Annotated in this window: 48 protein-coding genes, 1 tRNA gene and 1 pseudogene (1 of these 50 running past the window's edge); 27 read left to right on the top strand and 23 right to left on the bottom strand. The window is 42.3% G+C overall.

The window, feature by feature from the left end; all coding sequences use genetic code 11:
• The 3 genes from JWG45_RS14020 to JWG45_RS14010 all read right to left on the bottom strand — a co-directional run.
• Positions 1-158, bottom strand: the 5' end (the start) of a protein-coding gene (locus JWG45_RS14020; RefSeq protein ID WP_205280318.1) for a class I SAM-dependent methyltransferase. 811 nt of this gene lie to the left of the window's left edge; the window shows 158 of its 969 coding nt (coding positions 1-158); its start codon is at positions 156-158; its stop codon lies off the left edge, out of view.
• A gap of 69 nt (positions 159-227) precedes the next feature.
• Positions 228-1,112 carry a hypothetical protein gene (locus JWG45_RS14015; RefSeq protein ID WP_232380694.1) on the bottom strand — a complete coding sequence of 295 codons (885 nt, stop codon included), beginning with the start codon at positions 1,110-1,112 and terminating at the stop codon, positions 228-230.
• A gap of 27 nt (positions 1,113-1,139) precedes the next feature.
• A complete protein-coding gene (locus tag JWG45_RS14010) occupies positions 1,140-2,249 on the bottom strand; it encodes a catalase family protein (RefSeq protein ID WP_205280317.1) in 1,110 nt (369 codons plus the stop codon).
• 347 nt (positions 2,250-2,596) lie between these two features.
• Between JWG45_RS14010 and JWG45_RS14005 the strand changes: the two genes are divergently transcribed.
• The gene (locus JWG45_RS14005) at positions 2,597-2,935 is read left to right on the top strand and encodes an STAS domain-containing protein (RefSeq protein ID WP_069606120.1); all 339 of its coding nucleotides are present in this window, start codon (positions 2,597-2,599) and stop codon (positions 2,933-2,935) included.
• An 8-nt stretch (positions 2,936-2,943) separates the two neighbouring features.
• On the top strand, positions 2,944-3,546 hold the full coding sequence (rdgB, locus tag JWG45_RS14000) for an RdgB/HAM1 family non-canonical purine NTP pyrophosphatase (RefSeq protein WP_205280316.1): 603 nt from the start codon (positions 2,944-2,946) through the stop codon (positions 3,544-3,546).
• Here rdgB and JWG45_RS13995 read toward each other — a convergent pair.
• From JWG45_RS13995 to JWG45_RS13985, 3 genes and pseudogenes are all read right to left on the bottom strand, one after another.
• Positions 3,543-3,897: pseudogene (locus JWG45_RS13995) on the bottom strand (LA_3696 family protein). The gene rdgB and the pseudogene JWG45_RS13995 overlap by 4 nt on opposite strands.
• A gap of 319 nt (positions 3,898-4,216) precedes the next feature.
• Positions 4,217-6,457 carry an adenylate/guanylate cyclase domain-containing protein gene (locus JWG45_RS22235; RefSeq protein WP_232380693.1) on the bottom strand — a complete coding sequence of 747 codons (2,241 nt, stop codon included), beginning with the start codon at positions 6,455-6,457 and terminating at the stop codon, positions 4,217-4,219.
• 495 nt (positions 6,458-6,952) lie between these two features.
• On the bottom strand, positions 6,953-8,587 hold the full coding sequence (locus JWG45_RS13985) for an ABC-F family ATPase (RefSeq protein WP_205280315.1): 1,635 nt from the start codon (positions 8,585-8,587) through the stop codon (positions 6,953-6,955).
• A 110-nt stretch (positions 8,588-8,697) separates the two neighbouring features.
• Between JWG45_RS13985 and JWG45_RS13980 the strand changes: the two genes are divergently transcribed.
• Positions 8,698-10,554, top strand: a complete 1,857-nt coding sequence (locus tag JWG45_RS13980; protein ID WP_205280314.1) for an OmpA family protein — start codon at positions 8,698-8,700, stop codon at positions 10,552-10,554.
• A 761-nt stretch (positions 10,555-11,315) separates the two neighbouring features.
• Positions 11,316-13,754 (top strand): transglycosylase domain-containing protein, encoded by a 2,439-nt coding sequence (locus tag JWG45_RS13975; RefSeq protein WP_205280313.1) that lies wholly within the window; start codon positions 11,316-11,318, stop codon positions 13,752-13,754.
• Here JWG45_RS13975 and JWG45_RS13970 read toward each other — a convergent pair.
• Positions 13,732-15,291 (bottom strand): ABC transporter substrate-binding protein, encoded by a 1,560-nt coding sequence (locus JWG45_RS13970; RefSeq protein WP_205280312.1) that lies wholly within the window; start codon positions 15,289-15,291, stop codon positions 13,732-13,734. The genes JWG45_RS13975 and JWG45_RS13970 overlap by 23 nt on opposite strands.
• On the opposite strand from JWG45_RS13970, the gene JWG45_RS13965 reads away from it, so the two are divergent.
• From JWG45_RS13965 to JWG45_RS13955, 3 genes are all read left to right on the top strand, one after another.
• Positions 15,291-17,186 (top strand): ABC transporter ATP-binding protein, encoded by a 1,896-nt coding sequence (locus JWG45_RS13965; protein ID WP_205280311.1) that lies wholly within the window; start codon positions 15,291-15,293, stop codon positions 17,184-17,186. The two genes, JWG45_RS13970 and JWG45_RS13965, sit on opposite strands and share 1 nt — an antisense overlap.
• A 17-nt stretch (positions 17,187-17,203) precedes the next feature.
• The gene (gene lpxK / locus JWG45_RS13960) at positions 17,204-18,235 is read left to right on the top strand and encodes a tetraacyldisaccharide 4'-kinase (protein ID WP_205280310.1); all 1,032 of its coding nucleotides are present in this window, start codon (positions 17,204-17,206) and stop codon (positions 18,233-18,235) included.
• 263 nt (positions 18,236-18,498) lie between these two features.
• Positions 18,499-19,824 (top strand): LA_0442/LA_0875 N-terminal domain-containing protein, encoded by a 1,326-nt coding sequence (locus JWG45_RS13955; protein WP_205280309.1) that lies wholly within the window; start codon positions 18,499-18,501, stop codon positions 19,822-19,824.
• Here the strand turns inward: JWG45_RS13955 and JWG45_RS13950 are convergent.
• Genes JWG45_RS13950 through JWG45_RS13940 form a run of 3 tightly spaced genes read right to left on the bottom strand, consistent with a single transcriptional unit; the run spans position 19,806 to position 21,381 of the window.
• Positions 19,806-20,135, bottom strand: a complete 330-nt coding sequence (locus JWG45_RS13950; protein WP_205280308.1) for a helix-hairpin-helix domain-containing protein — start codon at positions 20,133-20,135, stop codon at positions 19,806-19,808. The two genes, JWG45_RS13955 and JWG45_RS13950, sit on opposite strands and share 19 nt — an antisense overlap.
• Positions 20,132-20,893 (bottom strand): HesA/MoeB/ThiF family protein, encoded by a 762-nt coding sequence (locus tag JWG45_RS13945; protein ID WP_205280307.1) that lies wholly within the window; start codon positions 20,891-20,893, stop codon positions 20,132-20,134. The genes JWG45_RS13950 and JWG45_RS13945 overlap by 4 nt, the downstream gene beginning before the upstream one ends.
• 14 nt (positions 20,894-20,907) lie before the next feature.
• Entirely contained in the window at positions 20,908-21,381 is a 474-nt protein-coding gene (locus tag JWG45_RS13940) for a HEAT repeat domain-containing protein (RefSeq protein WP_205280306.1), read from the bottom strand.
• 1,004 nt (positions 21,382-22,385) lie between these two features.
• Here JWG45_RS13940 and JWG45_RS13935 point away from each other — a divergent pair.
• The 3 genes from JWG45_RS13935 (at position 22,386) to JWG45_RS13925 (ending at position 27,260) form a co-directional block, all read left to right on the top strand.
• Positions 22,386-24,698, top strand: coding sequence for a M48 family metallopeptidase (locus tag JWG45_RS13935; protein WP_205280305.1), 2,313 nt, complete (start codon positions 22,386-22,388; stop codon positions 24,696-24,698).
• A 668-nt stretch (positions 24,699-25,366) separates the two neighbouring features.
• Positions 25,367-26,527 (top strand): LptF/LptG family permease, encoded by a 1,161-nt coding sequence (locus JWG45_RS13930; protein WP_205280304.1) that lies wholly within the window; start codon positions 25,367-25,369, stop codon positions 26,525-26,527.
• A 208-nt stretch (positions 26,528-26,735) separates the two neighbouring features.
• Positions 26,736-27,260 carry an LIC10415 family protein gene (locus tag JWG45_RS13925; RefSeq protein WP_205280303.1) on the top strand — a complete coding sequence of 175 codons (525 nt, stop codon included), beginning with the start codon at positions 26,736-26,738 and terminating at the stop codon, positions 27,258-27,260.
• Positions 27,261-27,359: 99 nt separating this feature from the next.
• Here the strand turns inward: JWG45_RS13925 and JWG45_RS13920 are convergent, their stop codons facing one another.
• Complete coding sequence (locus JWG45_RS13920; RefSeq protein WP_205280302.1) at positions 27,360-28,541, bottom strand: multiheme c-type cytochrome; 1,182 nt, start codon at positions 28,539-28,541, stop codon at positions 27,360-27,362.
• Between the two features lie 112 nt (positions 28,542-28,653).
• Here JWG45_RS13920 and JWG45_RS13915 point away from each other — a divergent pair, with 112 nt between their 5' ends.
• Complete coding sequence (locus JWG45_RS13915; RefSeq protein WP_205280301.1) at positions 28,654-30,054, top strand: SH3 domain-containing protein; 1,401 nt, start codon at positions 28,654-28,656, stop codon at positions 30,052-30,054.
• Positions 30,055-30,792: 738 nt separating this feature from the next.
• Complete coding sequence (locus tag JWG45_RS13910; protein WP_205280300.1) at positions 30,793-31,545, top strand: hypothetical protein; 753 nt, start codon at positions 30,793-30,795, stop codon at positions 31,543-31,545.
• Positions 31,546-31,757: 212 nt separating this feature from the next.
• Here JWG45_RS13910 and JWG45_RS13905 read toward each other — a convergent pair whose 3' ends face one another.
• The gene (locus JWG45_RS13905) at positions 31,758-32,453 is read right to left on the bottom strand and encodes an O-methyltransferase (RefSeq protein WP_205280299.1); all 696 of its coding nucleotides are present in this window, start codon (positions 32,451-32,453) and stop codon (positions 31,758-31,760) included.
• Positions 32,450-33,634, bottom strand: coding sequence for an acyl-CoA dehydrogenase family protein (locus JWG45_RS13900; protein WP_205280298.1), 1,185 nt, complete (start codon positions 33,632-33,634; stop codon positions 32,450-32,452). The genes JWG45_RS13905 and JWG45_RS13900 overlap by 4 nt, the downstream gene beginning before the upstream one ends.
• An 80-nt stretch (positions 33,635-33,714) precedes the next feature.
• Here JWG45_RS13900 and JWG45_RS13895 point away from each other — a divergent pair, with 80 nt between their 5' ends.
• From JWG45_RS13895 to rsmA, 8 genes are all read left to right on the top strand, one after another.
• Positions 33,715-34,017: an LIC10362 family protein gene (locus tag JWG45_RS13895; RefSeq protein WP_205280297.1), complete on the top strand. Its 303-nt coding sequence runs from the start codon at positions 33,715-33,717 to the stop codon at positions 34,015-34,017.
• A gap of 83 nt (positions 34,018-34,100) precedes the next feature.
• Complete coding sequence (locus JWG45_RS13890; RefSeq protein ID WP_118966584.1) at positions 34,101-34,862, top strand: electron transfer flavoprotein subunit beta/FixA family protein; 762 nt, start codon at positions 34,101-34,103, stop codon at positions 34,860-34,862.
• An 11-nt stretch (positions 34,863-34,873) separates the two neighbouring features.
• A complete protein-coding gene (locus JWG45_RS13885) occupies positions 34,874-35,833 on the top strand; it encodes an electron transfer flavoprotein subunit alpha/FixB family protein (protein WP_205280296.1) in 960 nt (319 codons plus the stop codon).
• A 124-nt stretch (positions 35,834-35,957) separates the two neighbouring features.
• Positions 35,958-36,551 (top strand): LolA family protein, encoded by a 594-nt coding sequence (locus JWG45_RS13880; RefSeq protein WP_205280295.1) that lies wholly within the window; start codon positions 35,958-35,960, stop codon positions 36,549-36,551.
• A gap of 4 nt (positions 36,552-36,555) precedes the next feature.
• The gene (locus tag JWG45_RS13875) at positions 36,556-38,388 is read left to right on the top strand and encodes a hypothetical protein (protein ID WP_205280294.1); all 1,833 of its coding nucleotides are present in this window, start codon (positions 36,556-36,558) and stop codon (positions 38,386-38,388) included.
• A complete protein-coding gene (gene trpS, locus JWG45_RS13870; protein ID WP_205280293.1) occupies positions 38,385-39,353 on the top strand; it encodes a tryptophan--tRNA ligase in 969 nt (322 codons plus the stop codon). The genes JWG45_RS13875 and trpS overlap by 4 nt, the downstream gene beginning before the upstream one ends.
• Before the next feature lie 624 nt (positions 39,354-39,977).
• Positions 39,978-41,930, top strand: a complete 1,953-nt coding sequence (locus tag JWG45_RS13865) for a ComEC/Rec2 family competence protein (RefSeq protein ID WP_205280292.1) — start codon at positions 39,978-39,980, stop codon at positions 41,928-41,930.
• On the top strand, positions 41,893-42,801 hold the full coding sequence (gene rsmA / locus JWG45_RS13860; protein WP_205280291.1) for a 16S rRNA (adenine(1518)-N(6)/adenine(1519)-N(6))-dimethyltransferase RsmA: 909 nt from the start codon (positions 41,893-41,895) through the stop codon (positions 42,799-42,801). The genes JWG45_RS13865 and rsmA overlap by 38 nt, the downstream gene beginning before the upstream one ends.
• Here the strand turns inward: rsmA and JWG45_RS13855 are convergent.
• From JWG45_RS13855 to JWG45_RS13845, 3 genes are all read right to left on the bottom strand, one after another.
• The gene (locus JWG45_RS13855) at positions 42,798-44,318 is read right to left on the bottom strand and encodes an HDOD domain-containing protein (protein WP_205280290.1); all 1,521 of its coding nucleotides are present in this window, start codon (positions 44,316-44,318) and stop codon (positions 42,798-42,800) included. The genes rsmA and JWG45_RS13855 overlap by 4 nt on opposite strands.
• Positions 44,319-44,410: 92 nt before the next feature.
• Positions 44,411-45,235 carry an ABC transporter permease gene (locus JWG45_RS13850; protein WP_205280289.1) on the bottom strand — a complete coding sequence of 275 codons (825 nt, stop codon included), beginning with the start codon at positions 45,233-45,235 and terminating at the stop codon, positions 44,411-44,413.
• Complete coding sequence (locus tag JWG45_RS13845) at positions 45,228-46,142, bottom strand: ABC transporter ATP-binding protein (RefSeq protein WP_205280288.1); 915 nt, start codon at positions 46,140-46,142, stop codon at positions 45,228-45,230. Before JWG45_RS13845 ends, JWG45_RS13850 begins: the two co-directional genes overlap by 8 nt.
• Positions 46,143-46,341: 199 nt before the next feature.
• Between JWG45_RS13845 and sixA the strand changes: the two genes are divergently transcribed.
• Together sixA and JWG45_RS13835 are read left to right on the top strand one after the other, a co-directional pair.
• Positions 46,342-46,824 carry a phosphohistidine phosphatase SixA gene (sixA, locus tag JWG45_RS13840; RefSeq protein ID WP_205280287.1) on the top strand — a complete coding sequence of 161 codons (483 nt, stop codon included), beginning with the start codon at positions 46,342-46,344 and terminating at the stop codon, positions 46,822-46,824.
• Positions 46,825-46,890: 66 nt separating this feature from the next.
• A tRNA-Pro gene (locus JWG45_RS13835) sits at positions 46,891-46,962 on the top strand.
• Here the strand turns inward: JWG45_RS13835 and JWG45_RS13830 are convergent.
• Together JWG45_RS13830 and JWG45_RS13825 are read right to left on the bottom strand one after the other, a co-directional pair.
• Complete coding sequence (locus JWG45_RS13830; RefSeq protein ID WP_205280286.1) at positions 46,954-47,766, bottom strand: penicillin-binding transpeptidase domain-containing protein; 813 nt, start codon at positions 47,764-47,766, stop codon at positions 46,954-46,956. The genes JWG45_RS13835 and JWG45_RS13830 overlap by 9 nt on opposite strands.
• A gap of 6 nt (positions 47,767-47,772) precedes the next feature.
• Complete coding sequence (locus JWG45_RS13825; RefSeq protein WP_205280285.1) at positions 47,773-48,030, bottom strand: LIMLP_16025 family protein; 258 nt, start codon at positions 48,028-48,030, stop codon at positions 47,773-47,775.
• Between the two features lie 392 nt (positions 48,031-48,422).
• Here JWG45_RS13825 and JWG45_RS13820 point away from each other — a divergent pair, with 392 nt between their 5' ends.
• A complete protein-coding gene (locus JWG45_RS13820; protein ID WP_205280284.1) occupies positions 48,423-49,496 on the top strand; it encodes an SMP-30/gluconolactonase/LRE family protein in 1,074 nt (357 codons plus the stop codon).
• A gap of 3 nt (positions 49,497-49,499) precedes the next feature.
• Here the strand turns inward: JWG45_RS13820 and JWG45_RS13815 are convergent, their stop codons facing one another.
• The 5 genes from JWG45_RS13815 to JWG45_RS13795 form a co-directional block, all read right to left on the bottom strand.
• Positions 49,500-50,150: an SGNH/GDSL hydrolase family protein gene (locus JWG45_RS13815; RefSeq protein WP_205280283.1), complete on the bottom strand. Its 651-nt coding sequence runs from the start codon at positions 50,148-50,150 to the stop codon at positions 49,500-49,502.
• Positions 50,147-51,544, bottom strand: a complete 1,398-nt coding sequence (locus JWG45_RS13810; protein WP_232380695.1) for an ArnT family glycosyltransferase — start codon at positions 51,542-51,544, stop codon at positions 50,147-50,149. The genes JWG45_RS13815 and JWG45_RS13810 overlap by 4 nt, the downstream gene beginning before the upstream one ends.
• Before the next feature lie 141 nt (positions 51,545-51,685).
• Positions 51,686-52,021 (bottom strand): STAS domain-containing protein, encoded by a 336-nt coding sequence (locus JWG45_RS13805; RefSeq protein WP_069606080.1) that lies wholly within the window; start codon positions 52,019-52,021, stop codon positions 51,686-51,688.
• A gap of 64 nt (positions 52,022-52,085) precedes the next feature.
• Entirely contained in the window at positions 52,086-52,664 is a 579-nt protein-coding gene (locus tag JWG45_RS13800) for a tyrosine-type recombinase/integrase (protein WP_205280281.1), read from the bottom strand.
• Between the two features lie 702 nt (positions 52,665-53,366).
• Positions 53,367-53,945, bottom strand: coding sequence for a hypothetical protein (locus tag JWG45_RS13795; protein WP_408611634.1), 579 nt, complete (start codon positions 53,943-53,945; stop codon positions 53,367-53,369).
• A gap of 469 nt (positions 53,946-54,414) precedes the next feature.
• Here JWG45_RS13795 and JWG45_RS13790 point away from each other — a divergent pair, with 469 nt between their 5' ends.
• The 4 genes from JWG45_RS13790 (at position 54,415) to JWG45_RS13775 (ending at position 57,294) form a co-directional block, all read left to right on the top strand.
• Entirely contained in the window at positions 54,415-54,699 is a 285-nt protein-coding gene (locus tag JWG45_RS13790) for an LIC10235 family protein (RefSeq protein ID WP_205280279.1), read from the top strand.
• A 63-nt stretch (positions 54,700-54,762) separates the two neighbouring features.
• A complete protein-coding gene (locus JWG45_RS13785; RefSeq protein ID WP_205280278.1) occupies positions 54,763-55,281 on the top strand; it encodes a tetratricopeptide repeat protein in 519 nt (172 codons plus the stop codon).
• An 85-nt stretch (positions 55,282-55,366) separates the two neighbouring features.
• Positions 55,367-56,584, top strand: coding sequence for a cyclic nucleotide-binding domain-containing protein (locus tag JWG45_RS13780; protein WP_069606076.1), 1,218 nt, complete (start codon positions 55,367-55,369; stop codon positions 56,582-56,584).
• A 20-nt stretch (positions 56,585-56,604) separates the two neighbouring features.
• Positions 56,605-57,294 (top strand): DNA-3-methyladenine glycosylase family protein, encoded by a 690-nt coding sequence (locus JWG45_RS13775; RefSeq protein ID WP_205280277.1) that lies wholly within the window; start codon positions 56,605-56,607, stop codon positions 57,292-57,294.
• Positions 57,295-57,671 lie beyond the last annotated feature (377 nt).

The raw sequence follows: 57,671 nt of genomic DNA, 5'->3' as shown, positions 1-57,671 counted from the left end.
CTAAGTTTCGGATCCAAATAGACTTTTTTGAAATTGGAATTTTCATCCAAAGAAAGAAAATTTCCGTTCTTATCCTTAGAAAGAAGATCCAAGCTGAGACCGCTTAGAAATAAGTGGAAAAATGATTTTAGAAACTGCTTTCGATTTAGATCTTTCATCGTCCGCCAGACTGAAAGATCTAAATCATTTACACAATTCTAATTTTGAAATCGCGAAGGATCGTTTTACTAACGTGAAATCACCCATTCTCCCTGAATTTTTGACAAGAAGATCGGTACGGAAAATCCGATCTTCTTACTTTCGATCGGATTCTTTCCCGCCTTTGTAAGTATGGAAACAACTTTTTTATCGCCGATCAACTGATATTGAAGATCGCCAAGTTCCAGCTTATCGAGTTTCCCCCCGACACTTTTCAAAATACTTCGAACTCCTTTTTTAAGATCCTTTACCTCGTCATCAAGAGGATAGTATCTCGCCCTTGCGAATTCCTTGGTTCGGAACTCCATCAGCTGAAGAAGTTTCTTTTCATCTTTTTTTTGAAAGCCGTTGTAAAGATCTGTAATGAGTTTTTGGATTTTAACCTTATCTTCCGCATTCAGCTGAATTTCTTCGGCGATCTTCCAGAGTTCGGAAGGGGGAATTTCCGCAGGAGTAAAGCTGATCTCTTCTTCCAAAGGAAGTTTTACTTCTGTTTCTTTTCCTTCCTCCCATTCGTAACCCGCGATCTTTTGGCCTTCATCCGGGAATTGTCCCTTTTGACCCAGATAAAGAACCGCCTTGATACGAGGACCCATCTCGTCTTCCTTCCTTTTTTTCAGACCTTTGACTTTGATTTTATTCACACCGGGAAGAATCCAGACGTTCAGATCGATCTGTCCGCTTACGTCGTCCGTTTGGGATTCTGAAACAATCGGCATTCCGTTGAACTCGATCGAACCGATTACGCCCATCTTAGAATAAACCAGATTGTAATAACCTCCCTGGGTCTGAGAAAACAAAGAACCGGTCAGAAAGAAGACGGATAAAAAAAGAATCGTTTTGTGAAACCGAACTTCATTCTTAAAAATCAAAGAGTTAACAAAAGTAAGAGTTCGATAAGATCGTGTTTTCATAGAATTTTTAAACTCCCTCGAATAAAATCACTTCGTAGGCTCGATCGGTGTCACTCCGTTTTGATCTCTTCTGTATTTCGAGATCGTTTCATAGGCGAGTTTTCTCACACGATTGATTCCGCCTAACGGACGATGTTCCCGTAAACTGTGCCAAGGATTTAGGGAAAGATTTTCGCAGAATCGATCCTGTTCGACTGTGGCAAATTCTTGAATCGGAATTTCGATTTTGGCGACAGAAACAAAAGGAGAATCGGTTTCGTTCCAGTGAACCGCGGGATCTTCCACCGGCATTGAAATCGGATCTCCTTGTTTTTGAATCATAAATTCGAAACAAGCGGACTTCTCTTTTAAATGAGAAATCATCGTTTGCCGAAGATAATTTTCGGCGGGAGAATCCGGCGCTTTGAGTTCCTTGATTTCACACGGTTTCGCGGAATATTTTACCGCGACCGATTCTTTTCCCAACCGATAGGGAGTTGTACTCCAATAACGAATTTCCAAAACGTCCGGAATCTTTTTTCCTCGGATCGAAACCGATTCTTTCAGGGCCGTGAGCTTCCAATTCCAAGGCAAACCTCCGAAAAAATAAGACATCGGTTTTTTGGCGAACGCGGCTTTGAACAAGGAAAGATATTCATCGGGGGCTCCGGCGGGAAGCACCGGGTGATTGATCAAAAGAAAGTCTTGTGTCCTTTTTTCATCTTCGGCCAGTTTAGGCCCTTCCACTCCCATCAATTTGATTCCCATTCCGCGAATGTCTCCTTCAAAGTCCGGCTTCTTCGTGATCGAACCGTTCGAGAATCGGATCCAAACCGGATACGTTTTAGAAGAATTGAATATACCAACTTTGAATTCTTCCGGAATTGCCGAGGAAACGGAAAAAGCACCTTTTACACAACCGTGGGCGAACGGATGAGCGTCTCTTTTCGCTTCCGAACCTTGTGGATATTTTTCTTTCAAAGAAGAAATCAAAAGCTCGAGCGTTTCTCGAGTGGTATTTTCTTCATCTGGAAAGACGAACTCCGCTCCCGGTTGTGTATCTTTCGGAATCGCAACCCTGGGCCCTTGCCCAACCCAAAATAACAAAACAAGTAAGAATAAAATTCCAACTGTTATAAATCCGATCTTCTTTAACATCCTTTACTCCGACCGACTGAATTGTCCCGAGGATAGAATCATAGATTTCGAGAAATTCTTCTCTTTTTATTTTGAAAGGACGTTCTTTGAACTTTCGAAAAATTCGGATTCGATTCTTTCAAAAGACCGGGAAGTTTTTTAGATTCTCCGGAGGTTACGGGGTCGGATGGAGAATGCGATTAAAAAAATGAAAAGAACGAACCAGTGGAAGTGGGAAAGGGCCGATTCTTCTTCAAGTGACATAGAAATCGGTGGAATTGTAAAAAAACGCGTCAAAAATCCCGTTCCGGTTCTGTTTTTTAGTTGAAAAAGCGAAATCAAACAGCCACAGAAGTAACGGGACACCCATGGAAATAACCGTACAAGACGATATTCACATCATCAAAATTGCCGGATCGATTCTTCAATCCGATAGTGAAGAATTAGACCGAAACCTGAGTGAACACAATTTCGACCCGAGTCCGAAGATCATCATCGATCTTACGGAAGTAAGTCATATCTGCTCTACCGCGTTAGGCATCATTGTCTCCTATAAAAAGAAATTCAAAAGCGCGGAAGGTGATATCATCATCGTAGTAAACGACGAAGACCTTTTGCAACTTTTTGAAATTACGATGTTGGATAAAGTTTTCAAAGTGGTCCCGAACATTGAAGACGCTTTTGACGAATTCAAGCTAAATCGTTAATTCGTTCTTTGAAGCAACTCGCTCTCGCCACAAACAACTCGCATAAAGTAAAGGAAGTCGGTTCGATTCTTGGAGAGTTGGGCGTTCAGATTCTCACACCCAAGGATTTGAACGTTTCTTTCAACGTGGAGGAAACCGGTTCCACCTTTTCCGAAAACGCCCTTCTCAAAGCCAGGGAATTATTTCGACTTACCCAACTTCCTTCCATCGCCGATGATTCCGGAATTTGTGTCGCCGCGCTCGACGGCGCGCCTGGAGTTTACTCCGCAAGATTTGGAGGCGAAGGATTGGATGATAAAGGGAGAGCGCTTCTCCTTTTGGAAAGATTGAAAGGAAACCCGAATCGGAAGGCGAACTACGAATGTGTCATCGCGTTCGTGGACGAAAAAACGGAAAGAACCTTTGAAGGAAAGTGTGAAGGAACGATTGCGGAAGAATACGACACGATCGGAAAATACGGATTCGGATATGATCCCGTTTTTATCTTTCCTCTGTTTCAAAAACCTTTTTCTCAGATTTCCGATTCAGAAAAAAATCAGGTCTCGCATAGAAAAGAAGCCCTAAACGGGCTCCTTTCTTTTTTAAAAACCGGTCAGAACGGATCGAATTAGAATTTTACGATAATCGAAAATAGTCCGGTCAATCCGACAACCGCTCCAAGGATCCGCCTGGTCCGCGTCGCGATCATCTTGTGAATCTCCGCAATTCCCAATTTCATCTCCGAGCGACGGTCGGTAAAATCCGCTCTGAGTCCCAAAACTCGGATCGAAGACCTGATATTTCCAAACGAATATGATTTGTTTCCACCGTGAGACGACGCTCAAATCGATCGGTAGCAATTTCGATCGTATTCGTTTGAATTTCTCCAAAGGAATGGTTTAGGAAATCCACAAATTCCACCGTATCTTCCCGACCTAAAACTTCACCCGATCGTTTGGAACCTTTGGAACCATTGCTGACATATACATAGATTGCTCCAAAAAATAAATTCGGGTAAGAATATTTTTTCTTCCTGTATAATACGGTTCCAGAGCGGCTTAAGAACATTCTGTTTTTTGATTTTTTTTTGAAGTTTAGAAAAGAAAAATTTCAATAAAAAAAAGTCGATCTCTCCATCCATAGAAAAGAAATCAATTTTCATTCCAGACAAAGAAAGAAGTGTAAAAATTCAAATCGATTTATAAAGTAAATAGATCCATCTATGGAATCATAAAAATAAAAATTCTTGAATTGTAGTTCCGAGTTTCGAAATTACAAGTTTTTTAAAAATGAGCAGAATCCTTATACGGCGTTGTTCCAAACATGCCGCGCTCCTTGATCCATTGCCTGTTCACATCTAAGAATATATAAGTGAGTGGCTCTATCATTTAAATTGATCTCCTGTACTTTTTTCATATAGTCGATACAACTCTGATAGTTTTGTTTCATGTATTCCAATACGGCTTTTTCAAAGATCGGTTTCGTATATAATTTCAATTCTAAAACACTCGCTTCCGTGCCGTCGATGATTTCATAAACACAAAGATGATCGCTTTTTCCTTTTACGGTGATCGTATCCAACAAACGATAATTGTATTTATCAGGGTCCGGCAGTCTGTACATCGTTTGTTCGCTGATGATGATCTTAGAACCGTACATTTTGGTTAAACCTTCGATTCTAGAAGAAACGTTGACCGCATCGGAAATGACAGTTCCTTCCATTCTTTCGTCGCTCCCGATCGTACCCAACATCATCTTTCCGTAATGGATCCCGATTCCGATCGTGATTGGTCTGTAATTGGATTTAACACGATGTTCGTTATAGGTAATCAGATAATTCTGCATTTCAATCGCCGCATCCACTGCGTTTTCTGGACTTTCCTGAAACAAGGCCATAATTCCGTCCCCGAGATATTTATCGATATAACCGGAATGAGACTGAATGATCGGGTTCATTCTTTTCAAATAAGAATTTAGAAAGTTGAAGTTTTCTTCCGGAGTCATTTTTTCGGAAAGTTCAGTAAACGAGCGTATGTCGGAGAACATAACGGACATTTCCTTTTCTATCTGATCGCCTAGGCTCACTTCTAGTATGGAATGTTTTCCTAGATTATGTAAGAATTCCTTCGGGACAAAACGAGCGTAAGAGGTATAAAGTTTTGTTAATTCTTCATTCTTATTATACAATTGTTCGTTCAGAGTTTCGGTTTTTGAATGAATCTGCGAAAATCCGATCGAAAGAGAAAACGCGATGGAGAAAATAAATAACAAAAATCCGAATTCCATAAACGAATTCTGATTTATATAACCCATATAGGAAAAGAAACCGTGAAGCAGACTGAGAAGAAGGACAAAAAAGCCCGCAAGCATAACCTTGCTTTCATATCGATTCTTATTTAGATTTCGAATCGTTTGATAAAAGCCGTATAAGAGGGAAAAAAAGATATTAACGATGGAAAGCGGTAATATCTTTCTCCAGAAAAATCCTATGAAAGAATATTCGCTTTCCCCGGAAAGGATAGGAATATAAGAAAGAATAAAACAAACGTAGATTAAGGACGTAAAAGTGATAAAAATTTTGGAAAGAATCGAAAGGTCGGATCTAAAAAAATTATGAAAGAACAGAATCATAAAAGCGGAAAAAAGAATGATGCCCGTTCCGTTCAAAAATTGATTTAACCACGCATCGTTATAAAACCAATAAGTAATCGTCCTGTATCCTAACGTTTGTATTCCTGCGAGCAGACAAAGAATTCCGAAATAGAGATAATGTTTTTCGGTCTTTCTTACGGAATAAAAGAGGATATGATAAAGGCCGCTAAACGTAAAAAGTCCGAATAGAATCGAGGCCCAAATCAAATGGAGATTGAATCTTTTTCGAATATTCTGCTCCAAGCCGATATAAAAATCGGTCAACGCAAAACCCCCTAAACCTCCGGCGCTTCTGATTCTTACCGAGATTACGTTCGGAACTCCTATCTTTACTAGAGAGGAATCGATCGTATAAACGTCGTTTCTCGTATCGGATACGAGAAGATCGCCGCTTTCCGCGATCTCCCCCTTTTTTCCGATCAGATGTCCGTTGAGAAAAAATTCATGTGCGTTTTCGATATAAGGAATCATCACCGCGAGATTCTTACCTTCGTATTCCGGCGAGAGAAGAAAACTCATCCGAAACCAACCCACGCCGTCGTAATGATATCCCTCCAAATGCCAGCTACTCGCTACCTCAAAAAAATTCCAGTGCGTGTGGAAATAGTCCGGTTTGGAATATACGGCGTTGTCTAAAGGCTGAAAATACCAACGGCCGTTCATCGAATAATCTTGAGACGGATGATTCATCCTCAACGTTCCGAGTTGTACTTGTGCATCTAAGGCGGAAGACGAAATCGTTAAGATAGTTAAAGTAAAAAAAGAAAGTAAAAATTTAAAGACTAGTTTCGATGAAAAAGGATAGATTCTCCGTTCGTTTGATTCCGTTTTCGAAGATAAAAAATCGGGACGTTCTGCGTTTTCATTTAAGATCAGTTGATTCGAGTTCATGATTTCATTCTTATTCCAATTTTTTAGCAAATCCGATAAAAAGTCTAGGAGAGCGGGTTCGAGTAAACTCATACCAACGGATTTTTTAAGATCATCTTTTCCTTTTATCTTTTTAGAATTGTAGATAAAATTTCCTACAAAAGCGACTGCATTTATAAATGAGTTTAATCATATAAAAAGAAAGGACGTCTGTTTCGAATAAGCTTCTATCAACGAATTCTTGAGAATTTTTCTTTCCTTTTTATCTTTAACGAATCGTAAATTAATTTCCAATTGAAAGCGACTGTATTTATAAATGAGATTGAACGGATTCCATGTCGCATTAATACTTATAAGTATACAACTGCGAAGGACGTTAAGACGGACTTATTGAAAACGAATTCGAATTTAGAAGAATAAAAAAAGCCTATTCCGACGTTTCGAAATAGGCTCCGTTTTGTTCCCGATTCTTAGATTTCAAAAATTGAATCGAGAAGAACAAGTTTAAAAGAAATTTCAGGTTTCTGCGAGAACGGGACCGCCCGACAAACGTTTGTAAAATTCCGCACCTTCTCTTTCAAGGAAGTCCTCGTAACTTCCTTTGAAGTCCCGAATTCCTTCCGTGGAAACTTCGATCACTCTCGTTGCGAGAGAAGACACGAATTCACGGTCGTGGGATACGAAAATTACGGTTCCTTCAAAGACGGATAACGCGTAGTTCAGAGCTTCGATCGTCTCCAAATCCAAGTGGTTCGTAGGTTCGTCGAGCGCGAGAAGATTGTCGCCTGTCATAATCATTCTTCCGATGATGATCCGTGATTTTTCCCCTCCGGAAAGGACGCTCGTAGGTTTTTTGGCCATATCACCGCTGAACAACATTCTTCCCAAAATGGCGCGAATCTCTTCCATCTCCGTTCCCGGATCCGCATAACGATAGAGCCATTCCACGATCGTATCCGCGTCTTCCACGATTCCTTCTCTGTGATCCTGTGGAAAGATGGAAGCGGTGACCGAATCTCCGATGACAACTTTTCCAGTATCGGGTTCGAGTTGTTTCATCAGAGTTTTTAGAAGTGTGGTCTTCCCCACTCCGTTGGTTCCGATGATCGCGATCTTTTCACCTTTGGTGATATTGGTCGTAAAATCCTTAAAAATAGGTCTGTCATAGGTTTTGGAAATATTCTCCGCGAGAATCACATCCTTACCCAAAGGTTTTTTGATTTTAAAACGAATGTAAGGAGAAACCCGAGAAGAAGGTTTTACGTCGTCGAGTTTGATCTTTTCAATCTGCTTTTGTCTGGAAGTCGCCTGTTTCGACTTACTCGCGTTCGCGCTAAAACGTGTGACGAATTCTTGAAGCTCCGCGATCTTTTCCTTCTTCCGTTTGTTCTCGTCTAGAAGTCTTTCACGAGCCATCGTCGAAGCTTCCATATATTCGTCGTAATTTCCCGGATAAATCGTAAGAGATTGATAATCTAAATCCGCTATATGAGTTGCGATCGAATTGATAAAGTGACGGTCGTGGGAAATCACGATGACGACACCGCGATAGTTGATTAAGAATTCTTCCAGCCAGTGAATGGTCTTGATATCCAAGTGGTTGGTAGGTTCGTCCAAAAGAAGGACTTCCGGTTTTTGAAATAAAACCTGGGCCAATAAGACACGGAGTTTAAAACCACCGGTCAAAAAAGAAAGTGTTTGTGTATGACTTGAAGTGGGAATTCCCAAACCTTCCAGAAGTTCTCCCGCGGTGCTTTCCGCTTCGTAACCACCGAGTTCTCCGTATTTTTCTTCGAGTTCCGAAACTCTCATTCCGTCTTCGTCGGACATCTCTGGCTTAGAATAAATTTCGTCTCTTTCCTTAGAAACTTCCCAGAGATCCTTATTCCCCATAATGACGGTATTGAGTACGGTTTCATTTTCAAACTCGTAATGATCCTGTTTTAAATATCCAACTTTGACTCCGGCATCAATGGAAACCGCGCCGTTGGCGGCTTGTTCCAAGCCCGCGAGAATTTTCATAAAGGTAGATTTACCGGATCCGTTTGCGCCGATCAATCCGTAGCGGCAGTTTTCCTTAAATTTAACCGTGACGTTCTCAAAAAGAATTTTTTTACCAAAGTTTAGGGTTAATCCGGAAGTGCTGATCATCTGAGAATACCTGCTAGGGGAGAATCATGACCATGATTTTCAAGGTAGGGTTTTTTGCCAAGAAAAAGGAGAATTAAGAAGTTTTGAAATTCTACCGAAGAATAGAATGTATGCGTTCAAAACTTCGATCCATTCTTCCTTTGATCCTAAGTTTTCCCTTTCTGACGGGTCTTCAGGCTGAAGATAAAATCTTTACGGGAAAGATTCTACAGTTTGGAAAATTATTGAGCACGGAGAATGCATTCATTCCGATCGAATCGAACGAAATTACAGCCGAACTTTCCAAACTCAACGACAAAACCGTTCGGATTCTTTGCAACATGAAGGGTTCCACCTGCAATCCGATTCGATACGAAATCTATCCCTTTCTCAACGCGGGCGAGATCAAACCTTGGACGATCAAAAAAATTCCGGACTATGTAAATCATAATATCTTCGCGTTCAATCCGAACGCTTCTCCCGATGGAAAACATCTTTTCTGGACCGCTTATATCAAACGGGGAAAGTCCGGAACTCAGAAGATCTGGTATTCCAAACTGGACGAAAGAGGATTTTGGGAAGACGGGAAAGAAATGGGTTCTCCTCTGAACAACGAGATGCCTTCCGCTGTGATCTCCGCACTTCCCGGTGGAAACGAATTATTCGTCTTCGGGACGTTTGGTGAAAAAGAATTGTTGGACGAACTCGGTAAAGAATTCGAATCCAAAGGAGAAGCGGCCGCGCGCTCTTCCAAAAACTCAAACGAATACAGAAAAAAAATCGAAGAACTCAGAAACGAATACGACGAGAAGTCGAGACAAATCACAAGAAGAGTTCCTTTGTATAAAAGTTTTAAAGAAAAGGATTCCTGGTCGAAACCGAGTATATTAAAATTTCCTGATTTTTATAATCTTTATAGAAAGAAAAACGATTCGAGCCAGGAAGTTTTCGGCGGCTCTACACTTTCTTCTTCGGGAAGAATTTTGATCTATTCCTCCCAACACAAAGACGCAAAGGGAAAACTGGATCTTTATGTAAGCAAAATGTCGCCCGATGGAACCTTTCCTCTGGGAATAAATTTGGGGGAAGTGATTAATTCCGAACACGAAGAGATGGCCCCTTTCCTTGCGAGCGACGACCGGACTCTTTACTTTTCCAGCGACGGACAGAAAGGACTTTCCATTTATATGACAAAAAGAATCGGAGAAGGATGGGACCAATGGACCAAACCGACCGAAGTTTCTGAAAATCTAAAAGGTGTGAATTTCTTTTCGATTCCCGCAAACAGCGACTGGGCTTATATCAGCAAAGAAGGACAGTTGTTTATGGCGTATCTCCCAAAAGAGATGCGCCCCGATAAGGTCGTTGTCATCAACGGGAAAGTCGTAGACACCGACGGGAACCCTCTCTCGGCCGATATACATTACGAATCCTTAAAGTCTCATGAGAAGATTGGAAGCGCAAAAAGCGATCCTTCCAACGGAAACTTTTCGATCGTCCTCCCTTTCGGAGAGAATTACGGCTTTTACGCTCAAAAGAAAGGATATCTTCCCGTTTCCCAAAATCTAAATTTGAGCTCCAAGAAAAAAATTCCGGAAAACGTGGAAGTCGTCCTACAATTGCCTCCGATCCGAGAACGAGGAACGATTCAAATCAATAACTTATTCTTCGAAACAAAGAGTTTTCAAATCGCTCAAGAATCCTTTCCGGAACTGGACAGACTCGCCGAGATCGTGAAGGAGAATCCGGAAATCGAAATTCAGATCGAAGGACATACGGATAATGTGGGCAAAAAAAAAGACAATCTTCTTCTTTCCGAAAAACGCGCGTTAGCCGTCGCGGAATATCTTTCCAAAAAGCATTCGATTCCTTCGGGAAGAATTCAGACTCGCGGTTTAGGCGACGAAGTCCCTTTGCATAAAAACGATTCGGATGAAGGACGCCGCAAGAACCGAAGAGTGAACTTTACGATTTTGAAAAAGAAGTGAAAGGGTGTGAGTTCCCACATTAATTTTTCTTTCGAAGGAAATTCTCTTTTAAAAAAGTTTTTTTTGGGGAGTTCCTACACCCTTTTCTTTCCAAATTATTTCTTAAGGAATCCATGCTAGTTTACCGAACGTTCAAAGAAAGATTCATTGTTCGAATTTCGAAACACCGTTGGAACTCCTAATTTTCCCATAAAAACGTTATCGTTGCTTTCAGGCCCATTCCTCAACTTCCAAATCGGGATCATTCCGAAATTCTTCTCTTCCATTTGTTTCAGGCGAATCTGTAAAATTCTTCGGAGTTCCGACCCATTTTCACGTTTCAGAAGAAGTCGCGAATTTTCGGGGAATTCCCGGACTCATTTTTTTTCCAAATTATTTCTATCTAAGAATTCATTTTCCTCTTTAGAAAAAGATGTAGGAACTCCTAACGATTTAGAAATTTTCTAAGATTCCGCTTCCGTTTGTTTCAGGCGAATCCGTAAAATTCTTCGGAGTTCCGACCCATTTTCACGTTTCAGAAGAAGTCGCGAATTTTCGGGGAGTTCCCGCAAAACTTGAGATTACAAAAAAACAATCCTCCCCGAAAAACAACTCCGTCGGAATTCCGACAAAACCGTCTTTTCAAAATTCAATTGACAAATTTCAAGAATCTCCTTCACCGCAGTTTCCCAGAAACTCGCCCGAAAGAATTCTAATACTTTACAAGGATTTTGCGATTTCTATTGTCTTTCTCTGAGATCAATAGAGATAAAGAGGAAACGATGGCATCTGGTAACGAGAAACTACTCTCTGTTTTACATTCCCTAAAAAAAGGGTTTCAAAATCTCTTCCTCTTTTCAAAGGCACATTGGAAACAAATTCTAAGATACGGCGCGATTCTCAGCCTCTCCGTCGGCTCCTTTTTGATCGGCGGTTCTTACGTCGTCTGGTTGACAAAAAAAGACGAAGTCGTTTCCAATCTCGACAAATTTAAGAATGAAGTCACCAATTACTATGAAATCAGCCAGATCCGTCCCATTCGAATTTTAGATCGAAACGGAAAGATGATCGGAGAATTTTCCAGGAGAAAGTTCAAACCGATCCGCACAGACAATCTCGCAGAGCATGGAAACATCGTCTGGGCTCTTCTTTCATCCGAAGACCGAGAATTTTACAATCACCACGGAATCAACTACGCGGCCCTTATCAGAGCTCTGATCATTAACCTTACTACGTTTCAAAAACAGGGAGGTTCGACGATTACACAACAGCTTGCAAAACTCACCCTGGATCTTGGTGCGAGAAACATCTTTAATAAAATTACGGAATTCTACTGTACCTTTTATCTGGAAAGCCAATTCGATAAGAACACGATTCTTGCGATGTATCTCAACCGAATTTTTCTCGGAGAAGGAAACACGGGCGTAGAAGAAGCCAGCCGTTACTATTTTAACAAGGCCGCTTCCGAACTGACCCCGGAAGAAGCAGCCATGCTCGTAGGAATCATTCCAGCCCCCTCCAATTACAATCCGGTTCGAAGTCTCAAGACCGCTTTAAAAAGACAGAAGTTGGTTTTGGTTCCAATGGCGGATAACGCACATTTGAATCCAAATCCATCCAAAGTAGGGAAGGATTTTTCAAGACTTATAGAATCGAATCTCAAAAAGTTTAAAGCAATCTATAAAGTCGAAATCACAAAAGACGGAGAAAAAGAATTCTATTCTTCCGATATCGCGAGATACGGATTCGACAAGGACTTTACGGTCAACCTCGCTCCCGATTTTAACTACGGAATCCGCCAGCATATTCTCGACACTTTCTCCGAAATCGATATCGAAACAAGAGGAATGAACGTCTACACGACTCTGGACTACGAGAAACAGGACGCCGCTGAAAAATCGCTCAGAGAGGGAATCGAGTCCGTCCGAAAAAAATTAACCGAAACCAAAGCCGCGTATCAAAAAAAGAACAACTCGGATGAGGCACGAACACAACAATCCATTATCGACAACATGAACGGCTCTCTCATTTCGATCAATCCGAGTAACGGTTATATAGAAGCTATGGTGGGTAGTTACAAGATTTCGAATATATTCCGCCTCAATCGGGCGGTCTCCGCCCTAAGACAACCGGGTTCCACGATCAAAGCACTCGTTTATGCGATCGCTTTCGAAAATCGAATCATTACTCCTTCCTCCAAAGTTGTGGACGAGGAAATCAATATCAGAGGATATTCTCCGAAAAATTGGTATAAGGGTTATAAAGGAGAGATCACCGCGAGAGTTGCGTTCGCTCAATCCATCAATACGGTCGCGGTAAAATTGTTAAACGAATTCGGAGTTGGGGATTTCTTGGAAAAGGTCTCTATGATTCTGGATATCGATAAGGCGACCTTGGAAAAAAGATTCCAGCCGAATCTTTCCTTGGCGCTCGGGTCAGGAGAATTGTCTCCGATGGAACTCGCTCTTATCTACGCGACGATAGCCAACGGCGGTAAAAAAGTCACACCGATTCAAATTTTAAGAATCACGGATTTTGAAGGAAGTGAAATGTTTTCAGCCCCGCTCAAAGGCCCTGAAGAAGCGATTCAAATTTTGGATCCGGTAGCTTGTGCGGAAACGATGAATCTTTTAGAAGCGGTGTTAAGCGAACAGGGAACGATGAAACTCAGACTCAAAGAGGAAAATTCTTTTCCGATGGGCGGAAAAACGGGAACGGTTCAATCCCCGAAAGAAGCCCGGAAAAAATGGGGATCTAGGAAGGGAGTTAGGGACGCTTGGTTTGCGGGAGTCAATCCGGACTTGGTCACAACGGTCTGGATCGGAAACGACATTGGAGCACCTTTTGAAGGTTCCGGTTCTGCGATCAGCGGAAATATCTGGTTTCGTTACGTGAATTATATAGCGAGCAACATAGGCTTTTCCGAAACTTTGATCAAACCGTTTAACGGTGATTTTGTGAAGGTCGACGTCTGTGGAGATACGGGTTCGCTTCTTCATTCTTCCGTTCCTTGTGCTCATCCTCTCTACGGACAATACTATTACATCGGAGAACAACCCGGACCTCCTTCCGATGTGACTAACGTAACAACGGAAACGAATACGCAGGAAAATTCTCCGGTTATAGGAGATCGAAAAAATGCTCCGCCACAGTCTGAAGACGGAGACGAAGATTCCGTGGAACTCGAACTTCCGGAAGTTAAAGAAATTCCACCAAATTAGAATATCGTTTTGCTTTTTCGGAAATGAGAAACGTTTCATACGGAGACCAGAGATAAACCCAAGGATATTCTCTCAAAAGAATCTGAAGCGCCGTGGAGGTTTCCGATTCTAAATGTAGAGAATCGGATTTCCTCGTTTTCGAAAGTAAAACTTCCATCTCAGGATTTTCGTAGTGAGCGCGGTTACCTCCGTTGCCTTTGTCCTTTCCGGAAAATAAGGGATCAATAAAGTTCCATGCACCCGGAAGATCGGCATACCAGAAAAGCAACGTTAAATCTCCTTTGCCTTCCGCGTTCTCCTTATAAAGAATCGCTTTTTCCATAGGACGAATCTTGATCTTTAAACCGATCTCTTTGAGAAATCCTACCAAGGCCAATCCGTTCGCGCTATTTTCCTCGTCGCCTCGCATTCTAAAATCGATTTCTCTCTCTAAAATTTTCGGGTAACAAGAAGACCGCTTGAGATATTCGATCGCGAGATTTTTTTTATGACTCGAGATCGTATCGATCTCGGGATTCTTATTTAGGATTTCCTTTTTCATCGTTTCAGAAATTGTTCCCGGCGGAACGGAAGCGAAGGTTGGATCCGCATTTCCTTCGAGTAATTTTTGAATCACAAGATTCGAATCAATCGCGGTATTGATTGCCTTTCTAAAATCCAGATCAAAACAGGAATCCTTGGATTGAATCGCGATGTATTGAACCCCCGATCCTTTTCTAAAAAACAAATTCTCTTTTTTTAGATTCGGATTTTTGAGTAGAAAATTGGGGAGACGCATCAGATCCATTCTTCCCTTGGAAAATAAAAAAACTCCCGTGGAAGACGAAGTTAGAATTCTCAAACGGATTTTCTTGGGAAGATTCCCCTGGAAGAAAGGATTTTTTTCCAATAGAACGTAATTGTTCTTTTTCCATTCTTTTAAAAAATAACGTCCCGCTTTTGGAACGGGAGAAATATTATTTTTCTCTAATGTTTCAAAGGACTCGGCTTCGAGAGGATCGGTTTCGTTTTGTTTACAACAAACGATCGCGGAAGGAGGCAAGGAAAGAGCGTCAACGGCTTGTCTGAGTCCCCCTGAGATTTTCAACTCGATCTCTTTTTCGCCGATCACTTTCGTCTCTTTCAAAAAAGAATATTGACTTCGCCTCGGGCCGGGAGTGTTTACGAGTCGATCCAAAGATTCTTTGACCTGATGCGCTCTTAATTCTTCTCCATTCGTTAGGTGATGAAGACGGAGCTTGAGTCGAAGGGAACGAAGTTCTCCGGAACCTTTTAACTGAAAGGACTCCACGAGTTGATAACCTTCTTTTCCATCCGAAGTTTTTTGAAATAAAAACGGATATAAGAATTTGCCGAGAGTTCTCGAAGACAAATCCGTCGAAAACAAAGGATCCAAGCTGATCGGATCCGAAGGAATGGAAAGAATCAATTCTTCCGGATCTTCTTCCCGCGAATTACAACCGGAAAAAAGAAAGGACAAAACAAGGATTCCTGCAAAAAAGGGTAGAGAAGTATTCAAAAGACTAAACCTGTCCAATGAACATCTATAAACGGCTCCTAAAGTATTCCTTCAAGTACAAATACAGATTAATTTCCGGGGTCGTACTTTCTTTTCTCGTTTCGGTTTTAAACGGGGCGTCTCTCACCTCTTTGATTCCGATCTTCGATTCTTTGGGAACCGGAGAAAAGACGAGTTTTGAAATTTCCCTTACAAAAAAAGACAAAGCCCTCATCCAACGTTACGAAGAAAAAGATTCTTTTTCGAGCGTTGAATCCATCGAACTCAAACTCGCTCAGTGGAAGATCAAACTCAATTCTTCTCTGAAAACAATGAGTCATGACGAACTCGTTTTACTTTTTTGTTTTATCGTTTTTCCGGTTTATCTTCTCAAATTGATCTTCTTGGCCGCCGCCGTCTATTGTATCAATTCTGCGGGTTATTTGGCGATTCGAGATCTCAGGGCGGAGCTTTATGCAAAGGCCCAGACGCTTCCTCTGAATCATTTTGTGCAGGAAAAAACCGGGATCTTGATGAGTAGAATCATCAACGACGTGGAAGTTCTCGGTAAACTGATCAGCTCCGATCTCAAAGACGCGATCATCGATTTTTTCTATATCATCACACATTTACTTCTTCTTCTCTATCTGAGTTGGAAAATGTTTTTGGCCGTTTTTATCATCGTTCCCCTTGTTATGGGACCGGTTTCCGCGTTTGCGGATAAAATTCGAAGGGCGACTCGAAATCAACAGGAACGTCTTTCTTCGTTAAACGGACATCTTCAAGAAGTGATTTCCGGGATTCGTGTGATTCGCGCCTTCTCTATGGAAAAGGCCGAAGCCGATCGATTCCGGGAACTCAATCAAGATCTTTCGGACAAAACATTTCAAGGACACTTCTATCACCAGATCGGACCTTCTTTAACCGAATTGTTTAGCTCGATCGTCGCGGTGATCTTTCTGAGTTTCGGCGCTTATCTCATGGAAGACGGAACATTCTCCAGAGGGATGTTTATGGCGTTTTTCCTAACGTTGATCTTCTTGATGAGACCGTTCAAACAGATGAGTATGCTTTCCAATTCGATTCAGAGCGCGATCTCCGCGGGTGAAAGGGTTTTCGAACTTCTGGATCAGGAAACGGATGTTAAGAATCCGGAACAACCTAAATTCTTAAAGAAGATGGTAAAAGGAATCCGATTTAACAACGTTACGTTTAGATATCCGGGTTCCAAAAATCCTGCGATCCAAGAAATCAATCTCGACATTCCGAAAGGAGAAACGATCGCCCTTGTAGGAGCTTCGGGCGCCGGGAAATCCACGTTAGTCGATCTTGTTCCTCGACTCATTGATCCGCAGGAAGGCGAGATCTATTTGGACGATATCGATATCCGGGAACTGGATCTGAGCAATCTTAGAAAAAGAATCGGAATCGTTGCACAGCAGGTTTTTCTTTTTAACGGAACGATTCGAGAAAACATCTGTTACGGAAATCAAGGTGTTACCGACGAACAACTCCATTCCGCGTGCGAACAAGCCTTTGCGATGGAATTCATTCTTTCATTCGAGGAAGGTTTTGAAACGATCGTGGGTGAAAGAGGTGTGATGCTTTCGGGCGGTCAAAGACAAAGAATCGCGATCGCGAGGGCCCTTCTTCTCAATCCGGAAATTCTCATCTTGGACGAAGCGACTTCGGCTCTCGATACGGAATCGGAAAGACTCGTTCAACAGGCCTTAGAATCCCTTTATAAAAATAGAACCGTAATCATCATCGCGCATAGACTTTCCACGGTCCAGATTGCAAACCGAATCTTCGCGATGGAGGACGGAAGAATCGTAGAATCCGGAACTCATTCCGAACTGATCCAATTGGACGGAAAATACAAAAAACTCTACGACATTCAATTCGCCGAAACGGCGGATAATGCAGAAGTTTAGAAAATTCTAATTTACTCATGAAGTCTTTTACCGTTTTTTCATTGCTCCAATTAGTTTTTTTTCCACTTTTCTACGCCCTTTCCTTTGTTTATCGAGGACTGTTTTTACTCGATCAAAAATTCGCAACCAAGAAAAAACTTCCCGGAGCCTTCGTAATCAGCGTCGGAAATCTTTCCATGGGCGGCACCGGCAAAACCCCTTTCTCCATCCTTCTCGCCAAAATGATTCACAGGGAGTTTCCGGCGAAAAAAATCATTCTCCTTTCCAGAGGTTACGGTTCTACGGAAACAAAAAACGGGCTCAGAGTCACACAACAATCCAGCCCTAGAGAAGCGGGGGACGAACCTATACTTTTAAAAAAACATCTCCCGTTTGCGGAGGTTTGGATCGGTCGAGATCGTTACGCTTCTTATCTTCGTTTTAGAGAAGAATTGGGAATTCAGGAAGATACGATCGTCATTTTGGACGACGGCTTTCAACATCACGTTTTGGAAAGAGATATGGACATCGTCCTTTTGGATTCGAGCAAAATTCATACCGATAGATTTTTAATTCCCGCCGGAAATCTGAGAGAGCCGTTCTCAGCGCTTTCCAGAGCGGATTGGATCGTGTTTTCAAAATACGAACCTTCGGTCGAACGTGTGATTCAGAATTTGCAGAAAAAATTCTCAAAAGGAATCCTGCGATTTTCCTTGGAACCGGACAAACTCCTATCGCCGAATTTAAAATTGGATTCCACAAAACTTTTATATGGAAAAAAAGTTTATGCGTTCACCGCGATCGGAAATCCCGAGGTGTTCTTTTCGATGATTCGAAGTTTTCATCCCGTCGAATTGTCGACGAGATCTTTTCGAGATCATCATTCTTATACGATGGAAGACGAAAACGAACTAATGTCGATCTCAAAGGCTTACGACTTTGTAATCTGTACCGAAAAAGATTTGGTAAAAATTTCGGAACCGCCGGAGAATCTAAAAATTCTTATCTTAGAAAGTAAATTGGATAAAGAGGAGAAACTCGTTTCTTCCCTTAAGAATCAAATCGTTTAAGGTTCTTTTCCAAAAACGTATTTCTTGAGGATTCTCTTTAAGACTTCTTCGTTTCCTTTCGTTTTTTAAAAAAGAATTTCGAGCCGCTTTGCAACTTATAGATTTTTGTTTTTATTACAAATTTGAAGTCCTTGAAAACGGATTCCTTTCTCCAATAAGAAATTTTTTTCTTTCTAATTTAATTTCTAAAACTTTAAATCGAATTGCAGGATTTAAGCGATGTGTTAAGATTCCCGATACTGGTTTTAAAGTCGGCCCATTCTATGAAAAAAATTATTTCCTCAACATTAGCGTTGTTCCTTTTTGCAAATTTATCTCTCCTCGGTGAAACAATTCTTCTGAAATCCGGGGATAAGCTGGAAGGTATGATCGTCGCTCAGGACAAAGAATCTGTGACTTTCAAACTCGCAGACGGAACCACAAAAGTTTTTCCGAAGTCCGCGATACGAAAAATTTCTTTCGGAAAGATCGTAGAACCTTCTTCCGTCAGTAAGGAACCTCCTGTTTCCGAAAAGGAAAAGAAAATCAAAGAGGAAAAAGATCTTTCTGAAAAACGAAAACAAGAAGAAGAGAAACTCAAATCCAAGGAAGAAAAACTTAAAAAGAGGGACGAACAACTTTCGAAATCTAAACGACATTATTTGGAAGGTTCTTTCGGAGTCGGGGGAGGAGAAAGTCAAACGGAACTCCGTCCTTTTTTCCAGACAATCCAATACGCCGGGCTTCTTTTTGGCGGAGGCGGTCAGACGGAAATACAATCCACACCCTACAAAAGTAGGAACAACAGCTCTACAACGCGTTTATTTTATGCGTGGAACCGTTTTACATTCGAAGTCCGAGGAACGGAAGCCAAAGGAAATTTAGACGTCGCAGGATTCCAGACCCTTTCTTTCGGGGGAGGAAGCGGCTCGTCTTCCGCCACGGAGAAAACCACGAACCTACTTTTCGGAAACGGAACCACGAAGTTTCAAAAAGTTTCCACAAGGGTCGGATTTACTCCCTATCCTCATCCCGTTTTCGATCTTCAAGTGATCGGAGGAATCGAAAGGATTTGGACAAAAACTTCTCAGGAAGTCGATAGCATCGGCGGAATCACCTCGACGGGAATCAATCCGAACCGAGTGAGTTATCGTGAAACGAGCAACCATTTCAAAGGATATAGCGTCGGACTCGGATTTGAATGGAAATTTTTAGAAAGATTCACTCTACAAGGCCAGATCCTCCGTTTGGAAATGCAAGGTCCGTCTTCCTTTCGAAGCGACGAGTTTCGATCGGAATCTTCGGTTCCCGTCAAATACAACCAATTTGGTTTGGACTATCGATGGAAATCCACTGGAACCGAGTTGAATCTGAAACTTTCCGCAAAGGTGAAAGGAGATTGGAGCTTATTTGTGGAAGCGAGTAACATGACTCTCAAAAATACATTACAATCCGGTTATATAACTGAAAACGACGGGGGAGGAAATTCGGATCCTTCTCAAATTTTACTCAAGGTTTTTGCACCTCAAATTTTAATCCCGATCTTATTGGATTCGAAAACCGTTCTGACCTACGTTCAGGTCGGCGCGAATTATCGTTTTAATTTTTGAGGTGGAACGGGGTCTTTCCAATTCCACCATTTTAACTTTTCCGAATTCGGTCGTTTTGTGTTCAGTGCGTAGTAGACACAACGAAAGACGTAGAGCATACAACGATCCACCTGAGTTCCTTGTAATTCGCAGATTCGAAGATAGAGTTTTTCAGGATCCTGCGGTTTGATTTCATCCAGACTTCGGAATCCGAGATTCCAAAAATCCATCGCGATCGACTTACCGACCCCGGGAAGGGTTTGAAATTCCTTTAGAATATCGGACTTTTCCACGTAGTCTATATCGGATTTTGAATATTCTTTTTTACTCATGTATGAGAACACGCCTTACAATCGGAACGTTTTAAAAGGGAAACTTTGTGAAAGTTCATGGACTTGGCCTCCAATTGAAGAATCGATCCGAAAACTCCCGGAGATTCTTCGTTTACCAATCCTAATAAGAATTTAACGGCCTCCGTCGCTTGAATACTTCCTATGATTCCCGCCATACTTCCGATCACTCCGGCCTCGGAACAACTCGGAATCGCGTTCGAAGGAGGAAGCGTTTCGTAGACACAACGATAGCAGGGGTCGATTTCGGGACGAATTCCTAAAACCATTCCGTCAAAACGAAGAATTCCCGCTATGATAAGAGGAATGTTCAGCTTACATGCGAGATCGTTGATCAAAAACTTGGTTTCGAAATTGTCGGAGCCTTCTAAAATCAGGTCGTTGTCTTTTAAAAAATTCTCCGCATTCTCCTCGTTGATACGAAGAGAAAAAGATTCGATTTCGATAAAAGGATTCAATTCTTGGATTCTTTGTTTTGCGATTTCCGATTTGGAAAAACCGATATCGGAGTGTTTAAAAAGAATTTGTCTTTGAAGATTGGTTGTATCGATGAAGTCCGAATCCAGGATTCGGATCTTTCCAACACCAGCCGCCGCGAGATAGTAGAGAACGGGAGATCCCAATCCCCCCGCACCGATCACAGTAACACGAGAGGCTTTGAGAGATTCTTGGCCCTTCCTTTTGACTTCATCCAGAAGAATGTTCCGTGAATAACGGCTTATTTCCGGAGGAGTCAACAAGGGCTTAGGAAAAATTAGAGTTTGAGTTTCTTTTTGATAAGATCCAGGAAATCGGAAACGTATTCGTCTCCTCTGCGATTCTTATCTGCAAATTCGAAAGCTTCTTTTGTGGAGTCTTCTAACTTTTCGTTTTTTGTCGTGATGTTCAGGAGAGAAGCTAAAGACGCGTAGACGATGTCCCCGTTTTCGGAAGAGATAATCTTGTTTTTTAGCGCGATCGCAGTGTCTCCAGGTTCCGCAATTTTGCCAAGGGCGATCGCAGCGGCGGTTGCGATTTTTGGCTCGTTATTGCGGTTGAGAAGATTGATGAGTTCCGGAATCGCGGACTTTTCTTTGCCCTTTCCGAGCGCCAGCGCGGACTCGTATTTTTCACTGTCGGAACCGGAGGAAAGAGTTTTGATATGTTCGTCGGTCGATTTTTCCGCGAGAAGCGCGCCGGAAGTAAAAGAAACAACGAGAGCGAGAATTAGAAGAGAACGAGATTTCATAGAGGACTCCTTTCCCTCGGAAGAATCGCGTCCGGAAACGGAACCGTCAATCGAAAATTGACCTTCCTTTCGGTTCGAAAATTGAGGGAAGAATTTGGATTTTTCAAAAAATAGAAACAAAGCACTGGAGGACCGTTTTTTTCTTTGTCTTCCAAAAGCTTTTCTTAAAGACTTCGGACGAATTCTCGTCCGAAACCACAAGGCCTTTGAAATCAAAATCAGCCTGTCGTAGTTACGACGCTCTTCCGTGAAACTCGCGCGCCCCACCCGATTTTCGGGAGGTGGGGTGGGTGGTGGAAAAAATCCGGAGGACTTTGCTATATCACAAAATTCTAATTTTGCAAGCACAAATCCCCGTGTAGGAACTCCTAAAAACCCTTCTCTCGGGACGATCCTCCTTGTCTCTCCTCTCACTTGTAGGTAAGGTTATGCTGATTTTGGGCGTCGAAGAAGCGCGGCAAAAACACTCGGGCAGATTTCCCGATCAGGAAATGAACCTTTTTGCAAACAGAATTCCTCTCGTCGGAACTCCGACAAAAACCTTGGGACGATTCTCATAGCAGTTCCTCTCAACTTGCGGGAAAGAAAGGCTATGAGATTTTTGGAATGAAGGGGAAAGGGAGGGAAGACCTGGGAATTTCCTCCCTCACTGAGGTTTTTTTCGCAAATAGAATGCAGTTTAGTTTTTGTGTAGGAACTCCCATGATATCGGGAAGACCAACTCCCTCCTTACCGAAATAAAAAGCCGAAACGGACGATCACAAAATTAGCAGCGAAAGAGGGAAAACGTTACTTTGAAAAAGGCATCCTCGAACGAAAGATAGAAATTGTTGTTCCTCGTGGGAGTTCCTACAACAAAATTCCTCTAAAAACGAGAGGGCGAATTCGAGAATTCGTTCTTCCCGAGATTTTCTTCCGAAATATTTGTCCCGATCTTTCCTTTTTTCGGCTATACTATTCAAAACAGAAGTTTGAAAATTTCCGAATCAATAAGGACGTTCTTTATGGAAGCAATCTCTCCGAGTCACATTCCCTCCGATCTCACAGGACCGAATCAGGCGCACAAACGGAATCTTTGGCTGACTGTCCTCGGACTTGTTCTCTTTGTTCTTGTCTATCTTTCCTTAAGCGGATGGTTTGCTTGGGCTTCCTATTCTTTTCTCCGTCACGGTTTTACCGGAAACGGCGGAGACTTCTATTCATGGATCGCGGGGATCGGTTCCGGCTTGATCTCCTTATTTATGATCAAGGCTTTGTTCTTTGTAAAAAAGGGAAGTCTTGGAAACGAATACGAAATCACTGAAAAAGACCAACCTCAACTTTTTCGATTTCTTCATCAACTAGCGGACGAGACCGGAGCTCCAAGACCGCACAGAGTATTTCTTTCTCCCCAGGTAAACGCCTGTGTCTTTTATGATTTATCCATACTCAATTTTTTCTTTCCTTCTAAGAAGAATTTAGAGATCGGACTCGCACTCGTAAACGTTTTGAGCGTCAGTGAATTGAAAGCGGTTCTGGCGCACGAGTTCGGACATTTTGCGCAGAAAAGTATGGCCGTCGGGAATTGGGTCTATATCGCGCAGCAAATTGCGGCGCATCTGATCGCGAGACGGGACGCACTGGATGATTTTTTGCGTTCCGTTTCCCGTTTTGATATTCGCGTCGCTTGGATCGGTTGGATCCTCCGTCTTGTGATCTGGTCTCTTCGATCGGCGTTAGAATCTTTTTTCAATCTTGTGGTTCTAGCGCAAAGGGCGCTTTCCCGAGAGATGGAGTTTCAAGCGGATTTGGTAGCAGTCTCCGTGACGGGAAGCGACGCATTGATTCATGCATTGCATAAATTGCAGGCGGCGGACGAGGCCTGGGAAACAACGCAGGGATTTATCACGGATCATATAAGAATCGGGAAAGGTGCAAAGGATATCTTTCCGATCCATTCTAAGATCATAGATCATTCTCGAAAAATCTGGAACAATCCTCATTACGGAGCCGTTCCGGAATTACCTTCCGAAAATCCGGAGAACCACCGCGTCTTTACTTCGGAAATCGCACAGCCTCCCCGTATGTGGGCGACTCATCCTTACAATCATGAAAGGGAAGCGAACGCAAAAAAAAGATATATTCCCGGATCTTTGGACGACCGAAGCGGCTGGTTGGTGTTTGACGACGCGGAATCTTTACGTGAAAAATTTACGGAGAAAATTCTTTCCGATTTCAAAACGGAATTCAACCAAGATCCGGAGATTTTAACCTTGGTCGACGAATTCTACAAAAAGGAATATCTCAACAGTAATTACAGGGGAGTCTACTTAGGAAGATCTTTTGTGCGTTATGCGTCTTCTCCTGTGGAATTCTATAACTATAAAGTGGATTCTCCGAAGGAAGAATTGGAAAAACTGTATCCTCAGAGTTTATCCGATCAATTGGAGAAACTTCGTTCCTTGGAAAAAGAAAAAAATTTATTGGCCGGTCTGCGGGACGGCTTTTACACTCCGGCCGACGGGATCATTCGTTTTCGAGGAAACGAATTAAAAAAGAGGGAACTTCCGTCAGCGATCAAAAGTTTGGAAGAAGATTGTAAAGAAATCCAAACTCTTATTTTCGAACACGATAAAAAATGCCGTTCCGTCCATAAAAAAGCCGCTGAAGAAATCGGGATGGGTTGGCCCGAATATTTGCAGGGGTTATTGGAGATTCTACACTACGCCGATCATTCCCGAGCAAATATCGAAGACAGTCGAGCCTTGTTGAATAACGTCTACTCTGTGGTCACCGCAGATCGGCACGTGAGTAGCGCGGAGTTAATTCGACTCGTCGCAGCCGGAAACCAAGTCTACGAAGCTCTTTCCGAGGTACATAAACATAAGAAAAATATAATATTAGGATCGGAACTTTTAAAAGATCTCGATTTGAAAGATTGGTCTTCCGCTTTTAGCGAGTTTGAATTTACGAGAGCAACTGAGGACAATATGCAGAAATGGCTCGAAGTCGTGGATTCCTGGATCGACGAAGCTCTAAGCGCGCTCTTTGCACTCAAACACGCAAGTCTGGAAAGGTTATTGATCGCAGAATCCAAAGTTGCCGAAAAAATTCGAAACCGCCAATCCACATTAGAACCCGCGCCGGAGCCGCCCAAAGTGGTTTCAGAATATCCGGTCCTAACGCCGGGAAAAGAACGAGAATTGCAGAAACGTCTGGATCTTTGGGATAGATTTCAAACCGCAGACGGGCTCGGTCCCGGACTTTTGCGTTTTGTCGTTGCGACAGGGATATTGGGCGCGGCGTTGTACTTCACAAGTTTTGCGGTTCTCCGTTAAAATCGCAAAACGATCCAGGAAGATTCGAGAATTCGGATTCCATTTTCGATACTTGCGCCTTGGCAAAGGTATAAAAATATCGAAAAAAAATCCGAATTTCTTTTCCATTGACCCTTTCTCGAAAAAAAAATTCGCGAAAATGAATCGAATTCCCCAAAGACTTCCCATACCTGCAGCAAGTTGGAAAACGATCTAAGAATCAGCAGGCTCCAATCCGAATTTTTGTTAAGAATACTTACCTTGGGAACTTTTTAGACGCAAAGTACGAATTTTCTCAAAAAAACAAAGTCGCTCAGAACCTTCAGGAGGACCTCTCGTCGGAACTCCGCAACTCTTCCGTGAAAGCCGCGCGCCCCACCCTGATTTCGGGTGGAGGGGAGCGGTGGCGGGAAAACCTCGGAAACTTTCCTCTATCACAAAAACAAACTTTTCGCAAGAAAAAATTCTCATGTCGGAACTCCGACAAAAGCCTTTGGACAATTCTCGTAATAGCTCCTCTCAACTTGAGGGAAAGAACGTATCGGGTTTCAAAAACGATCCGAAATTTCAAAATCCTTTTTATGGAACGAAAGGATTGGACGAAACCCGCCGATTTTTAGCTCCTCTTGTGATTGTCATTTCTCCGAGTTTCGTAAGAATGGTACGAAGTTCCCGAAATTCACAGAGATATGTCAGCACTTCCGTTCAAACTTGATCCGATCAAATCCTTCTTTCAATATTGGAAGAAGGAATTCTTCCCTCTGAAAATTTTGGATAAATATCTATTCGGAGAATTCTTTAAAATTTTTATAGGAACCGTAATTCTACTGACCGGAATTATGTTACTCTCCCTCGTAAACGATAACATGAGAAACTTTACGGGTACGAAAGCTCCTCGTTATCACGTCGCTCTTTTTCTACTTTACAGCCTTCCTAAAATCATCTCTACGACCGTCGTATCGATGTCTTTGATGTTTTCGATTTGTTTTACGGTGGGACAGTTTTCGGTAAACAAAGAACTCGTCTCGATGATGGCGGCAGGAGTTTCTTTTTTTAGAATCGTAACTCCTTTGATTCTTTTCGGAATTCTGATGTGGGTTGTCATGCTCTTGGGAACCGAACTCATCGTACGGCCCGTCAACAAACTCGCGAAGATAGAACACGATACTCTTACGGAAGGAATGGGAACGTTGTCAAACAGCGTCTATCAATTTCACGTAAAAGGTAAAGAAGGATTCTACTATTTATATTTTTACGATCCGGACAAGGACGAGATCAATGGCGGATTCAATTACATCCGACTTCGTCCGGACGGATCTCCCGAAACTGTAATCTCCTCCTTAAAGGCAAAATACAACTACGAGACCAGACTCTGGAAAATGAAAAGAGTTGAAGAATGGCATTTTGATAACGACCTCAATCTTTCTTCTCAAGAATCCTTTGATGAAAAAGAATACGAATTACCCGAAGACCCGGCCTACTTCAAGGTTCCCGCGGGCTCCGTGGAAGAAATGAATTTGATTCAATTGGGAGAAGAGCAAAAAAGAAGAATTCAGAAAGGCCTTCCTTACGGAGACGTTCTTACCGAAAAACATTCGGTCTTTGCGCTTCCGATGATGACAATCATCGTAACCTTGATCGGAACGATCGCGGGATACTTTACGAAAAAAACTGCGGGAGTCGCTTCTTTAGGAATTACTATCGGAGTCGTTTTGATCTATTATATCTTCAATTCCGCGGGAAAATCGTTGGGCGAAAACGGCGTCATCCCCGCGTTCTTAGGTGTTTGGATCACACCGGGAATGTTTTTAGGTTTATGTTTTTGGATGTTTCGTCGCATGAATCTTTGAAATCTTAAGTCAATTTATAATTTTTTTTACGGTTTCCGAAAAAAAATTCATTTATTTCCCTCGTACCATCCGATATCTAGTATAGATTGTCTACAGAATTAAAATCTTTGATGCGACATAGAGCACTTAAGGAAAGAAGTCCCTTCTAAAGTTCACAACACAAGTTGGTGTTCTTTCCGGATTTATCATTCTGAAGGGAGGAAAGAACATGGAAGTTCCACTCACAAATCTGATCAGCTCTGCGGAAAAACTCATCCGCGATAAACGGTCTTCCGTTAGCGGAAGAACTGCGTCCGCGCAGGAAGGACAAGGAAGTCTGGACAAAACGGAATTTTCTTCGGGACTCACGTCTCGATATCTGAAAATCCAGGAAACCCTTTCCAGCTTACAGGGAGAATTCTCCAAAGAACAGATGAAACTCGGAATCTTGAATGAAGGAAGTACGCCGAACAGCGAACTCATCAACATTCTTTTTGGAGAAACACCTTTGTTCAGAGAATTGTCCGAAAACCCGGACATGGATCAAGCCGTTCTGAAAGAGCAGATTCAGGATAAAAAAAATAAACTTACGGATTCGATCCGTAACTTGGAAGTAGAATCCGAAAACATTTTTTCAGTGGGAATGTTGAAAGGTCAGGAGAATTTCTCCAAATCCTTGGAAGCAATCACAGGAAAAGGCGTTCAGATGAAACCTCTTTCCGAAAAAGCCATAGAACGATTGATTAAAGAATAAGAATCGGGGAATTTTGTAGAGTTCAATTCCCCTTTTTTTTTACCCGGTCCGGATCCACAGCCGACCTGGTAGCTACATTAGAATTTTTGCATTCACCTCTTAACCCGCGTCCTGATCGGTGAAATTCTCCCTTCCCCGAATTTGAATCCGTTCGCTCGAAATTTTCTTTAACGTTTCTTTACGTTTTAAATGGGAAAAAATTTTCTCCACGTCGTTGAGATAATCGATCCATAATTCCAGCTTGAGTTTTCGAGGGCGATCAGGAACTTCCAAGAAAAATTCTTTATAAGCCGAGTTTTTATTTTCGAAAGGAGGAGGAATTCTTGTATCGGATTCTAAAACACGAGGCTCGTCAGATCTTTCTTTTTCCTCTTTGGTTGCATTTCTATATAACTTTCTGAAAATAAATTCTTCCCGGAACTTTCCGGATTCCGAATATACCTTCAGCCGAAGCGCGCGAAAAAGATCCCCCGTAGGATACGAATGACCGATCCCGTTCGACACGACTCGAACCGCAATCGTTCTGGGGCCGACATATTCCGCTTCCAGGTCCAGACTTTTTTTCAAGTCCGGAAGGGAATGTCCTCCTCGGAAGGAATGTGTATTTTTAGTCGATGGCGCAAGATGACAATCGATACAATTCGATTCGTCCGCAAATCCGGAATGACGCCATTCATCCTGCGTTCCCTGCATAGTTAGATTAGAATATTCTAAAGTAGACTTACGATCTGAAAAAGAAGTCCAAGTCGGAAAGTTAAACTGATGACAAAAAGCGCAAAGTTCCTCGGTTCCAAAAGAATCGATTACCGTATATTCGTGATATTTTTTTGGGAACAGCTTCGGATTTTCGGAGGTTAGAATTTTTCCTCCTCGAACGTGACAAACGTTGCACGAAATCCCCTCCTCCGGCTTAAACGGAGTTTGATCCAAACTCGAACGTAAGGGGGAATGACAATTTTCACACCATTGCATCGGCTCTTGGGAGAAGCTACTTCTATAGATCTCGTTTGTATGAGCGACTCTATGACGAGAACGGCTCCAATTCTCATAAACCGTTTTGTGACAAGGTTTGCAATCCGCCGCCGAATCGAGCAATTTACCGGAATTTATATCTCGGATCGGATCAGAGCCCGGATGAAAGGAAACGAAGTGAATCCCTTTATCGAACTTTAAGAATTCAAAAAGTGTGGTACTTTTTTTTACGGATTCCGAATCGGAAAAGGTGACGTAAAAACAACCGGTTGTAAAAAAATAAAAGAGAAGATAAAAATTAAATTTCATTGGATTGGATTCGAAGAATCGGAATCTCCGATTGAAAAAATACATTTTGAGTTGACCCGTTCTGCGGCAAACCTCATTTTTATCGAATCAACTTTCGGATCCGATCAAAAATATGCACAAAAGTAGATTCCCTTTTCTTATTCGTTTATCAATCAATCTGGCTTTATTACTTTTTCTCCATTCTTGCGCGAGTGTGCCGATCGGTTTTGGAATCGTTCTTCAAAAAGACATTAAGGTATATGCTAAACCTACCCTAAAAAGCGAAATCGCCTTTTCCTTGGACCAATCTTCGCCGTATGACGTTCTTGCCGCAGATCTTCCGGACAAGGATTCAGCGAGCAAATTGCTTTGGTTTAAAATTCGCCAGAAGGACGAGGAAGGATTTATTTCCAAAGAAGAGGAGATTCTTAAAAACAACGTTCTCAATTTTCTCCCGGTGATCGGAGATAAGTTCGGTTTAGTGACTGCGACTCAGCTATTATTGCGGGAAACGCCAGGCACAAGGGGAAAAATTTTGGGAAGATTGGCGACAAGAAACATCGTTGAACTCGTTGAAGAACATTCAAAAAAGATAAACATCGATGGGATGCAGGGCACTTGGGCCAAAATCAAAACAAAAGACGGCAAGATCGGATTTGTATTTACCGCATATCTTATGAGAGGAATCAGTCCTGAAGTTTTGTCAAAGACGGACACGATCGAATTGCGTCAGACCGGATGGGCCTTGCTTACAAAAAACCCGACAAAAGTATTCAAATATACGAATGGGAAATTAATTTCTAACTCCGATCTCCCCTATGAATTTACCAAAGGTGCGGAACTTTACTTTACTCAAAAACTCATAACACCTCAGGGTAAGGTTTACTTTTACATATCAGGCGAAAAACGCCCTAATTACGATTCCGACGAACCGGAGCAAGATCGAGTTGTCTATTCAGGATATCTTCCGGCAGAGAATTTGAAAAATTATCCTACCCATTCCAAATTGTATTTAGACAATAACACCTTAAGTTCGGATAGGGCTCTTCTGGAAGAAATCGACAAAGCTTTGAGCGGGGACGCCGACTTAAGCACGGTTACTGAAAGCGAACATTCCTTTGGAAGAAAAAAAGTGTATCACGTAGAAGTTCAGGCGAAGAGCACGTATGTCGATGATACCAATTCGTATAAAAGAAACCTGCTGATTCTCAAAGAAGGAAAATCTTATACGAATCTGCAAATCGGGATCGGTGATATTCAGTTTGAGGATTTGGACGGAGACGGAATCGACGAAGTGATGCTTACCGAAACGTCCGGGAGATCGGGTGATATCAGCCAGGTTTTATATCGATTCAATGGATCTAAATTCGAGACCTTACTTAATTTTTCCGGTTTTGACGGAGAATGTGGACATATCACGTACAGCAGTTCAAGCATTTCTTTAAATTCAAAAAACTGTTCCAAAGAATCCAAAGAAAGAATCAAAGTTTTTGAATATGTTTTGAAAAAAGGAAAACTCGTTCCACTTCGATAGTTCAATTTTTCTAACCAACGGACCGATTCACTTATTATTGAAGTCCCTCTACAATGCGATTTACAGCGGTAAATAAGACGTCTCTAAATTTCTGATCGAAAAGATGCGAACATAAATCAATACGATCTTAGAACTATAGCGAACGTCTTTGAACCCAAACCGACATCGGATAAGAAAAACAAAGTCGCCCTCTCCACCTCCTATCTAAAATCCAAGGGATTGAAGAATCTGAGTCTTTCCAAATCCGCACTCAAGAAGGCAGAAAACAAAACCGATTCTTCGTGCAGACATAGAACCGGCGGGAAGGAAACCTCCATGTCGGAGAATCTGTTCTAATTGGCATACAAGGGACCGGAACTAATCAGAAATCGCACGTTCTGCGCGGAAGAAAAGAAATACTTCCGTTATCAGGAATTCGAATGAACCAAGTTGTGTCAAAATCCCTCCGATTGGATCGTTCAAAAAAGAGCGGCAACAAACACATTAGAAATATCTAAAAAACAGTACGATAAAACGATTTTGAGCGATTTCTGCGATTCGTTCTAATTGTCTGAACGCGATCTTCACGAAATTGCGGCTATCCGAATAACGATCAAGCAAATCACGCATTTTAACGGATTTCAAACCCCGCTCCCCTTTTAAAAATCAATAACAAACTTATAGAAAGAGACTCGGTTCGCTACTGATTTTGCGGAATTTCAATTTACCCGAACAGCTGTAGTCCGTAAATAGTCATCCATGATCCCATCCGCAAATAAATTAAAACATTCAAAATTAATAATATTCTTTTTTCTCCTTGTTTATCCGTCCATTTCGGTTGTGTCGCAGGTGAAAGAACAACCTACCGAAACCACTCAATCGGAACGAAGATCACAAAAGCCGCTTCAAATAGGAGGCATTTTCTTTCCACAACTTCCTTTCCTGCGAGTAAACTATAATTTCACGTCCAATCTATCCGTATTTTTGACCGCCGCCGTATTTCGTGGAGGGACAATCACCGGGCTTTCCTTCGACGACAATACAAACTCGCTCGTGGAGACAAAATCCGAATGGAATACGAAAGCCAACTTCTCTTCGTTGGGGATAGACTGGTTTCCGTTCGATAAAATTCCTGTGCATCTTACCGGATTAATCGGCTCTCAACAACCGTATAAACTAACCGTTCACGAGTATTTGACCGTCAATCCTTTGAATAACCAATCCTTGCTTCAGGAAAGTCCTTACGCCTACACCGCGACTCCAAGACGCACGAGTATGATGGGATTGGGGATCGGATTTCGCTGGATTTTTTCGAACGGAATTTATTTAGGCGCTCAATTCGTTCGTTACTATGCGGAACAAAAGGTCGATTTTTTTGCATACACCGAACCTCGTTTAGGCGCATCCGCAAGCGTTTTAGACGTTTGGACCTACCAAAAATATCTCGAACAAAGATTCGGAACGATGGAATATTTTCAAACGTTTTATCCGTATGTAGGTTTCAGCTTTTGAATGATTCGATAAAAATTTCGAAAATGAATTTTAAATCGTTTGAGACATTTCTCGATCACTTCCAGGACATTACGAAAGTTTTTCGAATTAAAACCGCCTTCCTCTGGAACGAATCCGCGATTCGTCCGAGGTCGTCGCAAATCCGATGTTCACGAAATTGCGGTGATCCGAATACCGATCAGGCGGATCGACCGACACAGATCGAAATACATCTATAATTTTCGCACCAACGAAACCCCGTCTGCAATCGGGACCATACTGATATCCACGTTCGGGTCGTTGCTTACGAGTTCGTTAAACTTTCGAATTCCGACCGTGGAAGGTTCTTGGTGAGAATCGTCGGCGACACTTCCGTCCCAAAGAACGTTATCCGCAATCAACAATCCGCCGGGTTTGAGTAATTTTAAAATCAGGGGATAATAGTTCGGATAATTCTCTTTGTCCGCGTCCAGAAAAACTAAGTCGACCGAGGACGGTCCGACATCGAAGTTTGGCGCCCAACTCGGCGAAGTCTTTGAATCCAAAATCACTTGCAAAGTTTCTAATGCAGATCCGATCTTCAAATGGATCTTGTGCTCCAGTCCGGATTCTTTCCAGTATCTCTTTGCAATCTTTGTCCATTCTTCACTGATATCACAACAAAGAATTTTTCCGTCGTCCGGTAGCGCAGAAGCAAAACAAAGTGAAGAGTAACCGGTAAACGTCCCGATCTCAATGATTTTTTTGGCTCCGCTGATTTTGGTAAGAATGTTTAAAAACTGCCCCTCTTCCGGGCTAATCTGCATGTTGGCCTGAGCCAACTTTGCCGTTTCTTCTCTGAGTTTTTGAAAGGAGGATGGTTCTCGAACTGAAAACCGGAAGATATACTCTTCCAGCTTTTCAGTCAGTTGAATGTTCTTCCGACTCAAGGAGTACCCTCGTAGATTTTTTTCAAATCGGCAACGATATTCTTTTGCATCGCTTCGTTGGTTCCTCCTCCGATGGAAAGAAGAATGGAATCTCTATGAAGTCTTTCGACCGGATATTCTCTGCAATACCCGTATCCCCCAAGCGCTTGAATCGCGTTCCGAGACACTCGTTCTGCCATCTGAGTCGCGACCAGCTTCGCGGAAGCGGCTCCCAAAGAATTTCGATTTTCCGGATGAATTTGGGACGCGACGTTATACACGAGTGCGCGAGCCGCTTGAAAATCAGCATAAGATTCCGCTAATAGTCTTTGGATTTGTCCGAACTCGGCGAGTTTTTTTCCGAAAGCCTCTCTATGGCGAATCGTGTAATCGGCCATGATGTCCACACAACGTTTTGCGATTCCTAAGGACTGAGCCGCAAGAGTGATTCTTTCGATCTCGAGATTTCGCATCATGTGAACGAGAGCGCCGTCTTCCTGACCGACCAAATTCTCCGCAGGAACTTCACAATCTTCGAATATAAGCTGAGTCGTAGGAGAGGAACGCATTCCCATCTTCTCTTCTTTTTTTCCCACGCTGAATCCGGGATAAGAACTCTCTACGATAAACGAAGTCATCTTCTTGGAATTCTTATCCAACTTTGCATAAATCAGAAATACGCTTCCCGTACTTCCGTTGGTTATATATTGTTTGGAACCGTTTAATATGTATTTGTCGCCTTTTTTGGTCGCGATCGTTCTGAGTCCAAGAACGTCGGTTCCGGCTCCGGGCTCGGTCATCCCCATTCCGCCGATCCATTCTCCCGAAATCACTTTCGAAAGATACTTCGCCCTTTGCGCGGGATTCGAACTATGATAGAAATTATTCACGAACAAAACTTCGTGTGCGAGATACGAAAGCATGAATCCGGGATCGTAAGCTGACATTTCCTCGTGAATGATCACCGCCGCTACTGCATCCATTCCCATTCCACCGTCTTCTTCCGGAACTGTTACTCCAAATAGACCCAGCTCGGAACCGATTCTTCGAAAGAGAGGAAGATTGAAGGTTTCATGCTCGTCGTTTTCCTTCGCTTGAAGGTCCATATTCTCCTTCGCGAATTTGGCTACGTTCTCCCGAAGCGCTAAGTGGTTCTCGGTCGGGTTGAATAAATCATTTGGTTTTTCTAGTAATGCTCTCATGTTGTCCTCTTCTCTAATATCCTTCTTCCCCGCGACTAAAACAGCTCGACAGAGAATCTTTCTTTTCCAAAAACTATCTTATGATCTACGCTCTCATTTTGACAATCCTTTGTGGACTTTTTTTCTTCCTATCTTACAAGGGAGAAGGAACTCCGAAAAGCCTTTCTTCTTTGAGAATCGGGTTTCAAAGGGCCCTCAATTCTCCGTTTCAAAAGAATTCTCTCTTCCTACTTCTGTCTCTTAGCGCCTGGATGTTACTCCCGCTTTTTTGGGGACTTGCCTTTTTCTTAAAGACGGATGCGAATGTTTTGATCGTAATCGGATTTATGGTCTGGACGTATTACTGGTTGAAATATCTTTTCTCAACCGATGAGATCGCTTAGACTTGCTTAAAAAAGTGGTTTGCACTACATAGACACAAGATTTTTGTGTTAACAGCACTAATTTTTTTTGGAGTACCCATTTAATGAAAATCATCGTATTAGTGAAACAGGTACCTGACACCGAAACCAGTATTAAAGTAGGGGATAAATCCATCAACGAAGCCGGAATCAAGTGGATTATTTCTCCCTATGATGAATTTGCTATCGAGGAAGGAATCAGACTGCGTGAAAAACACGGTGGCGAAGTAATCGCTGTTTCCCTTGGACCAGACAGAGTTGTAGAAGCTCTTAGAACCGCTTACGCTATGGGCGCCGATCGCGCGGTTCATGTTAAAGTCGACAACTACGTTCCTTTTGATACGAACAACACTGCGGAACTGATCGCTAATTTCGCGAAAGCCGAAAACGCAGACGTAATCATCGGAGGAAGACAGTCCATCGATACTGATTCTTCTCAAGTTGTCGTTCAAGTTGCGGAACTTCTTGGAATTCCTCACGTCGCATTTGCTGTGAGCCTTGAAATCAACGGAACCGCAGTGAAAGCAACGAAAGAAGTAGAAGGTGGAACACAAACCATCGAAACTTCCACTCCAGTAGCTCTTACAGCGCAAAAAGGACTCAACGAACCTCGTTATCCTTCTCTCAAAGGAATCATGACTGCTAAGAAAAAGCCAGTGGAAACAAAATCCGCTGCGGATCTCGGCAACCCTGCGAGCAAAATCGAAGTTGTGGGACTGGAGCCTCCTCCACCACGTATTCCTGGAAGAAAACTGGAAGCAGCAGACGCAAACGCGTTCGCATCTCAACTCGTAAAAGCTCTCAGAGAAGAAGCTAAGGTTATTTAAGGAGAACACCCGTGAGCAACGTATTAATTGTTGGCGAATTGAAAGACGGAGAACTTAAAAAAATCTCCAGAGAAATCACTTCCGCAGGAAGAAAGATCGCTGATTCCATCGGCGGTAAAGTTGTAGCTCTTCTCATCGGAAGCGGAGTTGAAAAATACGCTCCTGAATTAGCGGCAGTCGGAGCTGATACGATCATCACCGTAAACTCGGGAGAATACAACGCTGAAACGTATTCCAATCTGGTTGCGGAAGTAATCAAGGCACAAAGCCCGGCGGTAGTTCTGCTTCCACACACTTCACAAGGAAAAGATTATTCTCCTCGTGTTGCCGTAAAAGCTGGCGCTGGAATCGTGGCGGACGTTGTTGGATTCTCCGTTGACGGAGGAAAGGTTGTTGCTAAAAAACCGATCTACTCCGGAAAAGCTTACGCAAATTTTAAAGTAACAAGCGCGATCCAAATTTTTACTGTTCGTCCAAACTCTCAAGAGATCACCCAAAAAGCGGGAGCTGGAGCTGTAGAAGCGGCTTCTCCGGCGGCTGGTGATGCGAAAGTAAAAATCGTTTCTACCGACTTGAGCGGCGGTTCGAAAGTTCAATTGACTGAGGCTTCGATCATCGTTTCCGGTGGTCGTGGTATCAAAGGACCGGAAAACTGGCCGATTCTTCAAGAACTTGCGGACACTCTCGGAGCGGCTCTCGGAGCTTCTCGCGCGGCGGTGGATGCTGGTTGGATTTCTCACTCTCACCAAGTTGGACAAACCGGGAAAACCGTTTCTCCAAATTGCTACATCGCATGCGGAATCTCCGGCGCGATTCAGCACTTAGCGGGAATGGGATCTTCTAAGTATATCGTAGCAATCAACAAAGACGGAGACGCTCCGATCTTTAAAGTTGCGACTTACGGAATCGTTGGAGACCTTTTTGAAGTTGTTCCCGCGGTTACTGCAGAGTTCAAAAAAGTACTTGGATAATCAACCTGCGAAACGACCTATTACGCGATCCGTAGAGAGCGAAATTGCGTTAGAGGGAGTTGAGCATGAGTTTTTATTCAAAAAAAGTACTTGGATAATCAACCTTCGCGCATAGTTTGAAACTATGGCATTTTTGAAAATCAGGAGACTACTCCCGGGTGCCGCAGGACTGATCCTAGTCTGCGGCATTTCTGTTTCAGGGGATCCTGGACGCGACAGACTCAACGCACTCTTAGGAAGAATGGGGGAAATCTCCAGTCTTCGAGCCAGCGTAACTATCAATAACGAAATTTCCGGAACACTTTCTTTTAAGAAACCGAACTATTTACACGTCAAATTCTCTGACGGCAGAGTTGTATCTTCCAACGGAAGATTTCTTTGGTTCTATTCTCCAGCAAGAGCGATCGTAGGCAAACAAGACCTCCGCGGAAGCACGGGCGGCGTCTTTGGATTGTTAAGCGGTTACGAAGAAGTGACCCAAATTGGCGGATCGATCCGACTCAAATCGCCGACAAAAACATACGAAGAAATTGTTGTAACAATGAATCCCGATAACACTCCCAAGTCGTTAAGAATGAAACACAGAGGCAGCGGCGAATACACTTCAATCAGTTTTTCCGGTGTGCAGACTAACGTTGGTTTGTCGGCTTCTCTTTTTAACTTCAGTGCCCCGTCCAGCGCGCAGATCGTTGAAAACCCGTTGAACGAAAAGGAATAGTCTTTTGTCTCTAAACTCAAGGACCGACGCCCATAAGATATTCGCGGATCTCTATCGTAAACAGAGAAGCCCAGAACATCAGGAGCAGATCGACGAAGTCATTCAAAAGTCGAACGATATCTTTATACGAATCGATTTGATGAAGAAGGTCGACGAAGACTTTGAGAAAAAAAAGCAGGAAGACAATAAGAAGACAGACGAAGAAGACAAGTCCAAAAGAAGTTCTGAAAAAACCTCCGCCTCCGTAAGAACCTCCCCAAAACAGAGCCAACAAAAAAAGAACGACCCTGCGGCCTCCGCCGCCGGAATCGGTTTTCTGGCAAACCTCTTCGGAGGAAACGCGGCGATCAATAAATTCGCTAAGGACACCGGAACGATCGATGTCGGTTTTCTCGGAAGAAAGTTGCAAATCGCTCCCGGAGTCCAGAATCTTTTCAAATTCTTAAAAGAAGATCAGATCATCGCGACAATTCAGGCTCTCCGATTTTGTGAACAACAAGGCTGGAGATACTGGAAACCTCTCGTTTATAACGTTGTATTAAACTTCAATAAACTTCTAAACAGCATCATATCTTTGGACAGTTTATTCATCGATCAGATCTCGCCCGAAATCTTTCTCAACCGTGCAACTAAATTAGAACTTTATTATGCACGACATCTGAGCCGGGAAGATTCGAAAGATATCATCATGACCCAGGTTCCGGAACTCATCCGAAAAGACGAAAAACTCGTCCCGAGAATGCCTCAGATAATGGCCGGCCTCAACTACGGTCTAAATCTCGAAAACGGAAGACCGAGGATGACGGACGCGATTCGAGCCTTTCATATCGTCGCGACCAAGAGAATGATCTCTTGGGAAGAAATCGTTCAACAACTCAATGTCCCTCCTATCAACGAAACGAAATTCCAAGGTTCTTCCGATATCATCAAAGAGGTGGAAACGACTTTGATCCGATTGGCGGATGATATCCAAACCAGACTCAATCGAAAAGAAGAACTTCAGAACCTAAGAGAAAGATATTTTAAAATCGACGATAAAGGAAGAATGAACTTCGACTTTCTAAATCAAATCGTCGACGATTACTTTGAAAATCACGTTCCGGAAAATATGCAGTCCGCTTCAATCAAATCGGCGTTCAAAGGAACTCCTCACAAATTGATGTATCTTCTGCTTCGCGATTTTCAGGCTTCTTACGCTCCGATTTTAGAAGGGACCGTAAAGATCGGAAGTAAAAATCAAAGCCGTGACGTGATCATCATGCTTCCGGGACTTTTCAAAAGTGATATCGAACAGATCAACAACCTACTCCGTCTTTTGGATGCTTTCAATAAAAAGTATCCGAGCTTTCAGTATAGTTTTGCGACTTACAACGAACATACAACTTCCAGTACCGGAGTCGAAGATCAGATCACTCAAAATCTTTTAAAGTTGCTCGGAGACGCGGCGGGTTTTATGGGGAAGTTTGCGGAAAAGCTCAATATTCTCGTGGAAAACCACCTTTTAGCAAGACAATACGAGACAGCAGGAAAATTAAACGATCGAGTGTTGGTCTCCAAAGAAAAAGTGATCGAAGAAATCAAAATTCTACATAGATTTATTCCTTATTACGATTCTACAGTAGTTTCCGGAAATCGTCTCAACGGAAAAACTTTGGATTTCGTCTTTTTGGAAATGGCAAAACTTCTCTACAACTACGCAGTGATCTACAAAGATAAACCTACGATCACAAAACTTACCCTGCACAAAAAAATCGATACGGAACTAACATCCCTGATGAAAGAATACGAAAGACTCGCCGGAAAAGAATACGAAACAACAAGAATGGAGGAAGCATGAGGATTCTCACAGGAGTCCAGCCCTCCGGAAAACTTCACTTAGGAAATTTTTTCTCCGTCATTCGAAAACTAAAAGAATACCAAGATACGACGGACCTCTATTGTTTCGTCGCAGACTTACATTCCTTAACCACGTTCTCATCCAAAGAAAAGCAAAAAGAAAACACATACAACGCAGTTTGCGATTTTCTCGCTTTGGGAATCGATTCCGAAAAAAGCACGTTCTGGCTTCAATCCTCCGTGCCGGATGTGACCGAACTGACTTGGTATTTGAGTCATTTCATTTCCGTAAATCATCTGGAGTTAGCGCATTCTTATAAGGATAAGATAGCAAAAGGTTTTCATCCAAGAGGTGGACTTTTCTTCTATCCGGTTCTGATGGCGGCCGATATCCTCGGTTTCGATGGCGATCGGGTCCCCGTAGGAAAGGATCAGAAACAACACTTAGAATACGCGAGAGATATCGCTTCCACCTTCAACCGGGAAGTAGGGAACGTATTTAAGATTCCGGAACCTGAGATCGACGAAGCCACTGCGCTTGTCCCCGGGACCGACGGTCAAAAAATGTCAAAGTCGTATGGAAACACGATCAACTTTTTCGATTCGGAAAAAGAACTTAAGAAATCTATAATGTCGATTATGACGGACTCTGCGGGCGTGGACGAGGCCAAGGATCCGGATAAAAGTCACATCTTCGCGATTCATTCTTTATTCTTAGATACAAAGGGAAAGGAAGAATTAAGAAATAAATTTCTGACTCCTGGAACCGGCTACGGAGACCTCAAAAAACAACTTCTCCAAGACACGTTAGACTACTTTGCTCCGTATAGAAAGGAAAGAGAAAAGATCGGAGCCGATCAGAGCTTTGTTGAAAGCGCGCTCAAAAAAGGAAAAGAAAAAGCGCAGAAAACGATCACCGGGGTTTTGGATCGAGTTCGAAAAGAATTGGGAATGTATCGTTTTTAAAAAGCGGGGATGCCCCTTTTTTATTTGCAAACTCAAATTTCATTAGAGAATCCGCCATCCGAGAGGAATGATCGATTCCACCAGCGACCTGAAATTTCCTTACCTCCCTTGAAGAATATCTCTGAAAAGAGATCCATCTCTAAGGAAATTTTTATAGAAGCTCCTACAAAAACGGAGGAAACCTTTTTACTTGCAAAGATAAGATTTTTCTGATAGAGAAAAATCACCCGATTTTTTCCGCTACCCGGGCCCCTCGACCGAATTCAGCATACCTTACCCACAAGTTGGGAGAGATATACAACAAGAAGCGTCCTTAGACAAGGGTTTTGTAGGAATTCCTACATGAGAATTTTTTCTTGCGAAAAGTTTGTTTTTGTGATAGAAGAAAATTTCCGAGGTTTTCCCGCCACCACTCCCCTCCACCCGCGATTTTCACGGAAGGGCGTCGTAACTAGGACAGATTCTTCTTACAATACTATATTTTTGTGGGCTGAACAATTCAGGTTCTTTGCCGTTGTAAGCCCAAAAATATTACTGGCCATCTGTTTCGACAATTTTCCAATCCTAATTTTTTTTTTTGCCCAAAACCGCCACGCTCCAACATTTCTCGGAACCGATTCGGGTATGGGAAAACACATTCGCAATTGGCAGCCTTGTTCTTCTTTTTCTAAATTCTCCTTTGGAACCTTGATCGGGATTTGTATCCAGCTGATATTTCCGGAAACTTCCTTGTTATGGATCGGAATCCTTCTTTTCTTCGTTTCGGGCAGCCACTTCCTCAAAAAACGATTTCAGATTTCTGAATATATAATTTTTGGAATATTCTTTCTTCTATTAGCGACGACTCTTTGTCCCGAACGTTTCCAAAGAGAAACGGGGAATCAGACATTTTCCTTTTCCAGAAAAAATCTTTTTGGAAAAACGGAAACCTTCTTTCAAGATCGTTTCCGGGAAAGAATTTTACGGAATCTCAAAGAAGCTGGCCTGGAAAAAAATACAAATCGAATCGCCCTAGGACTTGTTTTTGGAGAAGCAAAACAACTCTCAAAAGATTTTAAGCAAAAAGCCAAAGAAGGAGGAATTTTACATCTTTTCGCGGCTTCGGGACTTCATCTGGGAATTCTTATGGGAGTTCAATTCCGTCTTCTCAATCTTTTTCCGATCCTCGGTTACTCGGCTCCGAGGATATTCCCTCTTCTTACAGGTTTTCTCTATTTATCAGCCTTAGGTTATCCTGTCTCCCTAACGAGAGCTTGGATCTTTGCGGGAATCCTTTTGGTCCAGGGGTTGTTTTTCAGAAAACTACGGCCTATCGACCTTCTTCTCTGTTCGGCTTGGATACTTTGGATCTGGGATCCTCCTCGTTTTTATTCGGTTTCTTTTTGTCTTTCTTTCGGAGCCGTCTCGGGAATTTTTTTATTCTCTTATCCGATAAAATTATCACTCGACTTTATTTCGACTGATAATTCATTTCTTACTTTTTTCAAAGAAAACTTAACCGTTTCTTTTTCCGCAGGCTTGGGAACCATGCCCGTTCTTCTCTTTTCTTTCGGCGCATTCAGTTTTGGATCGATTCTTCTCAATCTCGTAGTCGTTCCGTTAGCCGGAATTTTACTTCCAATCCTTTATCTTTCTCTGATCCTTCACGAGACAAGAATTCGTTTTCTTTTGGAATCCTCTTGGTCCGTAACTGAATTCTTAATCCAAATTCTTTTTTATCTTTCCAATACTCTTTCCAAACCTCTCGGATTTTATAAAGAAATGGGAGACGCTCTCTGGCTCGGAATCGCAGGTTGGGCCATCCTTTCTTTCTCCGTAATTTTCTTTGCGGTCTTTCTCGAAAAAAACTTTCTTAGAAAAAAAGAATCTCAGGATCCATTTCAAAATATTCAAAATAAAGAATATACCTTTAATCCGGAAACAAGAATGTTCTCAAAAAAATCCTATTCTTATTTTTGTATCCTTTTCTTCTTAGGAATTTTTGGAATCCACTTTTTTCTCTACAAGGCGCCGGACCAATTTCCTCAACAGAATAGGATCGTAAACAACCGGTTCTTTTTTCTTCTTAGAAACGGAGATTCCCTCTTCTTCTCCGGAAAATGTAAGTACGCGAACAAAAAGATCGCGAATGTGTTTCGAACTTCAAAACGTCTTTACTGCGATTCTTTAGAAGGAGAATTCTTAAAAAAAATCCACGTGGACGACGAGTCTTGTCTCACTTGGGCTTTTCTCTGCGCTCAAGAATCCTCAAAACCGGAATTATTTTACGCAGGCAGAGATGTCGATCTTTGGAACCTTGTTAGCCGTATTCCACTCAAAAAATCGGATCCGATCCGCGAAATTCAGCTTCCGGGCGATTCTAAGATTCTATTCTTTCATACAAAAAAAGATTCTCTTTCTCAGCTTGCTCAAAAGACAAAATCGGGCCAGGGTTGGATTCTTTTGGAAACTCCTTATGGCAGCACAGATCGTGCGGAAGTCTGGAATCAAAATCGAAAACTGCTTGGGCTTTCGGAGAGTTGGTTGTTTCTGGAGAAAGATGAGCTCCAGAGAATACCCCTTTCGAAAAGTTTCTGAAATTCGGAAATTTCTGGAATCCAAGTCTTCGGCCCCATTGAAAAAATGGGGACAAAATTTTCTCATCGATCCGAACGCGATTGAAATCATTCTCTCCGGTTTGAGCGAGGATGTTCTTTCGTCAATTGATCGGATTTTGGAAATCGGTCCCGGACTCGGCGCGATCTCACATGGACTTTTGGAGTTTCAAAAACCGGTAACACTTTTTGAAATCGATCCGGTCTATGCGGCTTGGTTGCGCGATTATCTGCCCGAGTTCGAACTCAGAGAAGGCGACGCGCTCGGCTTTCTTCCGGAATATTCAAATCAAAAGGTTTATCTTTTCGGAAATCTTCCCTATTACATTTCTTCCGAACTTACTTTGAGCGCCGTGAAAAATCTGAAAGGACTTGTGGGCGCAACCTTCTTGGTTCAGAAAGAATTTGCAAAAAGAATCTCGAAGGAAGCGTCTTCGATTCAATTCTATTTATCCGCTTACGGAAGCTGGAAACTCAAAAAAGATATCAAGGCTGGCGCTTTTTATCCAAGACCCAACGTGGATTCTTCCGTTTTAGAATACAGAGCCAAACCCGCGTTTGGCGACGAGTTCGGATTTATTGCCCTCGAATGTCTTTGTAGAATGGCCTTCTGGGGAAAACGTAAAAAATTGACTTCTTCGTTTCGGGACGCGCCGATTACTTCTCTTCCTCTCGAAGTACAATCCTCCAAGAATTTTTCGGAAGAATCGTTTCGCACCGAATGTTTCAAGGCTTTAGAAAACGCCAAGATCGAAGCGGACAAAAGACCGGAAGAATTAAAACCGAACGACTTTCACGAGGCCGCAAAATCGCTTTCGATCTTTGTGAAAGAATTGTTAAAAAAGAATTCTTAGGACTTCTTATTAAAATCCTGATATTCCTTCAAAATTTTCTTCGTAAATTCGGAGAATTCTTCCTCTTTCTTAAATCCGAAATGTTGCAGAACGGAAGTTTGAATCAAAGAATAATCAGCAAGTCCCTGAGAAATATCGATGATCATATCGGAAAGATATATCGTAAAAACGGCGTCTTGAAATTCTTTTTTTACAAGAAGAGGTCGATGATGCATCTCTGCCGAAACTCGGATCGTATCCGAGAAATTCCACTTTTCACAGATCATTCCTCCCAAAGTTGTATGAGAAATTCCTAATGCGGCTTCCTCCAAAGTCAGAGGCGAAGGAAAGGAACGGTTCCCGAGCAAATCCGAAATTTTAGCTGAGATCTCGGGCTCTAAGGAAAGAAGAATCACTCGGCCTACGTCGTGCAAAAGGGCCGCACAAACCAGAACGGTGACGGTTTGTTTTTTCCATTCCATTCTTTCTCCCAACCTTCTGCAGATAAACGCGGAAAGGCTGGAACGTTCCCAGATCGCCTCAAATTCTTTATAACGTTCTTCTAATATTTTTTTGGTTCCTAAACTCAGAAGAATGTTGTTTAACTCGGACAAACCGATCACCTTGATCGCGTCGTCTAAGTTTTCAACCCTCGCCCTCTGACTGAACGAAGCCGAGTTTGCCAACTTGAGAATGTTCGTAGAAAGAGAAACGTCCCTTCCTACGAGTTCGGTGATACTCTGAATCGAAGAATCCGGTTTGTTGATCAGACTCATGATCTGATTGATATTGTCCGGAAAGGTGGGAAGCGTATCCACTTCGGAAAGAATCTCTCCCGTTTTCTGAAGATTGATATTTCGTTTTTTAAAACCGAACGGAATTTTAATATAAGCGGAAGTAACGCCGTCTTCGGATTTGATTCTATAAGAATCCCCTTCGATCCCTTCGTTTTTTAACATCAACAAGGACATCGCGAGACCGAGTCCCGCGCCCTCGGATTCGTCTCCGTGATTTTCAAAAACTTCGGAAAGATCGTTGTATGTGTGGGCTTTCGAAATTCTTTCCTGAACTCTTTGATCTTCTTCGGGAAGAATACCTACGTTGTTCGCGACCTTTAGTAAAAAACTATTCTGATTAAAACCGAACGTGATCAAAACGTGAAGACCCTTCTCTTCAAGGCGGTCCGTATAAATATCTTTTTTAGAAATCAGTTCCGATTTGAATTTTTCCATTCCGATCAGATATTGATTCGGATCTGTGATATCCAAACCCGCTTCTTGGAAAATCACCCTCTTTTGATTTGCCTTTTCCGCGTTCATGATCGTTTCTCTTAAGATGGAAAAGATACATTCTCGAAGAGAAGTAATATCCAAATACTGAAGATAGCGATCCAGAAGAAAGCTGATGATCTTATCGATGTTGCGATTGAGATGGGTGATTCTAAGATAAAGAGGGTTAAGCGACTCGATGGGAACGTTGAGATTCTTGACGGAAAGGTAATAACCTTCCTTTTCGTAATGATACCATTGAATCTTCATTTACCGATTTCCAAAATCCAATCCGGCTGACAAAACGTCAACTCAAGGTAGAATTATGACTCTTTAGAGATTTGTCAATCGGTACTTTTCGATCAGAGTTCTTTCCTGTCCAGAACAACTTTTCCAAGACCCAAAGAGAGAATAATCCAAACTCCCATCTGCGCCAAGGAATATTCCCCGTAATAGTGAACCTGAGAAAGACTCTTCGCGAGAAGAGAACTCGAAAAGAAAAAGATCGTTCCTTCCTGAGGAAGAATCCAATAGATCACTTCCAGAATCTGCTTTTTCAAATCCGTGGTTTGTACCAGACTCGCGGCAGCTTGCTCATAGATGAACAGATCCAGAAACGTGGAAAAAATCAGAACTGCCAGACCGCCAAAAAAAGCCGCATTCTTCCCGAAAGATAAAACGAGTAAAAATCCGAAAACGATCAAAAAGTAAAAAACCGGAAACATCGTAATACAAGCTTTCAAAAGATCCCAGGAAAAAATTCCTCCGGATAACTGCTGTTTGACGAGATAGGTTCCGATCAAAAAAACCGCGTTGGCTAAAACAAGAAGAAAAACTCCGAACGATTTTCCCAAAAGATACGTTAACGAAGAAACCGGCCTGGAAAGGACCGGGAGATAGGTTTTGTTTTCCAATTCTTCTCCCAAAAGAGAGACGGGTAAAAACAAAGCGAGGACCGTATTCCAAAAAGCGAAAAAGAGAAACACGATATAGATCTGAAAATTCGGATTTCCGGATTGGTCTTCTCCGCCGACCTGAATATCGCAGCTGAAGTTAAAAAATAAAAAAAGCGCTGATATTATAAAAATGAAATATACGATTCTTTTCCGAAGAGTTTCTCTCAAAGTCAAAAACGCGACTGAAAAAACTTTCGGAATTTGATCTTGAATCCAGGAAAGTTTATTCATGATTTCCTCCAGTGACTCTCAGGAAAACTTCTTCCAAGGATTCCGTGATTCTTTCATACTTTAGAATGTTGGCTCCAAGAGCTACGAGTTCCGCCGGAATTTTTCTGAGATCGATTTCGTTCGTAGGAAGGAATTCGATCTGATTCTCCGTAATTTTTTGCTCGGAAGAAATTTTACGGATATAAGAATCCAACTCCGAGGAAACGGATTCCACTTTTACAAGAATTCGATTCTTTCCTTCTTTCAAGGATTCAAGCGGACCGATCGCGGCGAGAGTTCCGAGATTGAGAATTCCGATCTCATGACAGACTTTTTCCACTTCCAAAAGTCTATGAGAATTGAGTAATACGGTAGTTCCCTTTGTTTTGTTTTCTTCCACGAGAGTTTCCCGGAAATCGATATATCCTTTCGGATCCAGTCCGGATCCGGGTTCGTCCAAAATCAAAAGTTCGGGATCGCCGATCAGAGCGGATGCGAGCCCGAGTCTTTGCAACATCCCTTTCGAATAACCGGAAACTTTTTTGGAACCGGCATCCGCGATTCCGGTTTTTTCCAAAAGTGCCTTGGACTTTTTTCGGATCTCGGAACTTCGGATTCCGGCTAACTTTCCGCTGAAGGTTAGAAATTCTTCTCCCGTCAAAAAGCCGGGAATCGAAACCTTTTCGGGAAGATATCCGATTCTTTTCCGTAGAACCGGGGAAAACGGAAGTCCAAAGAGATGAAAGCTTCCTGCGGTTTGTTTAGAAAATCCCATGAGAATTCGAACCAAGCTGGTTTTTCCGGCGCCGTTCGGACCTAAAAGTCCGAAGACCGATCCCTTCGGTACTCGAAAGGAGATTCCTTTGAGAGCGTTTTGTTCTTTGTATTTTTTTTGAATGGAATCGATTTCAATTGCAAATTCGGACATGCGCTTTTCCTTGGAATCAGAGCCTTTTCTAACAAACCTGTCTACGGGGTCCAGAACCTTTAAGTTCTCTAAAAGAATCCCGTTGAGAGCAAAAGTTAAGAATATATAGAACGGTTGGACCTTTTTTGCAAACGAAGGTTCCAGCAGGAGAAGGCTCGATGATTTTTGGGAATTCGTTCCCGGTCAATCCTCTGAAAACATGAAAATAATTATCGCAAGACACGGAGAAGCGGAACCAATTTCTCCTGACGGCACGGACCGATCCAGACCTCTGACGCCGAAGGGAGTCGTCGACGTTCAGAAGATGGCCCGATTCTTTCAAGTCGGTTTTAAAGTCACAAAAATCTATCACAGTCCTTATCGAAGAACGACCGACACTGCGAAAATTTATACGGACATTCTCCATCCGGAACAAGAAACGGAATCCTTAGAGGATTTAGAAGCGGGACAAGATATGTCTCGAGTTTGCCCTTTGATCAAAAGTTTTTCCAACTCGGACACGATTCTCATTGTCGGCCATAGTCCGGATGTTTCCATCTTTGCCGAAAAACTTTTAGGAATCGGAGGTGTTGGTAAAAGTTTTCTTTTTTCTCCCGGTTCCGCGTTGGCAGTGAACGTACCGAGAGAGAAATTTCTGGACGGACAAATCATCTGGTTTCTTTGTCCGGACTTTCTCTGTTAAAGGTCTTCTCTTTTTTCAGTTTACAGAAGAGCCTTTTCCAAAATTCTTACAGTTATATTTAAGAATCGGGGTGTAGCGCAGTGGTAGCGCACTTCTCTGGGGGGGAAGGGGTCGCTGGTTCGAATCCAGTCACTCCGAGATTCTTTTTAAAACGTTTTCGATTTCATTCTCACAACCCGCGGTTCGATAAAAAGAACGAATCGCCCCCTCTCTCGAAGATCCTTCTCCGGTTTGCAAAACGGTAATCACTGAATATTCTTTCGGAAGATCTTTCGTCCAACGTTCCCAAATACTTTGTTTCTTTTCTAAAAAGCCCAAAAACCAAAACGCTCCACCGAGAGATCCGGTCTTTCCGAATACTTTCGAATTTTGAGAATCGCATTCGGACCAATAAGCGGATTCCTTCCAGAACTGAAACGTCTTTGAAGAAATACCTCTCGAACGACCTTCGTCTTTTAAGAAGGAAACGAGAAAGTTATGTTGTGCTTCCGGAGATTTTTCGATCGAAGGAGAAAGATAAAGATTCTTCCGATTCAAGAACGGATTTTTATAAACTTCCGTAACAAATCCGATTCGTATTAGAAAATCCTGAAGTTCTTCATAACGTTTCGGATCTTCTTCCAAGAACGAAAGAAAAAAAGAATTGGAAGAATACAACATCGCTTCCCGGAGATTCAGAGTTCGAGGAGAATGAGGAATGTGTTTTTCGGAACTTACTTTTCGAAAATTAGGATAAACTAAATTCTTTTCGATTAGAAAAAGAGCGATCCAGTATTTGAAGGTAGAAGCGGGTGTGAAGTTTTGTTTGAGAAGAATCCTCTCCCCTGTGATGGAGGGAGAGGAATCAATGAAGTGTGAGAATAGTGTAATTTCCTTAGAATGAATCTCTCCGGCGGAAACTAAAGACCAGAGAGTAAGAAATAGAATTTTGCTCCAGCGCAAAGAAACTTATTTCTTAATGAAATGATTCAGAATGTTGTCTCGGATCTCTTCGAACCGAACCAATCCCCAAGCAAGATTTACTTTCAATTTGAGGGCGTTGTCGCTCATGTCTTTTTCGCCCTGAGCTTTGAGCTGATCGAATCTTTCTTCGATCTTTTCCTTTCCCTCGTTTAAATCATCCACTAGTTTGTCGAAAATCTCGCGGGAAGTCTGAACTGCGCCGATCCCGGCATTGATTATGTCGTTTAATTTGTTTTTTTCCATACAGCAACCTCTCAGTTCGTATTAGAGGATCTCTTTTGCTATTTTTATGCACTGCACAAAAATAGCAAACATTTTTTTAAGTTTTTTCCTTGCCTGACCTCAAAGTTTCCGGGAATCTTTTAAAAATTTAAAAATAGGGAGTTCAAACGGCCATTGGTGGTGTAGGAGTTCCTGCGGGAGAGAAGATCGACTTTCGCTTGCAAAATTATGATTTTCTGATAGAGGAAAGTCTCCCAAGTTTTTCCGCCCCCCACCCCTCCACCCAAAATCAGGGCGGGGCGCGCGACTTTTACGGAAATCAGTCGTATCTCCGACGATCCAGCTTGAAATCCAAATCATCTTCTTCTGGGGAAATACACACCAGTTTCGCGAAAATCGGACCGTAAGACAATATGAAACAGCTTTCTTTTCTAAAACAAATCCTTCTCTGTGGGAACTCCCTCAGTTTCCGAAATACAGTGATGCTTCTTTTGATTCTTACCCTTCTCCATTGTGGGGTCGACATCAAGTCGGTCGGCCCGTCCGGGGCGGCGTGCACTCGGATGGAAGGGCTTCCCGGTCCGGAAGACCTGGCCTTAGACGCGGAAGAAAAGATTCTTTATGTCTCCAGCCACGAAAGAAGAACTTCTAATCAGACTGGAAAGATCTTTTGGATCGACCTCAAAAACTCTTCGGTTCCGAAAGAACTTCCCGTGCAATTTCCTCCGGAGTTCCGACCTCACGGGATGAGCCTTCTCAAAACAAAGGATGTCTACCGTCTTTACGTGATCTCCCACCCCGCTCTTTATAAAACACATACCATAGAAATTTTTGAACGGAAGGGAAAGGAATGGTCGCATGTAGGAACTCTCTCCGATCCTTCGATTACGAGTCCGAACGATCTTCACGCGGTTTCAGAAAACGAAATTTACGTTTCCAATGATCACGGCTCCGGCGGATTCTTTCGTTATCTTTTTTGGGACGATCTTTTCAGATTCAAACGCGCGGACATCGCGTATTACGACGGAAAAACTTGGTCCAGCCTGAACAGTCCTCTCTTTTACGGAAACGGAATTCTTTATACGAAGAATTCTCAAGGAAAAGAAATCCTCTATAGAGCAGGCTTCGCAGATCGAAGCGTCTATCGTTATCCGATCGAGAGAACCGACGGCAAACCGGTTCTTGGTCCCGCGGAAAAAATCTTTTTAGATTCGGGAACTGACAACTTGGAACTGGATTCTAAGGGAAGAATTTTTGTGGTCGGACACGGATCCACTTATCAATTCGTAAGACACATGTTGAACGCGGATTATCACGCTCCGACCCAGGTATTTAGAATTTCCGAAGACGGAAGTTTTCAGGAAGTTTTTGCAACACAAGGGGATTTGATCTCAGCTGGAAGCACCGCGATTCCATTTGAAGGAAGGCTTTACGTGGCTCAGGTATTCAATCCATTCATTCTCAATTGTGAATATAATAACAATTGAATTCTATTTAAAATAGATTTTTCGAATCGTGTCTGCGTAGACGGTTCCCATCAAATCGTAACCGGTAGGATTCGGATGAATCGGATCGATCTGGGGATACAAGGGAATCGTCTTTTCCGTTTCGAGAAAGATGGTTTCCATATCCGCAATCAGATAACGAGAACCGAGACTTCTCAAGTAAGGATTGATCTGGAGAATATTGGCTCGATATCCGGGCTGAATCGTAGGAGGTAAAACGGTCACAAGAATCGCCGCGTTACTCGCCTTCTGAATGGAATTTAGAAGAATCTCGTAGTTTCCGGGAAACTGATCAAGCGGATAACTGGAAACGTCGTTGGTCCCCAATTCTAAGATCAAAAGATTTTGCTGTTCCGTAAGGGCCGTTCCGATCACGTCGTTCCAACCGGGAACCGATCTTCCCGAAACTGAATAATCAGTTACCGTAAATCTTGTTCCCAACTTTTCTCTCAAACCGAAACCATCCGATCTCTGAGAAAGAGAATCTCCGATGATTCCTACTTTCAAGAGCGGACCCACAAGGGGTAAAAGAGCGGAAAGACCTTGTGGATCCGATTCTTTTCGCACGCAGGATTGGAAGAAAAAAACAAAAGCAATCGTTCCAAAAAGAATTTTTTGAATCCGGAAAGAATTCATTTCTTTTTCCGAAGATAGATCTCAGCCTGAGCGCGGACTAACTTTCGAGTTGTCGAGGGAGAAACGGAAACATTCTTTTTGTAAAAAGAAGATGAATTCTCCTTCAAATACAAGTCGACGGTTTCGTTTCGTTTTGTTCCTTCGCTGAATACAAAGGTATCGATGGAATCCAAGGTTCCCAAAAACATTTCCGGTGGCACGGGCAATTCTCCCGGAATGAATTCTAAGATTTGTTGATTCGGGTATTTTTCTCTGAGATAAAAATACGGATCGGGAATCGCCTGTAGATAAACTTTTTTAGAATATTTCAGTTCCGTCGCGACTTCTTCCGAAAACTTTTTTCCAAGATCAAATTCAGGATTCACAAATCCTACTTTTCGATACGCGAGAAAGAGAACGATCAGGTTGCAAAACAGAAGCCCAGAACCCGTGTAGACCACCCTCTTTCGATCCGAATCTTCCAAGAGAATTCCGCCTAACGCAGAAATCGGAATCGTAAGATACATCACATAATAAAATTCAGTCGAAAGAAAAAGAAAAGCGAGCGTTCCTAAAATCCAAACGAAAAGGAAAAGAAAACGTTCTTTCTTTTCTTTCAAAAGTCTTCGATTGATTCCGATTCCCGCCAAAAGAAAAATATAAAAAAGAATTCTAACTCCCGGATTTTCATATCCTCCGATGAGAATTTTGATCTTTGTGATCATGGAAAAGACCGAAAAGAGTTCTTTCTTTCTTCCGAATTGTAATCCGAATTGAAATAAGAATAGGTCCAACTTCGGAAAAAACCAAAGGATCCAAACGATCAACGGAATCGTTCCGCCCAGCCAAAACCAAGGAGAGATCAAAGATCTTCTTCTCCAGAGAAGATAAACAGATGGAATTCCAAAGACGGCGCCGAAAGGATGAGAAAGAAAAGACAGCCCGAGCAAAACTCCGGCGGCCGCGCCCTCGACCCAACTTACTTTCACGGTTGATTCTTCTAAAGCGCTTCGAACCAAAAAAAACAGACTTCCTAATGCAAAGAATAGACAGAGGGCTTCCATTCTCGCCATCATTCCCACTCGCAAAAAAAGGAGATCGGTCGCGAGCAAAAGACAAGAGAAAAGGGCTGAAAAAGAGGAGAAACCGATTCTTTTTAAAATTCCATATAAGATAAGAATCGAAAACGCGGCCGTTACAGAGGTTAAAAGACGCAATCCTTCGAGACCCGGCAAAACGTATTTCATCCAGAATCCGCCGGTGAGAAAATAAAGCGGAGGCATCCACAACGTAATCTCTTCCATTCCCGGAATCAGACCTTCCAATACATTCGTCCTCAGAGTTCCAAAACTTGCAAAATCCTGAGAAGGAGAATAGAAAAGAACTTCGTCCGGCCAAACCGGAGGAAATTCCATTCGATCGTTCTGAGGAACCCAGACAAAAACAAACGCTAAGAGAAACAGCAGCGCCAGAGGAACCGCGTTAGGAGGAATGAGCTTGGAAAGAAATTTCCGGGACATAGACCCGAGGGGAAATCCGGGAAAAATTCCCGGACCTTAGGTTAGCGAATCGAGAGCCGCGCTTTCTGTTTCGTAGACTTCAAACAGATCCAGCAGTTCGACCACGTCGAATACTTTTTTTACGGGAGGAGTGATACAACAAAGTTTCAACTTCCTTCCTTGCTTTTCCAACTCGCGCACCATACCTACAAAGATACGAATTCCGGAGGAGGAGATGTATGAAATATTTTCCAGGTTTATTAAGATATCACCCTGGCCGGACTGAACATCATCCAGTAATTTTGCTTCCACTTCGTCTGAATGTCCGATATCCAGCCTTCCATTGAGCGCAACTAGAGTATGCTTACCGATCTTTTTCGTCTTGATTTCCAAAGATGGCTTCCTTTTGGAGAATTAGGACTAAATTAAGCTTTCAGAACGCGTTTACAACTCATTTTTAAGCTCCAATGTCTATAATTTCTTCTATGGAAAATATTTTTACCGGGTCAGACTTTCCGTTTTTCCCGATCAATTTATAGGTCGCCCTTCGAGTCTTATATCCGAGATAGAAGGAAATGTACGCGATTGAAATACCGCGTTTAAACATTCTTACAGCTATGGTTCTTCGAATGATCGGGAAGGTGATTTCAATTCCCGTTTTGAGTTCTATCTTTTGAAGAAGTTTTTGTATCGTCCTTCTATGAAGTTTTCCTTTTTTTCCGGGAAACAGTAACTCTTCCGATTTTTTGTTTTTGAGAGCGGCGTAAAAATCTTTTAACAAACAACCGGGGATTACCATAATACGATCTTCCACTCCGTTTAATCCACAAATTCTTAATATTCGATTTTCGATGTCCACGTCCTCCACGCGGATGGAAATCAATTCCTCGGGCCTCAATCCGAGAGAAAATAAAATTCGGATCCAAGTATAGTGGTTCGGATTACTTCTGCAAGCGTCTCTGAGACGTTCTATTTCGGAATCGCAGAGGATTTTTCCGGATTCCAGATTCTGCAAATTTTCTCTTCCTATGGTCATTGGCAACAAACCTCCTTCTTAGATTCGGAAACATTTGCCAGAAGAGTAAAAAATATGACAAACAAAAAATAAAAATGTAAAATTAGTTCAAACTCCGATCCAATAACATAGTATAATTTTTGAATATTCAATATTCATTAATTATTCTGAATTGGAATATTCAAAAGAGATTTGGGCCGGAGGAAAATGTCCCACAAAGTCTGAAGAACGGAAATTCTTCCGGGATCGTTCTTCATCACGAATGAACTCAAAATCCATTTTTCAAACATTGGAACGGATCCATTTCGTTTGTCGGAGAAAGTTTAAAGGTCGTATTGAAAAGGAAGGCCTAAACGTAAAAAAGGACTCAAAGGTAAAATTCTCTTTTATAAACAGTAACAAACTGACTTTCATATCCTCTGCCGCTTCTAATCTTTAACATTTAATTTATAATCAAGGTATGAATTGTTTTAAATTTACAATCAATCATGGATCAAAAAGAGGTTTATCTTAGAATTTGATCCAATTCCTTTTCGGAAAGTTTAGAGCCCGCGTCAAAAAAACATTGTAAGAGTTCCTACAAAATCCTTACATTTCGCGATTCTTTGGTTTTGGAGGGATCGTTTTCCATGATTGAAAACGCAGGAGTTCCCACAGTTTCCAGGTTTTGAAACAAGCTCTTAAATTTCTTTCTCATTGTTCCCTTGGTTGAAAAAGAAGCATTCAATTCACTTCCACTCGATTCAACTCATCCAGTTCCACTTTCCAGGATTGTACGATTTGAACGATCACATCCAAAACGGCTGGATCCGGAGAATCATAAGAATCGGCCGCAAAGGAATCGACCGTATCGAAACCTTGGATCGCACTCAGAGAATTTTTTTCCATCTTCGCACGAAAAACTTCGAACTCTTCAATCGATTCCGTCGGTGAATTCTTAACATAATATGGTTTTATGATACTGACTCGAATACTTTCGATCGGAAGATTTTTCAGAGTCTGCAATAAGCGAAAGGAAAGAAGTGCAATCTCCAATTTCATCCTTTCCTTATATTCTTTTTGCCCCAAAAAAGTGAGCGCGGAATTCCCACCCACAGCTAGAGTAACACTCACCGAACCCGATCCTGAAATATCACTCGGAGAAATTTCGATTTCCTTCAGTCGATCTCCCAAAAGAAGGAAAGAAGCCTGACGAATTTTTTCTTCTACGGGAATTTGTTTATCGGATAATATCTTCTGCACTTGGTCCTTCGGACTCGGCTTACAAGCGACCCAGGAAAAAAGGATGCATAAAACAAGCATAGGGTGAAACACCCTATATACAAAATGAACTGTCTCGAAAACTGGATTTTGATTTCCAAAGCGATTCAGAATTTTATCGTAGAAGTACAACCGTTCATTCTTCATGGAAAAACCTCCTTCGTTTTTTTTGGTTCAACGGACTCTTTGATTTTATTGGATCCACCCGTTTTTTGCAAGCTTTTAGCTGATTTTCAAGGTTCCCGACCGCCAAACATGAGTTTGATTCGACGATTCGGCAAGATCAACGTCGACGATAAAGTGTTTTCCCGGTCCAAGAACTACTTCTTGGAGGGATTTTTTATCCAAAATCGTTTCTTCTTTGGAAACAAATTATTTCAATTTAACGGTTCGATTCCTGCAGTTTCATTCTGAAGATGTTTCATTTTTTTTGGATTGTTTTTTTAAAAAATGATCTAACCCGATTTTTTTTCTGTAATTTTAATTAGGTGATTTCGTCTCAAGTAAATGTATGAAACCAAAAAAAATCTCGAACGACGATCTTGAGTCCCTGGTAACAGGAGTAAAATCTCAATCCATTGAAGCAGTGGGGAATTATTTATATAAAGGATTCAGAATACAGGTAAGTAAGTACAATCTTTCCGGCGCAGAAAGAGTTCAACTCCTGTATCAAAGAAGAAGAAACAACGGCCTTTGTATCGTTTGCGGAACTAAAGTCGGCAAGAAAAATCCTTCTTCCGGCAAACTCTACAGACTCTGCGAACATCACAGGAAAACAATCGACAAGAAAAAGTAATCAACCTTTTCGGCAATTCTGCAGATAATCTTTAATAGGGGAATTCTTCCTCGGGAGATTATCTTGCAGACCAAGGGTTTTTACGTTTTTATACTTTTATTTGTTTTCAGTTGGTTTTCGTCTTCAAATTCTCTTCTTTCCGAGGCAAGCCCTCTCCAAGAAACCCAAGCACAAAATCTTCTTAGAATCGCAGAAGAAGCTTATAAGGATCGCAAGTTTCATAGATCGATAGAAGAAATTAAAAGTTTTCTAATTCTTTACCCTTCCAGCAAGTTCAAATCCAAGGCCTATCAGGTTCTCAAGAACAACTATTCCAGACTGGGGCGCCCCGAAAAAATCCTCGAGATCAGCCTCCACCAATACTCGGAAGAACCCACTTCTACGCAAGGTTTGAACGCGTTTTTCGAAGCAGGAAAACTCTATCTTGAGATCGGAGAAGAAAATAAGGCAAAAGAGGTTTTCAAATCGATTTGTACACAGTCTTTTTCAAGAGAACTCGCGGAAAAAGCCTCCTTGGAGCTCTCAGAACGGGAGATTTTGAGCGGATCAAAGACGGAAATCTTAGAATGTGGAGAAAAGTAGCCCTTTTTTTGGAGATTGGATTCCTAAAATCCGATAATGAAAACAGTTGAACTCTGATTTTCAAAAAAAATACTAACCCAACAGCATGTCCACAGGCATCTTCCAAATCGTAAACTTTCAAAAGGGCTCCTACATTATCGTAGAGGGAAAAAAAGATTCGCCTAGCTTCTTTATTATCCGCGAGGGTAAGGTAAAAATAGGACGTGAAAACCCAGTAGTCGGAGAAGACCCGAATTCCGTCCAAGGGCCCGGAGACTTCTTTGGAGTTGTGGCGGCTATGAGCCAACACGCTCAGATCGAGTCCGCAGTCGCGCTCACCGACGTCTCCGTAATCGAAGTGAGCTACGATCAGTTCGGAACCCTCATTCAGAGAAATACTCCCGTAGCGATGAAAATCATCCGCTACTTCTCGATGAAACTTCGACAGTTCGACCAGACGATCACTCGTTTGACCTTCCGATCCGCAGTGGAAGAAGATCCGAACGAACTCTATAATATCGGGGAAAACTACTTCAATCAGAAGAATAACCCGCACGCAGCTTACGCATTTCAGAAATATCTTCAATACCTTCCGAACGGTCCGTTTGCAACCCAGGCAAAACTAAAACTGCAGACGATGAATCAGCCGATGCAATCGGCTCCGATCGATCTCACGAAGTTCAACCGGATGTATGCGGACAACGAGATGATCTTCTGTGAACACGAACCTGGAAGAGAATTGTATATCATTCAGAATGGAAAGGTGAAAATCACCAAGATCGTGGATAAGAACGAGGTATTGCTCGCAGTTCTTCAGAATGGGGATATTTTCGGGGAAATGGCGCTTTTGGACAATAAACCGAGATCCGCTTCCGCGATCGCTTGGGGCCAAGTTCAACTTCTCGCCATCAACAAAGCTAACTTCGAAGGAATGGTGAAGGCTCAGCCTCAATTGGCAACTCGTCTGATCACTCTTCTTTCGGAAAGAATTTGGACAGCTTATAAACAACTTGCAAATTTAATGATCAACGATCCTCAGGGAAGAATCGCGGATACTCTTCTCACTTTGGTTGAGAAGAATCGAATCAAAATCACCCCGAAGGTTTCGTATAACTTTGAGATTGGTACAAAAGACTTAATCAAAATGGTGGGTCTCTCGTATCCAAAAGATGAGAATTTGGTTCTCGATCTTCTTACTAAGAATAAGTGGATCAAACTGGATCAGGGAAAACTCAGTTGTACGGATTTAGTCGAACTGGAAAAGTTAGTTCATATTTATAGAAAAAAATCCCAGATGGAAAACAAACTCAAGAAAAGAGCATAACGCGTCTTTCCTAGATTGGAATGGCTTCCCCAAAAAAATCATCAAAGTCTTCGAGTTCCGGAAAAACCTCTTCCAAGAAACTTGAAGACAGAGACTCTCGAATCAAAAAAGCTACAAACTGGCTTCGTAAACAAGACTCCATCACAAAAGCTCTGATCGATTCCGTCGGTCCGTGCAATTTACGGACGATCGGTTCTCCGTATCAGGTTCTCATCAAATCGGTGTTAGGGCAACAACTCTCGACAAAGGTAGCGCTTACTTTTGAAAAGAGATTAATTTCTCTCGCAGAAACCAAAAAGATACCTCCTCCCGAAAAAATTCTTCAGATTTCCATCGAGGATTTGAGAAAGATCGGCGTCTCTCAGGCTAAAACGGAAACGATCAAAAGAGTCGCAGAAGCGTATCAAAGCCGGGTCATCTCCGATTCTAAACTTCATAAATTAGAAGATGCGAATGTTCTGGAGCTTCTCTGTTCTCTGAAAGGTGTCGGACCTTGGACGGCGGAAATGGTTTTGATCTTTGCGCTCGATCGCTGGGATCATTTTTCGATCAACGATCTAATTCTTCGGAAGTCCGTGGAGAAACACTATGGAATTTCAAAAGACAACAAGAAAGAAATTCAAGAATTTCTAAAGTCTTTCTCTCCCTATCGGACGATCCTTTCCTGGTATCTCTGGGCGGACGTCGATGGAGGCGAAGGCTGGGGTTAAACGATTCAGACTATAGCGGGAAGATTCTATTCGGAAAGACAAGTCTGAATAGTTTTTTTTTGCGGGAACTCTTAGAAAACTAAATGGAAAACTTTTACGTGCGAAAATAAGATTTTTCTGATAGAGAAATGTCTCTCGCTTTTTTCCCGCGCGGACCCTCCCCACCCGATTTGCATGACCTTTCTCGGAAGTTGGGAGGAACTAGGACGAGACTCCTCCTTTTTGTAGGAGCTCCTACATGGGGATTTGTGTTTGCAAAAAGTATGATTTTCTGATAAAGGAAAATCTCCCGATTTTTCCTGTCCCCACGCACTACTGAACTATTATAAACGCAGATAAAACAAGACTAAAAAGTATAAAAAAATATCTAAAAACGA

It is taken from the genome of Leptospira ainlahdjerensis (assembly GCF_016919175.1).
In the GTDB taxonomy this organism is placed as follows: Bacteria; Spirochaetota; Leptospiria; order Leptospirales; family Leptospiraceae; genus Leptospira; species Leptospira ainlahdjerensis.
The sequence above is the reverse complement of the archived record's forward strand: the minus strand, read 5'-3'. Positions and strand labels throughout refer to the sequence as shown.

Excerpts from the sequence above, each read along its gene's own strand:
- JWG45_RS14015 (WP_232380694.1), bottom strand. The coding sequence starts at position 1,112 with ATGAAAACACGATCTTATCGAACTCTTACTTTTGTTAACTCTTTGATT.
- JWG45_RS14010 (WP_205280317.1), bottom strand. The coding sequence starts at position 2,249 with ATGTTAAAGAAGATCGGATTTATAACAGTTGGAATTTTATTCTTACTT.
- JWG45_RS14005 (WP_069606120.1), top strand. The coding sequence starts at position 2,597 with ATGGAAATAACCGTACAAGACGATATTCACATCATCAAAATTGCCGGA.
- JWG45_RS22235 (WP_232380693.1), bottom strand. The coding sequence starts at position 6,457 with ATGAACTCGAATCAACTGATCTTAAATGAAAACGCAGAACGTCCCGAT.
- JWG45_RS13985 (WP_205280315.1), bottom strand. The coding sequence starts at position 8,587 with ATGATCAGCACTTCCGGATTAACCCTAAACTTTGGTAAAAAAATTCTT.
- JWG45_RS13980 (WP_205280314.1), top strand. The coding sequence starts at position 8,698 with ATGCGTTCAAAACTTCGATCCATTCTTCCTTTGATCCTAAGTTTTCCC.
- JWG45_RS13975 (WP_205280313.1), top strand. The coding sequence starts at position 11,316 with ATGGCATCTGGTAACGAGAAACTACTCTCTGTTTTACATTCCCTAAAA.
- JWG45_RS13965 (WP_205280311.1), top strand. The coding sequence starts at position 15,291 with ATGAACATCTATAAACGGCTCCTAAAGTATTCCTTCAAGTACAAATAC.
- lpxK (WP_205280310.1), top strand. The coding sequence starts at position 17,204 with ATGAAGTCTTTTACCGTTTTTTCATTGCTCCAATTAGTTTTTTTTCCA.
- JWG45_RS13955 (WP_205280309.1), top strand. The coding sequence starts at position 18,499 with ATGAAAAAAATTATTTCCTCAACATTAGCGTTGTTCCTTTTTGCAAAT.
- JWG45_RS13950 (WP_205280308.1), bottom strand. The coding sequence starts at position 20,135 with ATGAGTAAAAAAGAATATTCAAAATCCGATATAGACTACGTGGAAAAG.
- JWG45_RS13940 (WP_205280306.1), bottom strand. The coding sequence starts at position 21,381 with ATGAAATCTCGTTCTCTTCTAATTCTCGCTCTCGTTGTTTCTTTTACT.
- JWG45_RS13935 (WP_205280305.1), top strand. The coding sequence starts at position 22,386 with ATGGAAGCAATCTCTCCGAGTCACATTCCCTCCGATCTCACAGGACCG.
- JWG45_RS13930 (WP_205280304.1), top strand. The coding sequence starts at position 25,367 with ATGTCAGCACTTCCGTTCAAACTTGATCCGATCAAATCCTTCTTTCAA.
- JWG45_RS13925 (WP_205280303.1), top strand. The coding sequence starts at position 26,736 with ATGGAAGTTCCACTCACAAATCTGATCAGCTCTGCGGAAAAACTCATC.
- JWG45_RS13920 (WP_205280302.1), bottom strand. The coding sequence starts at position 28,541 with ATGAAATTTAATTTTTATCTTCTCTTTTATTTTTTTACAACCGGTTGT.
- JWG45_RS13915 (WP_205280301.1), top strand. The coding sequence starts at position 28,654 with ATGCACAAAAGTAGATTCCCTTTTCTTATTCGTTTATCAATCAATCTG.
- JWG45_RS13910 (WP_205280300.1), top strand. The coding sequence starts at position 30,793 with ATGATCCCATCCGCAAATAAATTAAAACATTCAAAATTAATAATATTC.
- JWG45_RS13900 (WP_205280298.1), bottom strand. The coding sequence starts at position 33,634 with ATGAGAGCATTACTAGAAAAACCAAATGATTTATTCAACCCGACCGAG.
- JWG45_RS13895 (WP_205280297.1), top strand. The coding sequence starts at position 33,715 with ATGATCTACGCTCTCATTTTGACAATCCTTTGTGGACTTTTTTTCTTC.
- JWG45_RS13890 (WP_118966584.1), top strand. The coding sequence starts at position 34,101 with ATGAAAATCATCGTATTAGTGAAACAGGTACCTGACACCGAAACCAGT.
- JWG45_RS13880 (WP_205280295.1), top strand. The coding sequence starts at position 35,958 with ATGGCATTTTTGAAAATCAGGAGACTACTCCCGGGTGCCGCAGGACTG.
- trpS (WP_205280293.1), top strand. The coding sequence starts at position 38,385 with ATGAGGATTCTCACAGGAGTCCAGCCCTCCGGAAAACTTCACTTAGGA.
- JWG45_RS13865 (WP_205280292.1), top strand. The coding sequence starts at position 39,978 with ATGGGAAAACACATTCGCAATTGGCAGCCTTGTTCTTCTTTTTCTAAA.
- rsmA (WP_205280291.1), top strand. The coding sequence starts at position 41,893 with ATGAGCTCCAGAGAATACCCCTTTCGAAAAGTTTCTGAAATTCGGAAA.
- JWG45_RS13855 (WP_205280290.1), bottom strand. The coding sequence starts at position 44,318 with ATGAAGATTCAATGGTATCATTACGAAAAGGAAGGTTATTACCTTTCC.
- JWG45_RS13850 (WP_205280289.1), bottom strand. The coding sequence starts at position 45,235 with ATGAATAAACTTTCCTGGATTCAAGATCAAATTCCGAAAGTTTTTTCA.
- JWG45_RS13845 (WP_205280288.1), bottom strand. The coding sequence starts at position 46,142 with ATGTCCGAATTTGCAATTGAAATCGATTCCATTCAAAAAAAATACAAA.
- sixA (WP_205280287.1), top strand. The coding sequence starts at position 46,342 with ATGAAAATAATTATCGCAAGACACGGAGAAGCGGAACCAATTTCTCCT.
- JWG45_RS13825 (WP_205280285.1), bottom strand. The coding sequence starts at position 48,030 with ATGGAAAAAAACAAATTAAACGACATAATCAATGCCGGGATCGGCGCA.
- JWG45_RS13820 (WP_205280284.1), top strand. The coding sequence starts at position 48,423 with ATGAAACAGCTTTCTTTTCTAAAACAAATCCTTCTCTGTGGGAACTCC.
- JWG45_RS13815 (WP_205280283.1), bottom strand. The coding sequence starts at position 50,150 with ATGAATTCTTTCCGGATTCAAAAAATTCTTTTTGGAACGATTGCTTTT.
- JWG45_RS13810 (WP_232380695.1), bottom strand. The coding sequence starts at position 51,544 with ATGGAATTTCCTCCGGTTTGGCCGGACGAAGTTCTTTTCTATTCTCCT.
- JWG45_RS13800 (WP_205280281.1), bottom strand. The coding sequence starts at position 52,664 with ATGACCATAGGAAGAGAAAATTTGCAGAATCTGGAATCCGGAAAAATC.
- JWG45_RS13795 (WP_408611634.1), bottom strand. The coding sequence starts at position 53,945 with ATGCTTGTTTTATGCATCCTTTTTTCCTGGGTCGCTTGTAAGCCGAGT.
- JWG45_RS13790 (WP_205280279.1), top strand. The coding sequence starts at position 54,415 with ATGAAACCAAAAAAAATCTCGAACGACGATCTTGAGTCCCTGGTAACA.
- JWG45_RS13780 (WP_069606076.1), top strand. The coding sequence starts at position 55,367 with ATGTCCACAGGCATCTTCCAAATCGTAAACTTTCAAAAGGGCTCCTAC.
- JWG45_RS13775 (WP_205280277.1), top strand. The coding sequence starts at position 56,605 with ATGGCTTCCCCAAAAAAATCATCAAAGTCTTCGAGTTCCGGAAAAACC.